Source organism: Martinezella paranaensis, from assembly GCF_014200235.1.
GTDB lineage: Bacteria > Pseudomonadota > Alphaproteobacteria > Rhizobiales > Rhizobiaceae > Rhizobium > Rhizobium paranaense.
In genome coordinates this window covers 1-45950 of sequence record NZ_JACHBI010000025.1, presented here as the reverse complement: position 1 = coordinate 45950, position 45950 = coordinate 1, and the positions used below count along the sequence as shown (strand labels likewise).

The following is a 45950-nucleotide window of genomic DNA, read 5'->3' as shown; positions in this document are numbered from 1 at the left end:
GGCCGGTGGTTGAGAATGGGAGTTTACCGACAGCAAGGAGGAAGCCATGGTCACGCATCCCACGCCGCCATTTCCGTCGCAGCAGCAGCCGATGCCCGGTCATACCGCGGCGATGCAACCGGTGCCGGATCATGGCGAAAAGTCCTATCGGGGATCGGGCCGGCTTACTGGCAAGAAAGCGATTATTACCGGCGGCGACAGCGGCATCGGCCGGGCCGTTGCGATTGCCTTCGCACGCGAAGGCGCCGATGTGGTCATTGCCTATCTGGATGAAGACGACGATGCGGAGGAGACCCGGCGCTGGGTGGAGGACGCAGGACGTAAGGCCGTTCTCGTTCCCGGTGACATTCAGGATCCGCAGCGTTGCCGCGCAATCGTGGAGGAGGCGATCGCGCAACTCGGCGGGATCGACATCCTCGTCAACAATGCCGCGCACCAGGCAAGCTTCCACGACATCGGCGATATCAGCGACCAGGAATGGGAATTGACCTTCAAGGTCAATATTCACGCCATGTTTTATCTGACGAAGGCCGCTGTTCCGCATATGAAACCGGGAAGCGCCATCATCAACACCGCCTCGATCAATTCGGATAATCCCAATCCCACATTGCTTGCCTATGCCACGACCAAGGGCGCCATCCAGAACTTCACCGCCGGTCTTGCGCAACTGCTCGCGCAGAAAGGCATTCGCGCCAATGCGGTGGCGCCCGGCCCGATCTGGACGCCACTCATTCCGTCGACCATGCCCAAGGAGGCGGTCGAGAATTTCGGAAAGCAGGTCCCGATGAAGCGGCCGGGCCAGCCTGCCGAACTCGCGACGACCTATGTCATGCTCGCTGATCCGTTGTCGAGCTACGTTTCGGGGGCGACGGTCGCCGTGACGGGAGGCAAACCGATCCTATAGGGACGCTGTGAAATCAGGGGGAGCAGATGGAGATCTATCGACAATATCGCAAGAACGCCGCTCCGCCGGGTTGCATTGTCATCAAGTTCTATCACTCTGGCAACCAGATAAGAGGATTTATCCGGAAGGTCGCACGCCCCGGCGAGGACGATGCGATATTCCCGGGCGAGGAAATGGAACCGGATTGCGCGAAACAAGATGGTCGGTGGCGAAACCCTCCCCATCTATGTGAAGCTGTCCGGGGTGTCCGCTGGAACCCTGCATGGGGCACGCTTCAATGCGGCGGGTTTGGCATGTGAGAACCGGATTAGGAGACCATCATGAGTAGGACCATTGATCTATCCGACTTTTCCGACGAGGAACTGACTTCCCTGATCGAAGAAGCAACGACCTTGCGACACACGAGGCGCGAAAGCCGTGATCGTGAGCTTGCAAGTGGGGCTGATGGTTCGAAGGGACAGGATGTCAGGGACCCAGACCATGGCGCCATTACGACGCCGACGCCGCGCGACGTCAAGGAAGAAGGTTCGGCCCACGGGGCGCCAGGGAAAGCCTCTGGCGCCTGACCGACGGCGGGAAATCGCAAGCGTATCGCAGTCTTGATTTCACCAGGCACCCCAGGCAGTGATGGTGTCACACCCTGATGCCTGGTTTCGGACTTCGGCTATTTCACGATTTCGATAATCTTACGCGTTTGTGGGTTCACGATAACACGCTTCTTGTTGACGATCGTATAGGCGTAGTCGTTGTTACTGGGAATGGTGTGTACTTCCACCGAACTCGGCAACTCGCTGCCGACGACGATATCGCCGTCATAGGTGACGGATGGAACCTCTTGTTCCGTCACATAGGTCCTGACTTCTCCGGGAATAACCACCGTCGTGCTGCTTTGAGCAAAAGCTGTCCCGGATGCGAAGAGTGCCGCGCTCACGGCAACGAGAATCCTTTTCATCATAACCTCCGTTGATCCAATGGAATTCCCTAACTGTCGCCGGCCGCGAAGGTTCCTGAGTCGGGCGCGCTCGGTGGCGCACGGGTAGACGGGAATTCGAAAGGATGGCTCCAGCCACCTGCGCGACGGTTCCCTGATGCATCGAAGCGAGGAGCGACTGAAGGGTGGTAGTTTCGCATACTTGCTGGATCGTTCTGATCTCAAGAATTCCGTTGGAACTATTTGGCATTTTGCAGCTTTTTTCAGCACGCCTTTGCCGGCAGTGAAAGGCTCAAAACTACGCCGTCTATGCTTGGCTGAAGAAGCGGGAGCATGTCTTTGACTGAGACGACGGAGCGACAGGGGGCGATGGCAGGAAATGGGATCTTTCGCCGGTTCCTAAAGATTTTGGGACCGGGCTTTATCACCGGTGCTTCGGATGATGATCCCTCCGGAATAGGAACATACAGTCAGGCGGGGGCTCAACTTGGATATGGCATCGGATGGACAATGCTGCTGACATATCCGCTGATGTCGGCAATTCAGGAGATTTGCGCGCGGGTCGGACGCACGACCGGACATGGCATCGCCGGAAATGTATGCCGGCACTACCCGGCTTGGCTGCTCTACTTCATTGTGGGACTGCTTTTCATAGCGAACGCGATCAATATCGGAGCCGACCTCAGCGCGATGGCCGATGCGTTGCAACTTTTAATCGGCGGGCCTGAGACGCTTTATGTCGTCGGTTTCGGAAGCGCTTGCGCGATTGCCAGCGTTTTTGTCGAGTATGATCGTTATTCCGCCGTGCTCAAATGGATGACGCTCAGCCTTTTTGCTTATGTTGCCGCCATGTTTGCGGCCAACATATCCTGGGGCGAGGCAACGGCGGGCCTTTTCGTGCCCAAAATCGTCTGGAATGCTGAATTCTTCACGACCATCGTCGCCATATTGGGCACGACGATTTCACCCTATTTATTCTTTTGGCAGGCTTCCCAGGAAGTCGAGGATGAGCATGTCAATGGCGACAAACATCCACTGGTCGAAGCGCCAAGAGAAGCGCCCGCCGCGCTCAGACGCATCCGCGCCGACACTTTGATCGGCATGGGGTTTTCAAACATTATAGCTCTTGCGATCATCGCGACAACTGCGGCAACAATCCATAAGACCGGTGTCGCCAATATCTCATCCTCGGCGCAGGCAGCCGAAGCCTTGCGGCCAATCGCGGGCGATGTCGCGTTCATCGTGTTTGCCGTTGGCATATTAGGCACCGGGTTGCTTGCGGTTCCGGTACTTGCTGGCGCAGCCGCCTACGCCGTCGGTGAGGCTTTCAAGTGGCCGGTCGGCCTCTCGAGAAAACCAAAACATGCAAAAGCATTTTTATGCGACCTTGAGCATGGCCTGTATTCTCGGAATGGGCATATTGTTCACGCCCGTCAATCCTATCTCGGCCCTGTATTGGAGCGCGGTAATCAACGGGGTCGTAGCCGTACCGGTGATGACAATCATGATGCTGATGACTGCGAAAGAGCAGGTCATGGGAAAGTTTATGGTTACCGGCTGGCTGCGCTGGCTTGGATGGACGTCGACGGCAGTCGTGGCCGCATCCGTTCTTGGGATGGTGGCGACGTGGTTTTTTTAGCGCGGACTTCGATAGTGCGGTGTGATGAATGATGCTTGCTTGAGCACGAACATCCAGCTCCGCTTCAAAATCAAGCTACGGCAAATTTTAAATGTCTTCCGGTGGTCGCGGGATGTGCCAGTCCAAGCCGCGCTGCAAGTGCCTTTGCATCCGCAGGGGCTCGCACTTTCACGTCGTTATCGAAATAAACATAGACGTCGCGGCCATTGCGCGCCGGCTTCAGCGGCTCAAGCACGCGGTTGCCGTTTGCCGGCTCGCGGCCATGTGCCCAGGCATCGATCCTGCCCGCCCAGATATCCAGTGCCTTGTCGTCATAGCCGCTGATATAGAGCTCTTCAGAGCCGTGGAGGCGGCAATAAACGAAGTCAGCCGTCACATCCATCAGCAGCGGCCATTCGACGGTATCAGCACAGACGAGCCCGATTTCATGCTCGCGAAGCAGGTTGATGAAATCTGCGTCGACGAAGCTTTCGTGGCGGATTTCGAATGCATGGCGGATCGGCCTCTTGCCATCGGCCTGCAGCCAGTCGCGACCGTTCAGCCGTTCGTCGTGCCGCGCGGCAAGCTTTGATGCGGCGGTGGTATCTTTCGGCAGCATGCGCATGAAAGCGGCAAACAGATCGCGATCGAAACGTTGTCTTGCCGGAAACTGCCAGAGGATTGGTCCAAGCTTCGGACCCAGGCGCAAAACGCCAGAGGCGATGAAATTGGCGAGCGGGGTTTCCACCTCGCGCAGCCTGCGCAGATGGGTGATGTAGCGGGAGCCCTTGACCGCGAAGACAAAATCGTCCGGCGTCTCGTCGCACCACTTGGCAAAGACTTCTGGCCGCTGCAGGCCGTAAAAGGTGCCGTTGATTTCGATGGAAGGGAATTGCTGCGAGGCATAGGCCAACTCACCTTTCTGCGCCACGTCATCCGGATAGAAGACGCCGCGCCAAGGGGCGTAAGTCCAGCCCGAGATACCGATACTGATTGTGCCTGTCTTTGCCATTCAATAGGAACCACGCGGCTGGTGACTTGTTCCTCAACCTTAAAAAACCACGCATCATCAAGCGTATCTCGACGGAACCTTGGAAAAATTCAGGCGTTTGCGTTTCGGTGGGGCGAAAGCGACAAGGACCTGTCGGAGCACGATCGGCTGTCGGAAACAGAGAGGAGCAAGCGGTTCTGCCATGTCGCCGAAAGCCGAAGATATGCGGTTGGAAGGTATTGCGGCAAGAACAGCCTTTCTTATCAATGGCAGTGCCTATTTCTCTCGGTTGGCCCACATTTTGCGCCATGCGCGAAAGCGGATCTGGATCATCGGATGGGACTTCAATCCCGATATCCGCCTGCAGCCTGAGAATTCCAAGGAAACGCTGGGTGATCTTCTGCATGCTCTGGCGGATGCCAATCCCGATCTTGAGGTCCGAATTTTGATCTGGGCTTTGGGACCGCTCTATTCCGACAAATCCTTGAAGGTGTTGCGCAAGCAAAACTTTCCGAAGAACAGTCGCATCGATCTTCGCTTTGCCATCCAGCCCGCCATACGCGGATGTCATCATCAGAAACTCGTCTGTATCGACGATTCCGTGGCATTCATCGGCGGAATCGATCTGACATCGCGGCGCTGGGACACCTGGGGCCACAGGGTTCGTGACAAGCTGAAGCGTGATTCCGAAGGCTTGTTCTACGAGCCCCTTCACGACCTGCAAGCCATGGTGACGGGGGATGCGGCAAGGCTTATCGCCTCTGTGGCGAGGCGACGATGGATGGATGCCGCCGGCGAGGATTACAGGGCCTTGCCAGCGCAGGCGGCCGTTGGCTGGCCGAACGATCTCGTCGCATCGCTGGAGAATGTGCCCGTCAGGCTCGCGACGACCGAACCGGCGACCTTCTTCAGGAATGGCCTGCATCAGGGCATTGCCATGACAAAGGACGTGATCGCCAAGGCAAGACATCAGCTTTATATCGAAACGCAATACCTTGCCTCCTTTAATGTCGCGGAGGCCATTGAAGCTCGCCTGCGGGAAGGCAACGGGCTGGAGGTCGTCATCGTCTGCACGCACAAATCCCATGGCTTGATCGAGAACTTTGTCATGGGAAGGAATCGCGACAGGATAATCCGGCGTCTCATGGATGCGGACAGTCATGGTCGGCTGCGCGTCTTCTACCCCTTGGTTCCCGATGGTGAAAAGCAAGTCGAACTGCTCGTTCACTCGAAACTGCTGATCGCCGATGACAATGTGCTTCGCATCGGCTCCTCCAATCTCAACCACCGGTCCGAGGGGCTTGATACCGAATGCGATATTCTCTTTCAGGCACTTAAGCCCGCTCACCGTTTGGCGATCGGTGAGCTGCGCAACACGCTCATAGCGGAATATCTAGGCTGTGCGGCCGGTGCCGTTCGAAATGCTTTTCAACGGACCGGATCGCTGATCGAGGCGATCACCGAGCTGAATGTCGGGGCCCGGTGCCTCAAGCCATTTGCAACGACCTGCGAAAAGACAGAGCCGATTGTGGGGACCGCGCTGCTCGATCCCGTCCGGCCGCTAGGACGACTGGGTTCTCGTCGTCTGGTCGGTCACCTTCTCCGCATTCTTCGTTCGAGCTGAGCGATGCCGAAACGCCAGTTCGCTGGTGATCAGAAGGGTCGTTCCCAGCACGAGCGGGATGAGGAAATAGATGCAGCGAAAGGCGATCAAGGCGCCGATGGAGGCCGCGTCCGGCACGCTATAGGCGACAGTCGTCTCAAGGATGCCGAGGCCGCCCGGAACCTGGGTTGCCAGCACGGCGGTGTTGGCCAGCACGTAGGCCGTGACCGATCGGAAGAAGGCGCCGTCCGCGAAAGCCGAAAGCAACTCGTGCAGGCAGCCGAGGCGCCGAAGCAGAATGTTCAACAGCGAGTTCCTGATGTCATCGAAGCTGTATTGGTGGAGAATGCGATACAGGAGCCAGAATGCCAGGCATATCGCTGCGATGAGCAGGCCATTCCAAATCAGGCGTTTCAACCTCATCCGCGATCCTTCTCCAGGGGTGTGAAACACAGTCCCAAGGATGCGGAACGATCGGGCGAGTTCGGTGTTCCCAGGCAATGCCCTACGGAAGATCGATCAGAATTCTGACTTATAACGTGCACAGTTGCATTGGTACGGATCGCAAGATCGACCCTGCCCGGATCGCCGCGGTTATCGCGGAGGCGCAGGCAGACATCGTGGCATTGCAGGAGATCGATGTTCGCCGCCACAGAACTGGCGGCGTCGATCAGGCGAGCATGATCGCCTCTCTTCTGAAGATGGAGGCGCATTTCAATCCGGCCCTGACCGTAGCCGACGAGCAATATGGAGACGCGCTCATAACGGCTCTGCCGACAAAGGCGATCAAGGCTGGGCCCTTGCCTTCGCTGGGCGAGCCGCGTGGGGCGCTTTCCGTCGAGGTCATGATAGGAGACAGGCAATTGCACCTCGTCAACACACATCTCGGCCTTCGGGGGCGCGATCGCGTGCAGCAAATGTCGGCGCTTCTCGGGCCAGCCTGGCTCCCGGCGGGCGGCAAGGACCTAGCCTCGACCATTCTCTGTGGGGATTTCAATGCTGTCCCGGTTTCCGCAGCCTATCGGCTTGCCACCCGCGTCTTGAAGGACGTCCAGCTCTCAGGCAATCAGCCGGCGAGACCGACTTTTCCGTCACGCTATCCGCTGATGCGGCTGGATCACGTCTTCGTCAGCGCCGATCTTGCGGTCCTCGGCACGAGCGTGCCTCGAAATCGTCTGACGAGCCTGGCTTCCGACCATCTTCCATTGATTGCAGAAATCGGCCTCGGCGATTAGCTTCATCCTGGCAACAACGAAGCGGCCCAAATCCGCAAGGATGCGAGAGGCCAATATCGTCGGCTCGACGATGCAAAGTGAACAAGAAGACGCCCGGCGAGAAGAGACCGGAGACGGACCGAGATTTTGAAAGCCTCTAGGGAACAAGCTGAAGGCAGGGCCGTTTGTCACTGGATGCGAAAAACGCTTGAGGAGGTTTGACGGGGTTCAGGTGCTATCGCGGCAACTCGTTCAATAAATTGTTGGAATGATCCGACCCGGCATCCGCAAGGTGCCGAGCCGGTAACCGTTTGCACTTGCGGGGCGATGCAAACATCGCGTCAATGACGCGGTTGGAAGGAGAGCGTTGTGTTCGACACGTCCCGATCTGCCGACTTAGAGGCGGAAATCGTCAATCTCATTCCCGCTCTTCGTGCTTTCGCCAGGACCTTTTACAGGAACTCTGCCGATGCCGACGATTTGGTTCAGGAAACCTTGACCAAGGCGCTCGCCAATCTTGGACAGTTCGATCCAGGTACACGGCTGAAATCCTGGCTGTTCACCATCATGCGCAACACGTTCTGCACAAAGTTTCGCATAGCCAAGCGCGAGTCGCCCGGCAGCAAGAAGTGCGTCTCGGGCTTTGGCGTGGAAGCGCCATCGCAGGAGTGGACGATCCGCGCCAAGGAGCTGGAACGGGCCTGCAACCTGTTGCCGAAGCCTTACCGGGCGGTGCTGGAATATGTGGTCATCGAAGGCCGCTCCTACGACGACGCGGCAGAAAAATTCGGCTGCGCGATCGGCACGGTGAAGAGCCGCATCAACCGGGCGCGCCAGCAGCTCGCCGCACAGCTCGATGAGGACTTTAGCTGACATCGTCCAAACCGTCGCGGCGCAATTCCAGTCATTTAGTGGGCGTCGAAGCTTTAACAAGTTTCATCGACGGCGTTCGCTTTCAGACACGCAACGTGCCGAGTGACGAAGATGTTTTCGAGGTCATGGTACGGTGCCGAAGAAGCACAAAAAGCCGCCCGCTGAGCGGCTTTTTGTGAGACCTGCCTAGGTTTCAGGCGGCCTTGCCCTGAGGGTTGGCGGCGGACTGCGCAAGTTGCGTCAGCTTCTTGTCCGTGGCTTCTTCTTCAGCGAGGCTCGCCTGAAGGAGCGGCACGGCGTCCTTGAGGCCAAGCTGCTTGGCCCATGCGATCAACGTGCCGTAGCGCGCGATCTCATAATGTTCGACCGCCTGTGCGGAAGAGATCAGCCCAGCGTCGAGAGCCTTCGTGCCCTTATACTCTTCCATGATCTCTTCACCCTCGGCGATGATGCCCTGGATCGCTTCACAGGTTTTGCCGCGGGCTGGCTTGCCCAAAAGTTCGAACACTTGATCAAGGCGCTCGATCTGGGCCTGTGTCTCGTCACGATGCTTGATGAATCCTGCCTTGCCTTCCTCAAGCTGGGCGGCGCGGGCCATTTTCGGCAAAGCCTTCAGGATTTGTTTTTCGGCAAAATAGATGTCCTTGACCGTATCAAGGAATAAGTCGTTCAGCGTTTTCTCGGTAGCCATTGGATCCTCCTGGCGCCTGATTGCGTCGTCACCGAACATGGAGAGGCCCTGAATGTTCCGGGAGGTGCCTCGGGTCAGAGCGTTGCAAGCCTTGGGAGAGGGCGCTCGCATGTGACGGCGCGCCTTCGGCTGGCTTTCAAACCGTACGGCGGTCCGTGACCAGCAGGTCTTCCTCCTCGTCACGTTGCATTCCACCGAGAGCGGCGGCCGCCGCGGCGATGAACGCCCCGACACGTATTCTCCGATCTGGACCGGATCCTTGTTGTTGACCTTGAATTCCAACCACGCGCTTTCGATCGGTTCTTCAAGTAATCGATTGAGCAGAGCGCATGGGTCGTGAATCGGCACTGTGGGTCCTCTTTTATCTCCCTCATATCAGATTCGGCCGTTCCAGAACCTCGTGGTGGGAAAACTTCAAGTGGAAACAAGGCGATGGCGCGAAGACAAAGACGCGGATTTTTATCCGCGTTTTGTTGAATTGCGCGCAACATCGCTCCGCCGATGCAGAAATTAAGTCGCCTGGTTATATCCTGGTTTTATCAAAATTCGGAAACAACGTTTAAATCCATATCAATGAAAACAATCGGATAGCAGCCAAATCAAGGCACCAGTTATATCAGGCAAAGGACGGAATGGCCGACGAGTGGCCGGGTATTCTGCTCCACCCCGATTTCGATCCGGGCTTCAGCGGCATCATCGAAGAAAACATGGTGTTGAACGTCGAAAGCCTGATTGCGGAGGAAGGATCCGAGAGCATCAAGCTTGAGACACAGGCTCTTGTCATCTCGGCAGGTGCCCAAAGACTTGATAGTTTCCCCTGGGAAGAGTGTTGAGCGAAGCCATAAAGACGCTTCCGACGTTTAAACGTCCCTTCGGCCAAAGGGTTCGTTCTGGGGCGCTCGCAAGCGCCCCAGAAGCTCGGCTTTAGCCAAGGCCTCGGCGAGCGGCACGGCAGACGCTGGGCTCTGGCCCATCATCAGGACGCCATCGACCACGACATTCGGTTCCCAATTCGCCTTGCTCTGGTAATTGGCGCCACGGTTCTTGAGCTCATCCTCAAGCGAGAACAGCAGGTGGTGGAGCAGTTCGATTTCGGTGTCTTCGGCATTCTTGAAGCCGGTGACGTTCAGGCCCTTCACCAGATACTGGCCATCGTCCTTCTTGACGTCGCGCAGGATGGCAGGTGCATGGCACACCATGGCGATAGGACGACCCGCCTTGTGGAAGTCGCGGATCAGCTCGCCGATACACGGATCGCTTTCTCGAAGCTGTGGATCAGCAGTTGGTCGTCGGTATTGATATTGTTGAAGCTTGGCGGCAGGTCTTTCGCGTTGCTCTGCAACGCGACGGAAGAATGTGCTTATGCGGCGCTCGCAGCGACGGCGCAGGATTTGGCCGGTGAGGTTCTGGACGAAGTGCAACGCTTCTTCCTGCTCGGAATCGATAAATCGACGAAGGCAGGGTTATCTCGAAAAAGCGCATTGCAGGTGCTTGCTACGCTGGAAGGCGCGATGCTGACGGCAAATGTTCTCGAAAATCCCTCCTTGTTCGACGACGGAACCGCAGCTCTTGCCTCGCCGGTAGGAAGTTTCGCCGAGGATCGCCATTTTTTGATCCCGTATGATCAAGCCATGGGTTTACCGTGGATGCCTCAATGAGCATCGCTGAGATCACCGCTGAAAGGGCGAACTTATCCACATACGACCAAACGTGGCTCAAGCATATTACAAATGACGCTCAGATCCTGCTAGTGTCATCCGGCGGGGGGCGCCAGGCGGGTAAACATAAACAATGGCAAGATCTGGGATTTGGCTTGACTGAAATTTTCGTCGCAAAACTTGAAGAGGCGTCGCTAACAGCCGAGGAAATCGCATACTGGTTATCCGACAACAAGGAGCGAGATAATCATGTCCCTCTCAACCGGGGGGCGCGCGATCTTTTTGCCTTTAGTATGCAAGGCGTCGACGGCTTTGTAGGGTGGAGTGGATCGAGCGAAACAAAGCGAGATTTCTCGGTCACAGTTGAGCGCGACGATTTCATGTTCTTTTTTGAACATTCCACCTACTGCCAACTGACGACCGGAAACATCCGTCATATCGTCTGCCCTGGTTCCGGCGTGCTGACGACGGCAGATCGGTACTCGGGAATAGAAATCGGAGAGAAGTCGATTGGGGAAGGATTCGTCGTCAGTCGAAACGCGGTGATGAGCGCACTTACCAACACTTATGAGTGTTTTGCGCCGGCAGACTTCGAATTCGTGGCGCAGCACGCCGCAGTTGACGGAGCAATGCCGCAACTTCTGACACTGATGCGATTTTTTAGAGATGAAATCTGCGCGAACCAGAATCTGAAGGCATCACCCATCGCACTGGCCAGTTTCCAGGAGGCATTGGCTTTGCTGATGGTGCAGAACCTGCCTCATTCTCTGTCTCACCGAAAATCGCCCGGATGCTCGATTGCGCCAAAACAGGTGAGAAGGGCGGTCGAGTTTGCCCGGACCCACGCCAATGCACCAATAACCCTTGCTGACATGGCTGCTGCGGCCGATGTAAGCGTTCGAGCTTTGCAGACCAACTTTCGTCGCTTCTACAACGAAACACCAATGGAGCATCTTCGACGATTGCGGCTCGAAGGCGCGCGAAACGACATAAAGAATGCACCGCCTCTTGCAACGATTGCCGAGATCGCGAGCCGCTGGGGCTTTACTCATCTCGGTCGCTTTTCCCTCCAGTATAAAGAGGCTTTCGGAACCCTGCCCTCGTTGGATTTGAGGCGCGAACGCAAGAAATAGGTTGCGTGCCGGTGCGATCAGCGTTCCCATCCGTTTTCGCCACCATCAGCACATCGCCCGAAAAGTTCCGGTCGATGTTTCCGGCGAAACGCGCTTGTAGCCGATCCTGGATCACATCTCTGCAGTTAGCTCCGAATATCTGAAGCGCGTAGTTCTGGACGCCTGTGCACTTGAGATAGAGCCGAGTGCACCTCGCGCTGCCGCCCGCTGCTTGATGAACGCGCGGCCGTTGAATAGACGTCGATATCTCTTGCTCCGGTGTATATCCCATCAAAACGACGTTGATAAGATTTACCTTTATTTCCCGATTATCGACGGGGTTGCCCTATTGGCGTTCGTTCCAAAGAGTGCGGGCGGAAAGATAGTTGATGGCCTGGGATGGGGTGTCACTGGCAAGGGTTGACTGTCGGAGGCATCAGGCTTTCCGGCAGCTAGCCGTGATTACAGCATGAGCAATCACGGAAATATGCATCAGTCATTCGTCAACAGAGGAAATTCCCTTGCGTAAGATAATTCTCTGCGGTTTTGCATTTGGCGTCCTCTCCTTCACGCCTGCAGCAGCCAGCGTATGTTCGCAGCACTATCAAAGCAGCGGCGTTCCCCTCGTCACGGCTGTGACCTACAAAACCTGGATGGAGTTCCCGTCCGTCAACCCAACGGCTGCGTTCGATAAGGTGTCGAGGGCCGTTCTTGCCGAAGGTTTCGCGGATGTGAACGTTGAGAAGCAGCTCGGCACGCTGACAGCTCAACAGGAAACGACGGGGTCGGGGCGCCCGCAGACTTTGCGCGTCGTCGTCCGGAAGAGCGGCAAGGGCAGCCGCGTGGACGCCCTTTTTATGGTGCCGCAGGGACAGGTTGCCCCCAGCATGAGCGACAATCTTTGCCGTGTCGTCAATTCGGTCGCTGAGTAAGCGCAGCTTGCCAGTTCGATGCCGATAGCTAGGCGCCCGCCATAATGACGTGCGCCTGAATTTTGGCAGCAACCTCGCCGGTACCATGTCTGGCTGCGATCGCCGACGTAGCGTAGTCGGTCGCAGCCTCTAGGCTTCCCGCCTCTCTGGCCTCGATTTCGTTGCGAAGAAGCGTTCCCTGACAATAGGCGACCGCCGGAAGACGCGGCGAGGATGCACGGCTTTGTTCGGCTCGCGTTTCGATCACCACGTGCGAGAAACCAGCGCGCTGAAGGTCGGTACGGATCAGCTCCCGGTCATGATAGCCGTGCGGCGTGCGCGCCAGAAAGCGCGGTGGATCGTTCGGGAAAATCTCGGCGAGCGCATTCGTCACATCATCCGCAAATACATTCTCCTCGATGCGATCCCACACGCTGAACAAAAAATGCCCTCCGGGCTTCAGGACTCGTCTTGCTTCACGATAAGCAGACGAGCGGTCGGGAAAGAACATCGCCCCGAACTGGCAACAAACGAGATCGAAGGCCGCATCGTCAAACGGCAGCGCCATAGCATCTGCCTGGCGCCACTGGATGCGAGCGTCGGGCGCTTGTTGCGATGCGGCATAGTCAATCATCGGCTGGTTGAGGTCGGTTACGACATAGCTTGCGCCGGCGGACAATTTGGGCGCCAACACGCGAGTCACGACCCCGGTTCCCGCGGCAACTTCCAAAACGGCGCTTGGCGCCAAGGATGTTGCTCGTTGTGCGAGATCTGCGGCAAAAGGCTCGAAAATCAACGGAACCATATAGCGGTCGTAGTTTTCCGGAATCGAGCCCGTGAATGCCTTGTCCGCTTCCAACATCGCTATCACCCGCAATGCGTTCGATGGCTGACGAGAATAGCATGGATTGTTCAGGTCTACTATGAAAGGTTGTCGCAAGCACGCTGCGTAGTGAAAGGTGCGACCAATCTCGTTCAAGAGATTCCACGTCTAGGTTCATGCGACAGGGCGATGCCGCATGTCGGGTCATCATACCGCTCCTCACCAGATATCACGCTCGAACCAATGCACCCAAACGCGCAAATGGTGGGTTGAGATGGGAGGCAGCAATGGCTATCTGCTGCTAACCCCAAGCGGACACTTCGCGAACCACAAGGCACATCCCTGCATGATCCCAGATTTTCTCGTTACCCATTCCGGCGGCTTTCATGCCGATGAGCTTCTGTCCAGTGTTATCCTGACCCGGCTTTTCCCGAACGCTCGCCTGATCCGCAGCAGGGCGCCGGAATGGATAAGGCCCGGCGCCGGTCGTATCATCTATGATGTGGGCGGTGCGTATGATGCTGCCGCGCGGATATTCGATCACCATCAACGCGGCGCGCCGCTGAGGGAGAATGGCCAACCCTATAGTTCGTTCGGATTGATCTGGAAGCACTATGGCCGCGACTATCTTGCGGCTTCAGGCCTACCTGAAGCGCATATTGAGGTGGTTCATGCGTCTTTCGATTCCAGTTTTGTGCTGCCGGTCGACCTGGTTGACAATGGCGCGCTTAGCCCTTCCATTGCCGGACCGCTGGCTGGGCTCACGCTGCCGGCGCTGCTCGAAACCTTGAAACCGGTTTTCGACGAGACGGACCCGGAAGCCGGAGATCGCGGATTCCAAAACGCCCTTGCCGTTGCCAGAAGTTTCGTCGAGGCGAGGATAGCGCAGAGCGCCGCAAAATTGCGGGCCGAGGCGCTGGTGCATCAGGCTATCATGGATGCAGGCAGTGGCCGCATTCTGGAACTCCCAATGGGAATGCCGTTCCGCCCAGCCATCGTGAAGGCGGGCGCCGATCACCTATTGTTTGTCGTTCATCCGCGCGAAAATGGTTGGTGCCTGACCGGTATCCGCCGTGCGGACGAGGGGTTTGAACTCAGGGCAGATCTGCCTGCCGCCTGGGCTGGCCTGACCGATCATGATCTGGCGGCGGTTTGCGGCGTAGAGGGCGCGAGTTTCTGCCATAGTGGTCGCTTCATCGCTGCCGCCAAAACCCGCGAGGCCGCGCTCGCCATGGCCGAATTGGCGGTGGCGGAGGCTGTCTCAGGATGACGCCGGCGTGAGATGTTGAGTACTCGCTTCTCACGGATTTTGTCACGATGGTGCAACTTGTGATCATCGAGGGCAAGGCGCTGTAGGAACTTTCGGATGCAAGGCCCATTTCTCTTTCAGCTCATACGAGCCGAAAAGGAAAGGAGAATGCTATGAAAACGAAACTTATCGTCTCTGCAGCGGCCGCCTTCGGCCTTCTCGCTGGCTCAGCCTTCGCACAGTCCTCCACGGTCACAGGGGCCGCGGGCGGTGCGGTTACCGGAGCCGTTGTTGGTGGCCCGATCGGTGCCGCGGTCGGTGGTGTAGCAGGCGCTATCGTTGGCACTGCAATCGATCCGCCGCCGCAGAAGGTCATCACCTATGTGCAGGAGCAGCCGCTGCCCCCGGCCGAAACCGTCGTGCAGGATAAGATCATCGTCGGTCAGCGGCTCCCTGAGACCGTGGTCGTGACACCGGTTCCGGATAATCCGACCTATGCCTACGCGGTCGTCAACCACGAACGTGTCATCATCCAGCCAAAGACACGCAAGGTTGTCAAAATTCTCGACTAATCCTGTCGGAAGGGCCTCTGTCGAAGGTCCTTCTTTCATCCGGGCCTTTCGTCGTGAGTTTGGCATTACGCCCGGGGAGGCGCGCGAGTGGTCGCTGCGGAGCGCCAATGCTCCGCCGGACGATCACCTGGCCGAGCCGCAGCCCGAGACCGAATCGGCGCGCTGGGTGGCTCAGCTCACGGGCGCCATGCCGCAACTCTCGACGCTTCGCGCCGAGCGCAAGCCATAGCCATAGCCGTTCGTTAAGAGAAATGAGCATGCTTGGATGTGAGGCAAAGCCGCCGTTCCCCGATAGCGTCCGCGCTTTCAACACCCGCTCGGGCGCCTTCCCAAATGAACAGACGCGCAAGACACAGTTCGGCGGCTACCCTGATAACGGCTCGGACACCATTACAATCAATCGGGTTGAGGCGCCGAGGTCGTTTCGCCCTCTGAAATCTCACAGGCAAGCAGGATTGGGTCGTCGAGATCGGGCACGGGTTGCTTGTTGAGAAGAATTGCCACGGCAACCGCTGCAATCCGTTGAATCGGCTGCTTCACTGTCGTCAGGCGCGGTGTCGTCATGCTTGAGAGCGGGATGCCGTCGAATCCGACGATCGAAAGTGCTGCCGGTATCGGAATACCGAGATCATGTGCCGCCCGCATGCAGCCGATTGCCTGCTGGTCCGAGCTTGCGAAGATCGCAGTTGGGCGCTCCTTTCGTGCGCGGGCAAGAAGATAGTTTCCAGCGAGCCGGCCGCTTTCATAGTCAAAAGCCGCCTCGGCTATCAGGGACGGACTGACCGTTTGCCCGTCATCCTGGATTTGCTCCATTGCGTCCAGATAGCCCGTAAGGCGATCGTTGGCCGGGACAGACCCTTTGGGGCCTGATATGAAGCCGATGCGGCGATGGCCGAGCTTCAAGAGATGTTCGACGCCGAGGCGGACGCCGCTGCGATGGTCGGCGGCGATTCCGGAATATCCTGGCATGAGACGATCCACAACGATGATCGGCAATCCCTTCGGCAGCTTGATCGAATGGAAATCGTTGGTGGGAACGAGGATGATACCGTCCACCTTGCGGCTTGTTAGCTGTCCGATGCGGTCAGCCTCCTTGGCCGCATTGTCAAAGGATGTCATGACGATGATGTTGTAGCCATGGTTCGCTGCCGCTTGCTCTGCGGACTGGACGAGCTCGGAGAAGAAAGGATTGGTCAGGTCCGGAATGACGATGCCAATGAGGCGGCTGACCTTGCCGCGCATGCTTCTGGCGGACGGATCGGGCTGGTAGCCCAGCTCTTCGATTATGCCTCTGACACGGGCTCTTAGTTCATCCGTAACAGAGGGATGATCATTCAAAACCCGTGAGACGGTCCCGGTAGAAACTTCTGCGAGCCTGGCAACGTCTCGAATTCCAACCTTTGGCATAACAGAAACATATGTCCCTTCATCTTCGCCTTCGGGGACATTCCAAAGGCGTCTGATCCGTGCCTTCAGCTAATGGTCTCTATCGCCTTAGTCAAAGGGCTGCATCGTAATTCCGGCCACTTATCTCCCATAGCACGGTCACGGCGGATACTCAATGGAAACGGTTCATCTGTCGCAATCTGCAAAGTGATATCGATCGCAGTTGGCGTTGGCTTTTTGCCCCGATTAGGCGAGTTGACAATCTCTGGGGGCACTGTTACGCATTGAGTGCTGGAAACGGTTCATTGTTACTGGCAACTCAGTTGGAGCTGAGTTCAGGCCGTTCGGGAGGAAAGAAATGTCCAATTCTACAAAGCGTGATTCCGTCTTGATCAGTGCGCCGCGTCGTGCGGCGTTGAAGCTCGGACTTGCCGGCACGTTGATGCTCGCATTGTCCTGTGGCGTGTCGCCTGCCTTTGCCGCGGCGAGCAAGCCGAAGGTCGGCTTGATCATGAAATCCTTGTCCAACGAGTTCTTCAAGCAGATGAAGGCCGGCGCCGATAAATATGCGGCTGAAAACAAGGACAAGTTTGACTTCAAGGCCGTCGGCATGAAGGACGAGCGTGACTTCGCCGCGCAGGTCGATGCCGTCGAAAACTTCGTGACGCAGAAATACGACATCATCGTCGTCGCTCCGGCCGATTCAAAGGCTATGGCCACCCCGCTTGCGAAGGCTGTGAAGGCCGGTGTCAAGGTCATCAACATCGACGTGCCGCTCGATGCCGACGCGAAGAAGGCTGCCGGTATCGATCTGGCCTTCTTCGGGCCTGACAATCGCGAGGGCGCGAAGCTTGCAGGCGATGCGCTTGCCAAGGACCTGGGTCCCGGTGGAAAGGTTGTCATCCTTGAGGGCAACCCCGAGGCCGACAATGCCAAGGAGCGCAAGGAAGGCTTCATGGACTCCATCAACAGCGGCAAGCTGCAGCTCCTCGACAGCAAGACGGCCCATTGGGAGACGGAAGAAGCCAATACCGTCATGACGAATTTCCTGACCAAATATAAGGATATTCAGGGCGTCATGGCAGCCAACGACTCGATGGCTCTCGGCGTCGTCAAGGCTCTCGATGCGACCGGCCAAAGCGGCAAGATCAAGGTCGTCGGCTTTGACAATATTCCGCCGGTGCAGCCGCTGATCAAGGACGGCAAGATGCTTGCCACGGTCGAGCAATACGGCGCTGAAATGGCCGTCATGGGCATCAAGTATGGTCTGCGCGAACTTGCCGGTGAAAAATTCACTGGCTGGGTCAAGACGGATGTCAAGCTCGTCACCGCCAAGGACCTCAAATAGTCGACTGCCGACTGTAAGGTTAAAGAGAGGTGCCGGCCAAAAGCCGGCGCCCACCACCACAAACCGTTTTCCACGTTGATCACGCTGGCGAGGTCGTTTCAGGCCTCGGGAATATGTGTTCGTGGAGGCTATCCATCTCCCATTGAAATAGACCACGCATGAGGTGGACGTGTCAGAACCATCAGATGATTTCATCCTGACGCTGGAAGGAATAGGCAAACGCTTCCCGGGTGTCGTGGCGCTCAGGGATGTCTCCATGCAGCTTGCCCGAGGCAAGGGCCATGTTCTTCTTGGTGAGAATGGTGCCGGCAAATCCACGTTGATCAATCTGCTCGGCGGCGTATTCAAGCCCGATGATGGCCACATCCTGTTTGACGGGGAAAGCTATAGCCCAACCTCGCCGCTGGAGGCGTTCAAGGCGGGTATCCGCGTCATCCACCAGGAACTGCACCCTCTCTCCAATCTCACCGTCGCCGAAAATCTGCTTTTTGAGCACCTTCCGCGTCGATATGGCCTGGTGAACTTTAGGGAAATGAACAAGAGGGCGGCCGAGCTGCTGGCGGAAGTGGGCCTCGATGTCGCCCCGACCACGCCGGCCAATCGCCTCAGCGTCGCGCAGCTCCAGTTGCTCGAAATCGCCAAGGCGCTTTGTTATGAAAGCAAGCTGCTTGTTCTCGATGAACCGACGGCAACCTTGACCTCCAGGGAGGTCGACCGCCTGTTCGAAATTCTGAAGCGGCTGAAAGCGCGCGGCGTCACGACGCTTTACATATCCCACAGACTGGAAGAGATTTTTGAAGTCGGTGACAGCGTCACGGTGTTGCGCGATGGTCAGCATGTGATCACGCGTCCGCTGGAGGGATTGGCCATTCCTGACATCGTCGAACTGATGGTTGGACGAACGCTTTCGGATCATGGCGTTTTTCGCAGTGACAGCGCCGTGTTCGGGGAGGCGCTTGGCGTTTCCGGCCTGAAGGTGACACGCAATAGCCCGGAATTGTCGTTTTCCGTCGCCAAGGGAGAGATTGTCGGCATTGCCGGCCTCGTGGGCAGCGGTCGGACGGAGGCGGTGCGTGCTATATTCGGCGCCGACGACAAGGCTGCCGGCGAAATTCGCATCAACGGAAAAGAGGTCGAGATCAACTCGCCCAAGGATGCCGTCGCCGCAGGGCTTTGCCTCGCAACGGAAGACCGAAAGCTGCAGGGCCTAATGCTCGACATGACCTGCGCCGAAAACACGACCATAACGGACCTCGGCAAGATCTCCCGCAACGGGTTGATACGCCAAAGAGCGGAAGACGATCACTCGCAGCGCCTCGTGCATGAGCTGCGCATAAAAACGCCATCCATCCGCCAGGTAGTCAGGACGTTTTCCGGCGGCAATCAGCAAAAGGTGGTCATTGCCAAATGGCTGTTCCGCGGACCCAAGGTGCTGATCTTCGATGAGCCGACCCGAGGCATTGACGTTGGTGCCAAGGCGGAAATCTACGAACTCCTGTGGAAGTTTGCCGCTGAAGGAAAAGGCGTCCTGGTCGTGTCGTCCGACCTGCCGGAACTGATCGGCATTTGCCATCGCATCATCGTTTTCTCGGACGGCAAGATAGCCGGAGAGATATCTCGAGACCAATTTGACGAGAGCAAGATTCTCTCACTCGCTTACAAGGAGTACAGTCGTGTCCGGCAACATTGAAATGACGACTGAGGTCAAAAAGGCCGGCGTATGGGACAAGTTTATTCGGATTTCGATGAAGGAAGCCGGTGTCGCCATCGCCCTTGTCCTGATCCTGATCTTCTTCTCGGCGACGGCGCCTTATTTTGCGACGCCGGAAAACTTCCTGAAGATTTTCGTCCAGATTGCCATCAACACCGTGCTGGCGTCCGGCATGACCTTCGTCATCCTGACCGGCGGCATTGATCTTTCGGTCGGCTCGCTGCTTGCGCTTTGCACGGTCATCGGCGCAACCATCATGATCGACCCCCGGCTTTCTCCCTGGCAGGCGATTGTTCTGGCCTCGCTGGCGTCGATGGGTACGGGCGCTGTGCTCGGCGCAATCAACGGATGGGTGTGCGAGAAGTGGAAGCTTCCGTCGTTCATCGTCACGCTCGGCATGCTGAACGTCGCAAGCGGCTTGGCGCGTGTCGTCAGCGACAACTCCACCATCACCGGTCTGCCGCAGCCCTTCGTGGATTTCGGGAACCTGATCTTCTTCGGCGTATTCCCTTCGATCTTTCTGATCGCGATCGTCGTTGTTCTGATCGGCTGGTTCGTATTGCGCTACACCGTATTCGGGCGCTTCGTCTTTGCGATCGGCACCAATGAGGAGGCGGTCCGTCTGTCGGGTCACGAGCCTAAGAGATACAAGATCGCCGTTTTCACGATCTCCGGATTGACAGCGGGCATAGCGGCCATGGTCTATCTGCTCCGCCTCAATGTCGGCAGTCCGGTTGCGGGCATTGGCTATGAACTGAATGCCATCGCCGCCGTCATTATCGGTGGGACCAGTCTCTCCGGCGGTAAGGGCTCGATCATCGGCACGCTGGTGGGTGCATGCATTCTGCAGGTTTTATCGACCGGACTGCAGCTTTTGGGCGCCGACGACAACATCAAGCCGATCGTCATCGGTGCCGTGATCGTGTTAGCGGTTATCCTGGATAGCTATCGCGGCCGACTGATGCGGATATTGGAAACGCGGTGATTGATCGCAACGATCAAAGGCGCAACTTGATTAGTTGCGCCCTTGTTTTTGTCAGCGTCAGCCCGCTGATATCGATGTGTGCCGTCAACTCAAATTACTGATCAGTGTTTCCTGATCTCTGTACGGCAGTCTTCAGCATATCTTTCTGCAAATCCGCCTCATCGGCAAGAATGGAGGCGGCCTCGTTCAGCAAGACGTCCTTGACGTTCTTGCGGGCATTCTCAATGGCGAGATCGGCACTGAGGCTACGCTCGTTTGCCTGCAGGCCATCATCGTCTCCAGCATCGACACCATCGTTGAGCTGATCGCCCGCTTTGTGACGACTTGCCTGGGCAAGCAGTTCATTGCGGCGTTCGGTTTCGTTGAGGGAGACAATCCGCTTTTCGCGCTGCGCCTTCAGTGCCGCGGTGTCCGCTACAAAGCGTTGGAAATCCGGATTGCTCTGCACCCGAGCATCGTGGCGGCTTTGCAGTTGCGGCAGGAGCGCTTGTATGTCACCCGAAGGCTTATAGTTCGCGGGCTTGACCTGGGTCCACGGCAAGGCGTTGTCGTAGCTTGACTCGCCGAAAGTCGCCAGGTCCGAAAGACCCGGCAGGCTGATATCAGGCGTGACGCCGCGCAACTGCGTCGTGCCGCCATCGACACGGAAAAACTGGGCGACCGTCACTTTCAGCTCACCGAATTTCGGTTTGAGATTGTGGGCCACCTGGTCAAGATTGACCACGGTTTGGACCGTACCCTTACCGAAGCTTGGTTCGCCGACAATCACGCCTCGGCCATAATCCTGTATCGCTGCGGCAAAAATCTCAGAAGCCGACGCCGAGCCACGATTAATCAGCACGCTAAGGGGACCGGTCCATGCGGGCATGGAGAGGTCATCTTTCTCCACCTCCACTTGTCCGTCAGCACTGCGCTGCTGGACGACCGGACCCTTGCCGACAAACAGGCCCGTCATATCGATCGCTTCGGACAATGAACCGCCGCCATTGTCACGCAGGTCGATCAGAACCCCGTCGACCTTTTCTTGATTCAGTTCGCCAAGGAGCTTGGCAACGTCGCGGCTGGCGCTTCGGTAGTCCTTATCGCCCTTCCGCCGCGCTTCGAAGTCTTCGTAGAAGGCGGGCAGCGTGATCACCCCGATCTTGCGGGTGGCATCGCCATCCTTTACCGACAGGATCGTCTTCTTGGCGGCCTGTTTGTCGAGGCTGATCTTGTCGCGCACCAGGCTGATGACGTGATGCTTGCCATCCGGTCCGGCATCCGCCGGCAAGATGTCCAAGCGTACGACGGAACCCTTTGCGCCGCGTATCATCTGCACGATTTCGTCAAGACGCGTACCGACGACTTCCTTTATCGGGCCGTCCTTGCCCTGGCCGACGCCGATGATGCGGTCTCCGACGGCGAGCTTCCCGGACAGTTGTGCCGGGCCGCCGGCGACGAGTTCGCGGATCGCCGTGTAGTCGTCTCTTTCCTGCAAGACCGCACCAATTCCAACCAGCGAAAGCTTCATTGAAATATCGAATTCAGCGGAAGCGGCCGCGCCGAAATAGTCGGTATGCGGGTCGATCGACCTCGTATAGGCGTCCATGAACGTCTGGAAAACATCATCGCTCTTGTATTTGTAGGCGCGTTCCAGGGAGTTTTCGTAACGTTTGTTGAGCGTGTCGCGAATGCTGGCATCGTCTTTGCCTGCAAGCTTCAGACGCAGCCAATCACTCTTGACGCGCTTGCGCCACAAATCATCGCTTTCCGCTTTGGATTGCGGCCAGGGCTCCTTGTCGCGGATGAGTGGATAGTCTTCTTGTACGCTGAAGTCGAACTTTTGGTTGAGCAGGCTGCGCGCATAGCTCATGCGATCGACCACGCGCTGCTCATAGACGTTGAAAATCGAAAATGGGATCTGCAAGTCTTCCTGATTGATGGCGTCATCGATCTTGGCGCTGTCAGTCATGAACTTGTCGATATCGGCCTGCAGGAAGAGGACACGATCCGGATCCAGAGATTTGATAAACCGATCCATGATCTTGGCCGACAAGGCATCATCAAGCGGAACCGGCTTATAGTGGAAGCGCGTTAGAAATTGTGCACTCAGGTGAGCAGCTTGCTCTTGTTGCTGCAGCGGCGCCAAAACTGGCGGTGTGCCGGTTTCCAGAGCGTATGCCGATGGGGCAATTGCAAGGAACGCACAGAGGAAACCGTATTTTATACGCATCAAGCTTAGATCCAATTCTCAACGTTGAGTCTTTAATGTGAGATGTTCGTGGAACAATTATGGTTTTTTGGCAACTAAATGGATTCAGTCTGTCTGAATACCGATTTTGCCAAGTTCCCAGCTGCGGATTTCAGTAGGCCGATCGCAATTTGGCCGACGTCATGTCGGCATCGGTTTTATCTCTGAGCAATCGCTGAGGCCGCCGGCATCAATGCGAGGGCCGTGTGGTAATCGGGACACGTTCCGTCGCAAGGTGCCGGTCAGGAACGCGGAATCTGGTGGTACTTAGATACTGGAATTTGATTGCGTCAACGGGAGAGGCGCATGGTTTCAGGAAATGCACCTAAGGTGATCGGGCGCGTTTTGGTCGCGGAGCGCAATCCACTCGTCATTGCAGCCCTTCGCGGACTGTTTGAAAGTAAACCCGGTTTCTTGATCGTCGATACCGCACAGAATTCGGCTGAGCTGTTTCAGAAGCTCGCCGACGTCGAGGTGGATTGCCTGCTGCTCAGTTGGCAACTCGAAGACGCTGACGCCCCCGATGTGCTGACAGAGATTGGCAAGCTCGGTTTCGATCCGCGCGTCGTCCTCTTTGCCGACAAGAACGATCCCGCTGTGATCCAAGAGACGATCCGGCTGGGCGTCAACGGCCTTTGCTATCAGTTCGAGGATCCGGAAATCCTCTTCGCGACCCTTACCGCCGTCATAAAGGGGCGGATCTGCATTCCCTATACGATGCTCTCGAAGATCTCGAATACACCCTTCCAACAGCTCACGTCGCGCGAGACGGAGTTGCTCGGCATGCTCTCCCATGGCTGGTCCAACACCCAGATCGCAAGCCGCACCGGAATTTCCGAAAACACGGTGAAATACCACCTCAAGAATCTCTACGATAAGCTCGAGGTGCGCAATCGCGCCATGGCCGTTGCGCTTTACGCCAGGGAACGCCGCAAGGTTGGCTGACCTACCCGCCGGGTAGTCCCGGCCTGCCCACCACAAGAACCAACCACCCGCCCGGGCCACAAATGCGCTGCCCATCCGGCATAATTTTCTGTCTGAAGGGGTGTGGCGGAACGATCGTCCCAAAGGCAGTCTTGGCGTCGAGGAAATGTTCGTCCTCGGACCAGCATGCATCGGAGGAACCATGGCAGGCTTCAATCATCTCTTCATTCCCGGCCCCACCAATATTCCCGAACAGGTTCGCCAGGCGATGAACCTGCCGATGGAAGACATGCGCTCGCCGCGCTATCCCGAATTGACACTGCCGCTCTTCGCCGACGTGAAGAAGGTGTTCAAGAACCACGATGGCCGCGTGTTCATCTATACGTCTTCGGGCACCGGCGCCTGGGAAGCCGCGATGACAAACGTGCTTTCGTCGGGCGACAAGCTGCTGATGAGCCGCTTCGGCCAGTTCTCTCATCTCTGGGTCGACATGGCCGAGCGCCTCGGCTTCGAAGTCGATTGCCTTGACATGGAATGGGGTACCGGCGTGCCGGTCGAGCTTTATGCCGAACGTCTCGCGGCCGACAAGGCGCACAAGATCAAGGCCGTGTTCGTGACGCATAATGAAACCGCGACCGGTGTGACGTCTGATGTCGCCGCGGTCCGCGCGGCACTCGATGCCTGCGGTCACCCGGCGCTGCTCTTCGTCGATGGCGTCTCCTCGATCGGCTCGATCGATTTCCGCCAGGACGAATGGGGTGTCGATTGCGCCGTCTCCGGCTCGCAGAAGGGTTTCATGCTGCCCGCTGGCCTAGGCTTCCTCTCGGTCAGCCAGAAGGCGCTGAAGGCTGCCAAGACTGCGCGCCACATGCGCTGCTACTTCTCCTTCGAGGACATGATCAAGACCAACGACACCGGCTATTTCCCCTATACGCCGCCGACGCAGTTGCTGCACGGTTTGCGCGCCGCACTGGATCTAATCTTCGAGGAAGGCCTGGAAAACGTCTTCGCGCGCCATCATCATCTGGCAAATGGTGTCCGTGCTGCGGTTTCCGCCTGGGGGCTCAAGCTCTGCGCGACTGAGCCGAAATGGCATTCGGACACCGTATCGGCCATCCGCCTGCCCGAAGGCATTGATGGCGTCGAGGTCATCAAACACGCTTACCGCGCCTACAACACCTCGCTCGGCAGTGGCCTAAGCAAGGTCGCCGGCAAAGTTTTCCGCATCGGCCATCTCGGCTCGCTCAACGAAGTGATGGTGCTCGGCGCGCTCGGCGCCGCCGAAATGACGCTGCTAGATTGCGGCGTAGAGATCGAGGCCGGCTCAGGCGTGGCGGCGGCGATCAATCAGTTCCGCTCTGCTGCAGCAACTGCAGCCGCCAAGGCAGCCTGAAAAGACACGACCGGGAGACCATCATGAGCCACACCATCAACCACCTCCGCCGGCTGCGCCTGCAGCGCAGCGAGCTTGCCGTACCGGGTTCCAATCCTGATATGATCGAGAAGGCGGCCAATTCGGACGCAGATTATATCTTCCTCGATATCGAGGATGCCGTGGCGCCGCCGGACAAGGAGCGTGCCCGCACCAATATCGTACAGGCGCTGAACCAGATCGACTGGCGCGGCCGCGGCAAGACAATCTCGGTGCGCATCAACGGGCTGGATACCCATTATATGTATCGCGACGTCGTCGATCTGATGGAACAGGCGGGCGATCGCATCGACACGCTGCTCGTTCCGAAAGTCGGCGTCCCCGCCGACCTCTACATGGTCGAGGCCATGGTCAACCAGATCGAGATCGCCAAGGGCTACAAGACCCGCGTCGGCCTCGAGGCGCTGATCGAAACGGCGCTCGGCATGGCCAATGTCGAGGCCATTGCCTCTTTCGGCGGCCGGCTGGAAGCGCTGCATTTCGGCGTCGCCGACTATGCTGCAAGCCTCAAGGCCCGCACCGTCAATATCGGCGGGCTTAATCCGGACTATCCCGGCGATCAGTGGCATTTCGGCCTGTCGCGCATGACGGTGGCCTGCCGCGCCTACGGCCTGCGCGCCATCGACGGTCCGTTCGGAGATTTCTCCGATCCTGACGGCTATAGGGCCGCCGCTCGTCAGGCGGCAGCGCTCGGCATCGAGGGCAAGTGGGCGATCCACCCCAGCCAGATCGCGCTCGCCAACGAGATATTCTCCCCGCCTGAAAAGGAGGTCGATCGCGCCCGCCGCATCATCGATGCACTGAAGCTCGCTGAGAGCCAGGGCAAGGGCGCGGCATCCCTCGACGGCAAGATGATCGATGCCGCCTCCGAGCGCATGGCCCGCAATGTGCTCGCCACCCACGACGCCATTGCGGCCGGAACCAGATAAGAGGAGGAAGACATGGATATTCACGAATACCAGGCCAAGGAACTTCTTTCCCGCTACCATATCCACATCCCGCGTGGCGGCCTCGCCTACAGCCCGGAACAGGCAGCTTACCGCGCCAGCGAAATCGGCGGCGACCGGTGGGTGGTGAAAGCCCAGGTCCATTCCGGCGCCCGCGGCAAGGCCGGCGGCATCAAGCTCTGCTCATCCGACCACGAAATCGTCGAGGCCGCCGACGCCATGCTTGGCCGTAAGCTGGTGACCCACCAGACCGGGCCACAGGGCAAGCTCGTCAGCCGCCTCTATGTCGAGGAAGCGATGGACATCGAGCGCGAGATTTACCTTGGTTTCGTGCTCGATCGCAGATCCGAGCGCATCATGATCGTGGCCTCGTCCTCAGGCGGCATGGAGATCGAAGAGATCGCCGAGGCCGAGCCGGATTCGATCATCCGCGCAACTGTCGATCCCGGCGTCGGAATGCAGGATTTCCAGGCCCGCGAGATCGCCTTTGGGCTGGGCATCGACAATTCGCTCATCGGCCGCGCAACGCAGACACTGCTTGGCTGCTATCGCGCTTTCGTCGACTACGACGCCTCGATGCTGGAGATCAATCCGCTTGTCGTCACCAAGCGCGGCGATCTCGTGGCGCTCGACGCCAAGATGAGCTTCGACGAGAACGCGCTCTTCCGTCGGCCGCATATTTCCGAAATGCGCGACAAGAGTCAGGAAGATGTGCGCGAAACCTATGCTTCGGATCGCGGCCTTTCCTATGTCGGTCTCGACGGCAATATCGGCTGCATCATCAACGGCGCGGGCCTGGCCATGGCGACCATGGACATGATTAAGATCGCCGGCGGCGAGCCTGCGAACTTTCTCGACATCGGCGGCGGTGCCTCGCCCGAGCGCGTGGCAAAGAGCTTCCGCGCCGTGCTCCGCGACAGACAAGTCGAAACGATCCTCGTGAACATCTTTGCCGGCATCAACCGCTGCGATTGGGTGGCCGAGGGCGTGATCAAGGCGCTGCGCGAAGTCGGCGTTCCGGTCCCGCTCGTCGTGCGCCTCTCCGGCACCAACATGGAGGAGGGCCGTCGCATCCTCGCCAAGTCCGGCGAGAACATCATCGTCGCGGAGACGCTGGCGGAGGCTGCCGACAAGGCTGTCAGTGCCTGGCGTTCCTACACCGCAAACAAGGCTGCTTGAGGGAGGATCACGCCATGGCCATTCTACTTGACAAGAACACCCGCGTGATTGTGCAGGGCCTCACCGGCAAGATCGGCAGTTTCCACGCCGAGGATATGAAGCGCTACGGCACCAATGTCGTTGGTGGTGTCACTCCCGGCAAGGGTGGGCAGACCCATCTCGGCATGCCGGTCTTCAATACGGTAAAGGGTGCGATGCAGGAAACTGACGCCGAAGCCTCCATCGTCTTCGTGCCGCCGCCCTTTGCCGCCGACTCAATCATGGAAGCGGCGGATGCCGGCATCCGGCTCTGCGTCTGCATCACCGATGGCATTCCCTCCCAGGACATGATCAGGGTCAAGCGATATATGAGGCGCTACCGCTTCGAGGATCGCATGACCCTGATCGGGCCGAATTGCGCGGGCATGATCACGCCCGGCGAAGCGCTGATGGGGATCATGCCGGGTTCGATCTACCTGCCCGGTCGGATCGGCATCGTCGGTCGTTCCGGTACGCTCGGCTATGAAGCCGCAAGCCAGATGAAGGCGCTCGGCATCGGTGTTTCCACATCGGTCGGGATCGGCGGAGACCCGATTAACGGCTCGTCCTTCAAGGACATGCTCGAACTGTTCGAAAAGGATCCGAATACCGACGCCGTGCTGATGATCGGTGAAATCGGCGGGCCGCAGGAGGCGGAAGCCGCGCTCTGGGCGCGGGACAATATGAAGAAGCCGCTGATTGCCTATATTGCCGGTCTCTCCGCCCCGAAGGGCCGCCGCATGGGCCATGCCGGCGCGATCATCTCAGCTTTCGGAGAGTCGGCCCAGGAAAAGGTCGAGATCCTGAAGGGCGCAGGCGTCACCATCGTGCCGACGCCTTCGAGCTTCGGCGAAACGGTAGCCGAAGTGCTCTCAGCAATGAGCAAGGCCGCCTGACCCAACTCCCGAGAGCGAGATAAAAGCCTCATTGAGGCGGGTGCGGTTATCCGCACTCGCCATGTCTCGCAATCTGCCGATTTGATGCAGCGACGAGCGCGCAATTTTGCGCGCTCGTCGTCGTTATTGAGAAATCATCCAACCGCTCCCGACGGCACAAGTCGATCAATGTCGAGACGATCGGCAGCCTGATGGTGCAGCACCACGTCGAGACGCTTTGAGAAAAGGATCGCCTGATTCCGGAATCGGTTTCTGATATCTTCATGCCTACGGGGAGGATCGATCCAGGCCCTTTGGGAGCTGAGCGTCAGGGCGATCGACGCCGATCACTGTGAGTTCACCAACCACGTTCGATCTAGGGCCACGAAAGAGCTCAAGACCTTCCTCGACAGGCAGAAAATTCCGTTCGACGTTTTTCGTGCGCAACGGCAGCCGATGTCGATTGCTCACAACAAGGGTGAACCGCCGCTACTTGCGGCCAGCATCGAACGGGCAGCGTTGCGCAACTAGGCGCGCGCGCCCGGCAACTCGTTGGAGATTGAAAATGTCACAGCCAAACTATGCGAGGGAGTCCACAGCTCGGCTTTTGCCCGTACCAGTCGTTGTCGAGGAGGCCGTGTCATGAACCCGTCGACCATAAGCAGTGCGGCGACAACCCAAATGGATGTCGTCGATCAGGAGAGGCGTGTCCTCATCGCCACCGCAGCGGCGAGCGTGGCTGTCGCCGGCCTCGCCAGCGTCTTTCCCATCACGCCGGCGCACGCCGCCACTGAGGAAGCGATCCGTCCCTTCCGCGTCGATATTGCTGAAGACGAGCTTGTGGAACTCCGTCGGCGGCTGAAGGCCACGCGCTGGCCGGATCAGGAGACCGTGCCCGATCAATCGCAGGGCATCAAGCTCACCAAACTCAAGCCGCTCGTTGAATATTGGGGCACTGACTATGATTGGCGAAAGGCGGAGGCGAAGCTGAATGCTTTTCCGCAGTTCATGACCAGGATCGACGACGTCGACATCCATTTCATCCACGTTCGCTCGAAGCACGCCAACGCACTTCCGGTCATCATCACGCATGGCTGGCCGGGATCCGTGTTCGAACAATTGAAGATCATCGGTCCGCTGACCGATCCGACCGCACATGGCGGGCGCGCCGAGGATGCTTTCGACGTCGTCATTCCTTCGCTGCCGGGCTATGGCTTCTCCGGCAAGCCGACAGAGACGGGCTGGAACCCGGATCGGATCGCTAAGGTCTGGGCAGAACTCATGCAGCGCCTCGGCTATACCCATTATGTCGCTCAGGGCGGCGATTGGGGTTCGCCCATATCCAGCGCCATTGCGCGGTTGGCGCCGGATGGCCTCGCCGGTATTCATATCAACCTGCCGGCAGTCGTGCCGCCAGATGTCGCTGCCGTGCTCGCCGTCGGCGGGCCGGCGCCCGCAGGGTTATCGGAACAGGAGCGTGCCACCTTCGATGCGCTCAGTGCCGGTGCCAAGAGCGGCGCTCGCTCTTACGCCATCATGATGGGCACACGCCCGCAGACGATCGCTTACGGGCTGTCGGATTCCCCGGTTGGCCTAGCCGCATGGCTGCTCGGCCACCCCGGCTTCTTGCACTGGAGCTACAGCAAGGACGATCCGGAAAAGTCCGTGGATGATGTCCTCGATGACATTACGCTCTACTGGCTGACGAATAGTGCGGCGTCGGCAAGCCGGATCTATTGGGAGACGGGCGGCAGCAGCCCGGCCTTCTCGGGGCCGCAGAAGACCTCGGAAATTTCGCTGCCGGTGGCGATCACGGTGTTTCCGGATGAAAGCTATCGGGCGCCGGAAACATGGGCTCGCCGTGCCTATCGTAACCTCAGCTATTTCCACGAGGTCGACAAGGGCGGCCATTTCGCTGCCTGGGAGCAGCCGGAACTGTTTTCCGTTGAACTCCGCGCAGCATTCCGACCGCTGCGTGCCTGATACATTCTCAACCGCCTGCCGCCACCAGCCACTACGGGCGGCGGCGCAATCAAGAGCAAAGAAAGAGGTTTATCATGTCCAGACTTGCGATTATCGGCGAAATGGAAGCTGCTCCGGGCCGGCGAGATGAACTGCTCGCCATAAAAGAAGCCACAGATTTCCGCGGCGCTAGAGTTGCTGGGCAGGCGCCTGAATTTCCGTCGTGCGGCGCTTTGAGCTTTTAACGGAAGGGACGACTTCCTTATCTTCCTCGGCGTCTTCCTCGTCATGATCATCCGCCACACGAACCTCGTCCATGCGATGCTTGATCGCCAGAGCATAGATTGTGTCGAGCACATTCCTATCCGTCAGGTGAGGATCGGTAAGTGCCAAAAGCGATGCGCGGACGATCTTCTTGCTGGAGGTTTTCGGACAACGCTTCAAAACGAATTCGTATAAGGCATTTCCACTCAGACCCTCAGTTGCCCCATCGACGAGAGCCTCATAAATCTTCTTACGCTTGTCACCCATCGATTTCTCCTTCTCCTCGGCGACAATAGTCACTAAGCTGTCATAAACAAGGCTGCTGGACCTTTGCTCTCGAAGGAATGCGGTTTTCGTTCGGCCTTATTCTTGAGCATATTCGTTAAAAAGACGGTGGAAGCGACGATGACAATCGAACTCGTCCACGGCTGGACGCGGAATGATCACTTCGAATTGGCAACGCCCGCACGGCAGATCGCGCAGGCTGGCGCCATCTGTTTGCGACAGCACGGTGAGTTAGGGGAGACCGAAGTTCTCCTGATCTCCAGCCGCAGCCACGGTGGCTGGGGCATCCCGAAAGGACATATCGAACCAGGTGAGACGTCATTTGAGGCGGCCCAAAGAGAGGCTTTCGAGGAAGCGGGCGTCATTGGCGAAGTGACGAAACTGAGGATTGGTTCGTTCTCTTACCACAAGGACAAGGACTATCCCGAGAAGAATTCCCGTGAGGTGAAGTGGATGCCGATAACAACCGCCGGAAAAGAGTTGGCCTATAGCGGGCTCCGGGAAGTCTTCGATAAGGTGATCGCTCCGGTCTGCCCGTGAGCGTGGGTTCACACCCGTTCAAGAGCTTGACGAGTGACCTACACTCAGATGCAGAAATCATTTCCACATCTGAGTGGTGCTCGTTGAGGTGAAGCAAACGCGGTATCTCAAACGAGGCGGTCGCCCGAGAGCAAGTGCCAAATATGGTATGCAGGTGCCGGGGTTGCCGGCACCTGTTGGGAGGGAGAATTATTCGTGTGTTTTGCCTTCAAAGTTCAAAGCCCCACCGAGCGGTACGTATTCCCGGCCATCGAACTGGTATAGCTGGAGTGCTTCCACAGGGTAGATGTCGGATCCTTCCTTGGTCGTCATTGTGATGCCCTCTTGGAGCAATGGGTTCTTCCATCCGTTCATGTTGTGAACGACTTTCATCAGCTCTTCGCGGGTGGGGTCCTTGAGCTTTTCGAGGGACTGGATGAGCGCGTCGCCGATTGCATATCCGGTCTGGCCGATCGTGTTGGCGAAGACGAAGTTCACCTTGGCTGCTTTGATGGCGTCGAGATAGTGATCGACGCCTTCGTCGCCGGACTTCTGATCGCTGGTTATCGGCTTCAGGAAGTCGGAGGTGATGATACCCTTGGCATTTTCCAGGCCGACTGACTGGAGAACCGGATACGCCGACGACAAGTTGGTGACCAGTGTCAAAGGCTTCCAACCGCTTTCGGATTGGAAGCGGATGGCTTCGCCCCCCTGGCGCGGCGCGGCGATAATCACCAATGTATCGGCGCCGGAAGCTTTCAGAGTGTTTAGCTGGGTCTCGACAGTGGGGTCCTGCGATGTCACCGGCTGGCGTTCGATCACCTTGATGTTCGTTCCGTCGATTGCGCTATCGAAGGCCTTCATGAAGGTTTGGCCCGTCTCCGTGTTCAGATACAGGAAGGCCACCTTTGCGTCGGGCTTGTTGATCTGAAGGTATGCAGCAAATGAGTCTGCTTCGGTTGAAAACGACGGTACGAAGCCAACCTCCCATTCGGGTGCGTTCAGGGAGACGACACCGGAATACATGAAAACGTTCGGCACTTTCTTCTGCGTGATGTAGCGGCCGATCGCCAGATTGTTTGGCGTCGCGGCTGTGCCGACGAGAGCAAATACCTGATCTTTTTCGACCATCTTGCGGACATTCGCCAAGGTGCGCTGGGGATCAAGGCCATCATCTTCGATGACGAGATCGATCTTGCGGGTTTTGCCGTCGCCCATCTTGACGCCGCCTTCGGCGTTGGCCTGTTCGACCCGCGCCCGAATGCCTTCGGCGACGCCGCCGACGACCGCGACCGGTCCAGTCAGCGGTCCTGTGACACCAATTTTAATGGTGTCGTCGGTGACGCCCGGCGACGGTTCCGCTGCATTGGCATTGCTTGCCACGAGCAGTGCCGCGACGGCCAGCGGCATCGCGCATCCTTTCAGTACAGAGATAAATCTCATATCAGTTCCTCCCTTGTTTCAATTTGGCGTCGGCTACTCGCCATCCTCCGAAAAGTCATCGAGAGCCATTTTTCGATGAAGCCAGTGACCCCATTGCGCGCGACCATCATGATCAGGATCAGCGCGAGGCCGTAGATCAGGTTGCCGAGACTCAGGTTGATGTCAGATGCCCAGGTCGGGACGAAGACCATGAACAGACCGCCGAGAAACGCTCCGACGATACTGGTGACGCCGCCGACAATGCTGCCGATCACGATGTTGATGGACAGGATTGCCAGGAACGACTCCGGGCTGATGAAACCGCTGATGATACCGAACACGCCACCGCCGAGTCCCGCGAGCGCCGAACTTGCGGCAAATGCCCAAAGACGGGTGCGTGTCAGGTTGATGCCGAGCGCCTGAGCAATTTGTGGATTATCCCGCTGTGCTCTAAGGGCGCGCCCGTTGTCGCCGAAGAGCATCAGCGAGACGAGCAGGGCACCGACACCCGCGCACGTAAGCGATATGATATAGAGCCACAGTTCGGGGCGATCCGAGAAGAAACTCGGAGCTTCGGGGGCGTCGATCGAAAGCCCCGATACGCCGCCGGTCAGGCTTTTCATCTTTAGCAGCAGTTGCGGGAACGCGGCCGCAATGCCGAATGTAACGATGGCCAGTTGCAAGCCCTGAAGCCTGAGTGCTGGAAGGCCGATGACCAGCCCAATCGCGGCTGCCACCGCGGCTGAGGCAGGCAGCGTCACGAGCGGCGAGACGCCGTAGGTGGCGTTGAGGATCGCGGTAACGTAAGCGCCGACACCGAACAGCGTTCCCTGTGCAAGGCAAATCTGCCCGGCGAACCCCATCAGTAGATTCAAACCGAGAATGGCGATGGCGTAGGCAATGGCAATCGCCACCTGTTGCAACGCATATCCCGGCGCAAAGACTGGGATCAGGATCGCGACGATCGCGAAGAGACCGAACTTGAGAGTGGCCGCGCGGACTCCATCATTCATAGCTTTGTCACCTTATAGGAACCGAACAGGCCAACGGGCTTCACAAGCAGGATGACCAGGGTGAGGGCGATCGGCACTGCGATGCGCATGTCGGCGCCGATAAATGAGAGGTAGCTGGCACCCAAGCTCTCGGCGACGCCGACGGCGAGGCCGCCGACGATCGCGCCAAGCGGACTGTCCCAGCCGCCGAGCGTCGCTGCAGCGAGCCCGTAAAAGAGGATTGGCGTCATCATTGTCGGGCTGAGGAACAGGCGGGGGGCAATGAGGATGGCGGCAAGCGCCCCGATGACAGCGGCAAAGCCCCATCCCAACATCAGCATGCGTTCGACGTTGACGCCGACCAGCACGCTTCGAGCATGGTCGAAGGCGGCCGCGCGCATCGACAGGCCAAGCCTGGTGAACCGGAAGATGATGCCCATTGCCAAAGCAATAACAAGAAGGATCGTCAGCGTGCCGATGGCGGAAGAGAGCACGCGAACCCCACCGATATTGAAGCCGCCGTCAGGGAAAAGGCTTGGGAACGAGAGCTGTTCGGCGCCCCACATCCACATGCACGCGGCTTGGAAGAGAACGAGGATACCAAGGGTGATAACGACGATTGCCTCCACCGGAGCGCTCATCATCGGCCGGATAATCAAGCGGAAAGTTACAATCCCAATAGCAAACGCCACAATGAGGCTCGCGAGGACGGCGAGCCAGAGCGGCGCACCCCAGTGCATCAACTGCCAGGCGACATAGGCGGAAAAGGTCGCCATCTCGCCCTGGCCGAAGTTGACGACGTTGGTTGCCCTGAAGATGAGGACGAGCGCCAGGGCCAGCGCGGCGTAAATTGCGCCCGTGGTCAGGCCGCTGACGACGAGCTGGAAGAAGAGGCTCATCAGGCAACTCCCAGGTAAGATTTCTTGATGTCTTCGTTGCCGATCAGCTCCTTTGCCGCACCGCTCGCGACGATCTGGCCGGCCTCGATGACGAAGGCCCGGTCGGCATATAGAAGGGTGATGTCGACATTCTGCTCGACCACGAGCAGCGTCATGCCGTGATCCTTGTTGAGCGTCTTGAAAATCGCCAGGATTTCCTGGGTGATCGAAGGGGCGAGCCCGAGCGATGGCTCGTCGCACATCAGAAGCTTCGGTCGGGACATGAGCGCGCGTGCCACAGCCAGCATCTGCTGTTCTCCGCCACTAAGGTTTCCCGCAAGCTGGTTGCGCCGTTCGCGCAGACGCGGGAATGTCTCGTACCAGCGTTCCTTGTCCTCCCTCACTTGGGATCGGTTGGACACGATCGTCGCTCCGAGCGACAGGTTTTCATCGACCGTAAACTCGGAGAAAGTCCCTCGTCCTTGGGGTATGTGCGCGATGCCGAGCGCGAGGCGCTTCTGCGCCACGATCTTGTCGAGCGCTTTTCCAGCAAAGGCAACCGAGCCCTTGAATGGGAGCAGTCCCGACACGGCGCGCAGGAGCGTTGTCTTCCCGGCCCCGTTGGAGCCGAGCAGGGCGACAAACTCGCCTTCGCCCACTGAGAACGAACAGTCGAACAGCGCCTGCGTCTTGCCGTAGAATACGGAGAGATTCTTGAGATCCAGCGTCATGCGGCCTTCCCGAGGTAGGCGGCAATCACCGCGTCGTTGGACTTGATTTCGGAAGGGGTGCCCTCGGCCAAGTTGCGGCCCAGGTGCAACACAACGATCCGGTCACAAAGGCTCATGACCAAGCCCATGTGATGCTCGATGAGAAGAATGGAGAGGTTCCGTTTGCGTCTGATACCGTCGACGAGCGATCCGAATTCGTGGACTTCGCCGTGCGTCAGCCCGCCGGCGGGTTCGTCAAGCAGAAGAATTTCAGGCTCGGCAGCAAGCGCGCGAGCAATCTCCATACGCTTTTGCAGGGGATAGGGAAGCGATCCGGCGGTGCGCGGGGCGAGCTCGGCCATGCCGACCTCTTCAAGCACCGCCATTGCCTTTTCGCGCGCGGACCGCTCCACAGCCCTTGCTCGGGATGGAGCGAAGATCGCTTGAGCGAATTTGCCGCCAAACTGATGATGTGCCCCGAGCATGACATTCTCCAGAACGGTCATCGAGGCATAGATACCAAGGTTCTGGAAGGTCCTCGCGATGCCCATTCCGATCATCTCGCGCGAAGCGACGCCCTCGAGCGGCTGACCGCCCAGCATGATCGATCCGCTTGTGTAATTAACAAGCCGGGTCGCCGCGTTGAGAAAGGTCGATTTGCCTGCGCCGTTCGGCCCGATCAAGCCACAGATTTCTCCTGCCTTCACGGAAACCGACACGTTGGTTAGGGCCTTGACGCCGCCAAATTGCACGGAGACATCCCGCGCCTCAAGCACAAGGCGCACCTCGGCGATGCTGCTGTTGCTCACTGATTTCCTCCCTTCCGAAGCGGTCTCTCCACGGCCTGTCCATTTCTCTTGTTGACAGCCAATCCCGCTTTGGATACCTATCAGTATCCGAAGACGTTTCGGTATGTCAAGCATCAATCGCGTGGCGATTGCTCCAAAGGAACGTCCTGAGAATGCATGCCGTCGGGTTGGAGAACATGGCGGCGGGATTGGCGAAAACCTTGCGAAGCAGGGTGAGGGAGGAATTCAATGACGGGAACGAACACCGAACTGACGGGCGAAAATCTCTATAGGGACCCCTATCCCGTCTACGCGAGGCTACGCGCGGAGGAGCCTGTGGCCTTCTTCGAAGGGACGAAAGAATATTTCATTACGCGGTTCGACGACTGCCGGACGATCGGCGGCAACGACAAGGTGTTCGGACCGTCGGGCTCGGCGGACCGTCCGGAAGCCCGCGTCATGGGCATGCCGAACGTCCTGACCATGTCTGGCGAGGATCATCAGTGCCTCCGCCAGGGTATCGACGAGAATCTCACGCAGGAACGCGTGCGCTCGTTCGTCGAAGGTCTGACACGCCCGGTCGTGCAGCGTTACATCGACTCCATCAAGAAGAATGGTGAAGCGAACCTGACGACGGAACTCTTCGAGCCGATCTCGGTGCGGTGCATTGGCGATGTCATCGGTCTGACGGAGACGCCAAACGAAACCCTCGTCGAGTGGTTTCATGCGATGGCGCTGGGTCTGCAGAACGTCAGCAATGATCCGGCCATATGGAAGCGACTGGACGACGCGCTCGCCGACATCGACAAGCAGATGGGCGATCTTTACCAGGCGTGCCTGGCGAAGCCCAACCACTCGCTGCTCAGCCATGTCATGTATGGCGGCATGCCCAAGGGCGAGGTTCGCAGTTGGGAGGAGATTTCTCCGACCATGCGCGTCATCATCCTCGGCGGCCTTCAGGAGCCAGGCCATGCAGCGGCGAACGCCTGCACGGGTCTTCTTTCGAATCCCGATCAGGCGAAGCTTATGGCGGAGCAGCCGCAGGAAAACGCGATGCGCGCCTTCGACGAGGGTCTGCGCTGGATCGCCCCGATCGGCGTAACGCCGCGCATCGCCAAAGAGGATTTCGAGATCGCCGGCACGGTCATCCCCCAGGGGTCATCCGTCGCCATCGTCATGGGGTCGGCCAACCGCGACGAGACGCGTTTCGAAGATGCCGACCGCTTCGATATGTTCCGCAAGAAGAAGCAGCACCTGTCGTTCGGTTTCCGTCCGCACTTCTGTTCCGGCCACTTCCTGTCCCGTGCGATGGGCGAGATTGCGCTTACCGAGGTGTTCCGGCAGTTGCCCGATCTTCGTCTCGATCCGTCGCGGGAGGTCAAGGGCAAAGGCTGGCGGTTCCGTGGCATATCCGACCTCCCCGCGAAGTGGAATGCGTGATGTCGCTGATCATCGATTGCCACGGCCACTTCACGACCGAACCGCCGGAGCACCACGCCTTCCGCGCGACGCAAGTCGCCTATGCGGAAGGAAAGTCTTGCCAGCTCCCCGTCTATCCCGGAATCGCCGACAAGCAGTTGCACGATATCATTGAGGCGAACCAGCTTAAAATTCAGCGCGAGCGTGGTTCGCATGTGACGCTACTCAGCCCCCGTGCTTCCGGCATGGGACACCATGTACCGGGGCTGTCGGTCGCCAAGGAGTGGTCGCGCCTATCGAACGACAACGTTGGCCGGATCGTTGACATGTTCCCGGATAATTTCGCGGCGGTCTGCCAGCTTCCTCAGACAGTCGACGGCGACCTGTCTGATGTCATCGAGGAGTTGGAGCGCTGCGTCGAAAACGGTTTCGTCGGATGCAATCTCAACCCCGACCCATCAGGCGGGCGTTGGAGTGCGCCACCGATCTACGATCCATGGTGGGATCCCATGTGGGAGGCCATGGTCGCTCTCAGGGTCCCCGCGATGATCCACGTTTCGAGTTCCTGTGAGCGCTGCCTTCACATGACGGGCGCACACTACATTAACGCCGATACGGCGGTGTTCATGCAGTTGATTCAGGGAGACCTCTTCGAGCGCCATCCGGAACTCAAGCTCATCATACCGCACGGAGGCGGGGCCGCGCCTTATCACTGGGGCCGCTATCGCGGCCTGTCGATCATGCTCGAAAAGCCGGGCCTCGACACGCACCTCATGAACAATGTGTTCTTCGACACCTGCGTCTATCACCAGGCGGGCATCGATACGCTCTTCCGCGTCGTCGACACCAAGAACATCCTGTTCGGTTCCGAGCTGCTGGGCGCTGTGAAGGCGACCGATCCGGAGACCGGGCACCCGTTCGACGACACGAAGAGATACATCGACCATCTCGCCCTCGATGATCATCAGAGACAGGCGGTCTTCGAAGGAAACGCGCGACGGGTCTATCCGCTTTTGGACGAAAGGCTGCGCGGGCGCGGACTTTGAAGCCCAGAGCAGTTCCAGGAAAAGTGCGCAGCGGTTTTCCGTCCGGAATGCGTAAAAACAAAGGGATAGAGCGGGAAAGCGTTTCCGTGAAACGCTGACCGCTCTGGCGAATATCAGGGAGAAATCATATGGCTTCCAGCCAACATCTAAGCCTCGCAGGCGGGGCGCAAGGGTTCAACTGGCTCCCGGTCTTCGTGGCCGAAGAGCATGGAATTTTCGCTAAGCACGGGCTGGTGATCGAGTACAAGAAAATGGGCACCGTCGACAAGGCGACCACCGCTGTTGTCGAAGGCGAGGCCGATCTCGCGATAACCCCACCTGAAGGTGCCGTCTCGAACTTCGTCAAAGGCGGCGAGCTCAGGGTCATCGCCTCGAATTCCAATCGCCTGCCGATGTCGCTCGTCGCTCAGCCTTCGGTCAAGACGATCAAGGACCTCAAGGGCAAAAAGGTCGGCACCTCGTCACTGACAGAGGGCACGGCGATCTACACTCAAATGCTGCTGTCGAAGGAAGGCCTGCGGTATCCCGGCGACTACGAGTTCGAACTTGCCGGCATCCACACCAAGCGCTGGGAAGCCCTGCAGGCGGGGGAAATTGCCTGCGCCCCGCAGCCCGCGCCATGGAATTTCCTGGCCGAACGCGAAGGCTACAACCTGATCGGCGAGATCAACGATGTCATTCCCGAGATCGTCTTCGCCGCTGTCATCGGCCGCAAAAGCTGGTTGGACGGTAACCGCGATGTGGTCGGCCGTTTCCTCAAGGCGCTGTTCGAGGCCTATGCAATAACAAACGACCCGAGCCGTGACGACATCACGCTTCCGATTTTCCAGCGAATTACCACGAAAGACGACAGCGAACTCGCCTCACGCGGCCTTCACTACATGCGCGACATGGGCATGTGGCCCGGCGATCTTTCCATTCCGCAAGCTGCGATGAATGCCACGGTCGACTTGATGATCCGCGCCAACCTGCTTGACGAAGCAGCCAGATCGAGCGCCGCAGGCGTGTTCGAGCGCAGCTTCCTCCAGGGCGCGGTCGGCTGGTTGAAATACGTTTGATTGCATCTCGGGAGGCTCCCAATGAAGGTAATGACCAAGACACCGCGGACGGATCGCGAGATATGCGAAGCCCTGGGCAAGCTGGGTGTCGCCACAGTCCATGAAGCGCAAGGCCGCAAGGGATTGCTGGCCCCGCATCTGCGCCCCGTGATCGAGGGCGCGCGCATCGGCGGCACGGCGCTCACATGCGAGGTGCCACCGGGTGACAACTGGATGATCCATGTCGCCCTTGAGGTGGCGCAGCCCGGCGACATCCTGGTCGTCACACCGACCTCGCCGTGCACGGACGGATATTTCGGCGATCTTCTCGCGACATCCTGCAAGGCTCGCGGAATTCTAGGACTCGTGATCGATGCCGGCGTACGCGATGTCGCCGACCTCAGGTCCATGAACTTTCCCGTCTGGTCGAAGGCGATATCGGCCCAGGGCACCGTCAAGGAGACGTTGGCAAACGTTCAGGTCCCCGTGGTCTGTGCCGGAGCCTATATCGAGCCAGGCGATGTCATCGTCGCCGACGACGACGGAGTGTGCGTGGTCAAGCGCGACGAGGCCGCGACGGTCCTCGAAAAAGCGCGCAAACGCCAGAAAATGGAAGACGAAAAGCGCGGTCTCTACGAGTCGGGCCAACTGAGCCTCGACATTAACAACATGCGTCCGCAGCTTGAGGCGAAAGGCCTGATCTATGAATAGGGCAACGGAACTGCGCATACCCCGGCGCGTCGTCACAGGGATTAGCAACGGCAAGTCGGTGTTCATCAGCGACGGCCCCGCACCCAATGCCCACGCATACGCTTCTGTGCCGGGCCACCTTACCTCGGTCCTTTATGCAACTTCGGCGAAACCCAGCCTTCCGCAGGGTCATGCGGAGCAGGCGCCGCCGCAAATCCTGATCACCCCCGAACCGGGTGAGACGAAGCTGATGATCGTCGTCTTCCCGCCGGACTCGGTGTTCGCGACCGTCGATCCGGCGGCCGCCTTCAAGGAACAGGCGGTGCATATCCCCGGCCTGATCCAGGCGTTCGAGCCCGACACAGCCGGTATGCACACCACCAACACAGTGGATTACGACATTGTCCTCGATGGCGAGGTCTGGCTCGAACTCGATGACGGCGCCGAAACGCTGCTGAAGCAGGGCGACGTCGTCGTCCAATGCGGCACGCGCCATGCCTGGCGCAACAAGGGCGACAAGCCCGCGACCATGTGCTTCGTCCTCATCGGCGCTGAAAGAAAGTCATGACAATGACGCGGGAGGACAACAATCGCTTCTTCGACTGCATCATCGTCGGCGGCGGGCACGGCGGCGCGCAGACAGCGGCAGCGCTCAGGCAGTCCGGGTTCGGTGGGACCATTGCGCTGATCAGCGCCGAGCCGGAAGTCCCCTACGACCGCCCTTCGCTGTCGAAGGAATATCTCGCAGGCAAGAAATCCTTCGAAAGGATGCATCTCAGGCCGCAGGATTTCTGGGCCTCGCGACAGGTGGAACTGATGCTGGGCCAGCGTGTAACCACCCTCGATGCGGCAGCCCATGTCGTCGTCACGGACCTCGGCGAACGCTTCTCCTATGGCAAGCTCGTCTGGGCGGCCGGTGGCGAACCGAGGAAGCTTTCCTGCCCCGGCAGCGAGCTGGCCGGAATCTGCTATATCCGCAACAAGGCGGATTGCGACGCGCTCGTCGAAGTCCTGCCTGACGCCGAAAGGATCGTGATCGTCGGCGGTGGCTATGTCGGTCTCGAAGCGGCAGCGGTATTCCGAGAGATCGGCAAAGAGGTCACTTTGGTCGAGGCGCTCGACCGCGTACTCGCGCGGGTGGCCGGGGAGCCGGTATCGAGGTTCTACGAAGCCGAGCACCGCGCACATGGCGTCGACATTCGCCTCAACTGCGGTGTCGGCTCTCTGGAGGGGGCCAGCGGCCGCGTCAAGAACGTGGTGCTTGCGAACGGCGAGAAAATCCCAGCCGATATCGTCGTGGTCGGTATAGGCATTATCCCTTCAGCCGGCCCGCTGATCGAGGCGGGCGCGGAAGGCGCAAACGGTGTGGATATCGACGAGTTTTGCCAGACGTCCCTGCCGGACATTTACTGCATCGGAGACTGCGCCCGGCTGAGACAAGGCCGTGGCATTCGCATTGAATCTGTGCAGAACGCGACGGATCAGGCGACGACCGCTGCGAAGGCTATCTGCGGCGAACTCAAGCCATATGATGCGACGCCCTGGTTCTGGTCCAATCAATACGATTTGAGGATGCAGACAGTTGGTCTCAACTACGGCTTTGACAGCGTGGTGACACGCGGTAATCCCGCTAGCCGGAGCTTTAGCGTTATCTACCTGAAGGACGGGGCGGTGCTGGCCCTCGATTGCGTCAATGCATCTCGCGACTACGTGCAAGGACGAAAGCTTGTCGACAGCTCGGCGAGGATCGACCGCGACGCGCTCGCAGACACATCGAAACAACTCAAGGAACTTAGCCTCGAAGCGCTGTGAGGCATTCGAGGGCAGGAATGAAAGTGGAGGAAAAAATGTCTATGATTTCAGTGCGTACGCGGGACGGAGAGCTGCACAGTTTCGAGGGAAGAGTGGGCGCTTCGCTGATGGAGAATATCCGAAACGCGGGCTTTGATGAGCTGCTTGCAATGTGTGGCGGGTGTCTTTCCTGTGCTACCTGCCACCTCTACGTCGAGGAATTGCCAGAGACCGCAAGCCTGGCAGCGCCCTCGATCGACGAGAGCGAGTTGCTGGAGGGCTCCGACTACCGCCAAGAGAACTCGCGGCTTTCCTGTCAGATCCCCTTTGACGAGACTCTCAGTGGAATCGTCGTTCGCATTGCCCCCGAAGAATAGCAGCAGATCGTCTCGCATCAGGGGCGGATCTCGAGGATCATACGCTGAGCGGCGAGCCAAAATCACCGTTTAGTCGCACTCGAAATGGATGCTCCGAACGACAGTCGAGCGACTTCCGGCAGTCAGATATTTCATGGCTGAATTTCGGGCTGAAGAACGCATCAATAAGACTCCGTCCGCGCCCATGGCACTCCTAGCCATGGGCGTTGCGTCATTCCGCTCATTTATTCGATAACACAGGTCACCTTCTAGTTTGCAGGCGATCTCGCTATCTGACACAAACCGTTCGAGCGGCCTTAGCCGCATGTGGACGGGTCCGTCTCCACAACCTATCGCGCGCTGATGTGGTCGGGCGACCGAATGAACTATCCAGAACGCGCAAAGGCAGCCTGCCGGTGAAGGTCTTATGGCTGCCGAGGAACGCGTTTCTTTGAGAACATTTCTTCAGTTGGTGGCGGCACTCATCATCGAACTTAGGCCAGCCTCGGAAGCAGGCCGTTGACCGACTCTTTGGCGTCGCCGTAGTACATGCGGGTGTTTTCCTTGTAGAACAGTGGGTTCTCGATCCCGGAATAGCCGGTACCCTGGCCGCGCTTGGAGACGAAAACCTGCTTGGCCTTCCAGACCTCGAGCACGGGCATGCCCGCGATCGGTGAGTTCGGATCTTCCTGGGCGGCCGGATTGACGATGTCATTCGAGCCGATGACGATGACGACATCGGTCTCGTGGAAATCGTCGTTGATCTCGTCCATCTCCAACACGATGTCGTAGGGCACCTTGGCTTCCGCGAGCAGGACGTTCATGTGGCCAGGCAGGCGGCCTGCAACCGGATGGATCGCAAAGCGCACGTTCTTGCCGGCTGCGCGCAGCTTGCGGGTGAGTTCCGAAACCGCACTTTGAGCCTGCGCGACCGCCATGCCGTAACCTGGAACGATGATGACCGAGTCGGCGTCGTTGAGCGCCGCGGCAACGCCTTCGGCATCGATGGCAACCTGCTCGCCCACGACTTCCATTGCCGGCCCCGAGGCATTGCCGAAGCCGCCGAGAATGACCGACAGGAACTGGCGGTTCATTGCCTTGCACATGATGTAGGACAGAATCGCGCCCGACGAGCCGACGAGCGCTCCGGTTACGATCAAAAGGTCGTTGCCGAGGAGGAAGCCCGTCGCCGCCGCCGCCCAGCCGGAATAGGAGTTGAGCATCGAAACGACCACCGGCATATCGGCACCGCCGATGGCCATGACAAGATGAGCGCCGATAACAAAGGCAATCAGCGTCATCAGGTAGAGCGACCATGAACCCGCGCCATTCATGTACACGATCATCAGCGTCAGCGACACGAGCACCATCATGATGTTGAACATGTGCCGACCGGACAGGATGAGTGCCTTGCCGCCGATGTGGCCGGAAAGCTTGCCATAGGCGATGATCGAGCCGGTGAAGGTCACCGCACCGATGAAGACGCCTAGGAAGATTTCCGCTTCATGGATGATCTTTTCCGCATTGGTGGCGAACTCATGCGCCGTCATGTCGGAGTTGAGGCCGATCAGCACGGCAGCAAGGCCCACGAAGGAGTGTAGCGCTGCCACGAGCTGCGGCATGCCGGTCATTTCGACGCGCTGCGCTAGTAATGTGCCGACGACAGCACCAACGACGAGCATGATGATCAGGACGACGGAAAGCCCGACGCCTGGCCCGAGGATGGTCGCGAGTATGGCTAATGCCATGCCGACGATGCCGTACCATACGGCGCGCTTGGCGCTTTCCTGACCGGAAAGGCCACCGAGCGAAAGGATGAAGAGAACGGATGCGGCGATGTAGGCCGCGGTCTGGATACCGATAGACATGATTCTGATCCCCGGGCCGGCGTCACGACTTTTGGAACATGTTCAACATGCGCCGGGTGACCATGAAGCCGCCGACGATATTGATGGTGGCGATCGCCACCGAAACGGCGGCAAGGGCTGTCACCAGCCAGCCGCCCGCTGTGATCTGCAGCAGCGCACCGATGATGATGATCCCGGAAATCGCGTTGGTCACGGCCATGAGCGGCGTATGCAACGAATGACTGACGCCCCAAATGACCTGGAAGCCGACGAAGCAGGCAAGCGCAAAGACGATGAAATGGCCCATGAAGGCCGACGGCGCATAGGCGCCGATAAGTGCCATGAGAAGGCCGCCGACGACGAGCAGGCCGACCTGCTGGCGCGTCGCCGACTTGAAGGCGGAAGCCTCAGCGGCACGGCGTTCTTCCGGCGTCAGCTCCTTGGCCTTTTCTTGTCGTTTCTGGGCTGCAATTGCCTGGATCTTTGGCGGCGGCGGCGGATAGGTGATCTCGCCTTCAAAGGCCACAGTGGCCCCGCGAATAACATCGTCTTCCATGTTATGGACGAGAACGCCATCCTTCTTCGGGGTCAGGTCCGTCATCATGTGACGGATATTCGTCGAATAGAGGGTCGAGGCCTGCGCGGCCATGCGGCTTGGGAAATCGGTGTAGCCGATGACGGTGACGCCGTTCTCAGAAACGATCTTCTGATCCGGAATGGTCAGGTCGCAATTCCCGCCGCGTTCGGCCGCAAGGTCGACCACCACGGAGCCCGGTTTCATCGCAGCGACCATGTCGGCGAGCCAGAGCTTCGGCGCGTCGCGGCCTGGGATTAGCGCAGTGGTGACGACAATGTCGATGTCCGGTGCGATCTCGCGGAACTTCCTCAGTTGCGCTTCGCGGAATTCCGGGCTCGATGGGGATGCATAGCCACCCGTTGTCGCGCCGTCCTGCTGCTGTTCCTTGAAGTCGAGGAAGACGAATTCCGCACCCATCGATTCGATCTGCTCGGCCACTTCCGGGCGAACGTCGAATGCGTAGGTGATGGCCCCGAGCGAAATGCTGGTGCCGACGGCGGCAAGACCGGCGACGCCAGCGCCTATGACCAGAACCTTGGCCGGCGGGATCTTGCCGGCTGCGGTCACCTGGCCGGTGAAGAAGCGGCCGAAATTATTGCCGGCTTCGATCACGGCGCGATAGCCTGCGATGTTGGCCATGGAGGACAGCGCGTCCATCTTCTGGGCGCGCGAAATGCGCGGCACCATGTCCATGGCAATCACGTTTGCGCCGGTCGCCTTCGCTTGCTCAAGAAGCTCCTTATTCTGCGCAGGATAGAAGAAGGAGATCAGCGTCTTGTTGCTCGAAAGCCTTGCTATTTCGCTTGGCTCCGGCGGGCGCACCTTGGCGATGACGTCTACGCTTGCAAAAAGCGCTTCAACGCTGTCGACGATCCTGACGCCGGCTGCGCGATAGGCGTCGTCGGAGAAGCCGGCAAGTTTGCCGGCGCCGGTTTCGATGGCACATTGATATCCGAGTTTCTGAAGCTGGGTGGCGCTGTCCGGCGTCATCGCGACGCGTGCTTCCCCCTCAAGCCGTTCTCGTGGTGATCCAATGATCATGTAATTCCCCTCTTAGAAAGTTGCTGATCGTCAATAGACGACAACACCCCTGACACTCTTTCCCGAATGCATGAGCTCAAAACCCTTGTTGATGTCTTCGAGCGGCATGGTGTGGGTGATCATCGGATCGATCTGGATCTT

The 45950-nt window shown here is 58.6% G+C and carries 42 protein-coding genes and 4 pseudogenes; 30 read left to right on the top strand and 16 right to left on the bottom strand.

Going from position 1 to position 45950, the window contains the following annotated elements; translation table 11 throughout:
- Nucleotides 1-46 precede the first annotated feature (46 nt).
- Together GGD50_RS31265 and GGD50_RS31260 are read left to right on the top strand one after the other, a co-directional pair.
- Nucleotides 47-904, top strand: a complete 858-nt coding sequence (locus GGD50_RS31265; protein WP_183941049.1) for an SDR family oxidoreductase — start codon at nucleotides 47-49, stop codon at nucleotides 902-904.
- A 320-nt stretch (nucleotides 905-1224) separates the two neighbouring features.
- A complete protein-coding gene (locus GGD50_RS31260; RefSeq protein ID WP_183941047.1) occupies nucleotides 1225-1470 on the top strand; it encodes a hypothetical protein in 246 nt (81 codons plus the stop codon).
- Between the two features lie 98 nt (nucleotides 1471-1568).
- On the opposite strand, the gene GGD50_RS31255 is transcribed toward GGD50_RS31260, so the two are convergent.
- Nucleotides 1569-1856 (bottom strand): DUF1236 domain-containing protein, encoded by a 288-nt coding sequence (locus tag GGD50_RS31255; protein WP_183941045.1) that lies wholly within the window; start codon nucleotides 1854-1856, stop codon nucleotides 1569-1571.
- Nucleotides 1857-2204: 348 nt separating this feature from the next.
- On the opposite strand from GGD50_RS31255, the pseudogene GGD50_RS31250 reads away from it, so the two are divergent.
- Nucleotides 2205-3474 (top strand): annotated as a pseudogene (locus tag GGD50_RS31250) (NRAMP family divalent metal transporter).
- A 70-nt stretch (nucleotides 3475-3544) separates the two neighbouring features.
- Here GGD50_RS31250 and GGD50_RS31245 read toward each other — a convergent pair.
- The gene (locus GGD50_RS31245) at nucleotides 3545-4465 is read right to left on the bottom strand and encodes a DUF72 domain-containing protein (protein WP_183941043.1); all 921 of its coding nucleotides are present in this window, start codon (nucleotides 4463-4465) and stop codon (nucleotides 3545-3547) included.
- A 181-nt stretch (nucleotides 4466-4646) separates the two neighbouring features.
- On the opposite strand from GGD50_RS31245, the gene GGD50_RS31240 reads away from it, so the two are divergent.
- Nucleotides 4647-6068 carry a phospholipase D-like domain-containing protein gene (locus tag GGD50_RS31240; protein WP_183941041.1) on the top strand — a complete coding sequence of 474 codons (1422 nt, stop codon included), beginning with the start codon at nucleotides 4647-4649 and terminating at the stop codon, nucleotides 6066-6068.
- Here the strand turns inward: GGD50_RS31240 and GGD50_RS31235 are convergent.
- Nucleotides 6006-6326, bottom strand: a pseudogene (locus tag GGD50_RS31235) (UPF0104 family protein); the annotation flags it as partial. The gene GGD50_RS31240 and the pseudogene GGD50_RS31235 overlap by 63 nt on opposite strands.
- A gap of 221 nt (nucleotides 6327-6547) precedes the next feature.
- Here GGD50_RS31235 and GGD50_RS31230 point away from each other — a divergent pair.
- Together GGD50_RS31230 and GGD50_RS31225 are read left to right on the top strand one after the other, a co-directional pair.
- A complete protein-coding gene (locus GGD50_RS31230; RefSeq protein WP_183941039.1) occupies nucleotides 6548-7282 on the top strand; it encodes an endonuclease/exonuclease/phosphatase family protein in 735 nt (244 codons plus the stop codon).
- Between the two features lie 348 nt (nucleotides 7283-7630).
- Entirely contained in the window at nucleotides 7631-8134 is a 504-nt protein-coding gene (locus GGD50_RS31225) for a sigma-70 family RNA polymerase sigma factor (protein WP_183941037.1), read from the top strand.
- Nucleotides 8135-8327: 193 nt separating this feature from the next.
- On the opposite strand, the gene GGD50_RS31220 is transcribed toward GGD50_RS31225, so the two are convergent.
- Nucleotides 8328-8825 carry a YciE/YciF ferroxidase family protein gene (locus GGD50_RS31220; protein ID WP_183941035.1) on the bottom strand — a complete coding sequence of 166 codons (498 nt, stop codon included), beginning with the start codon at nucleotides 8823-8825 and terminating at the stop codon, nucleotides 8328-8330.
- A 626-nt stretch (nucleotides 8826-9451) separates the two neighbouring features.
- Between GGD50_RS31220 and GGD50_RS31215 the strand changes: the two are divergent.
- Nucleotides 9452-9658: pseudogene (locus tag GGD50_RS31215) on the top strand (aminopeptidase P family protein); the annotation flags it as partial.
- A 27-nt stretch (nucleotides 9659-9685) separates the two neighbouring features.
- Here GGD50_RS31215 and GGD50_RS33110 read toward each other — a convergent pair.
- Nucleotides 9686-10246 (bottom strand): DJ-1/PfpI family protein, encoded by a 561-nt coding sequence (locus GGD50_RS33110; protein ID WP_246451655.1) that lies wholly within the window; start codon nucleotides 10244-10246, stop codon nucleotides 9686-9688.
- On the opposite strand from GGD50_RS33110, the gene GGD50_RS33105 reads away from it, so the two are divergent.
- The 3 genes from GGD50_RS33105 (at nucleotide 10217) to GGD50_RS31195 (ending at nucleotide 12527) form a co-directional block, all read left to right on the top strand.
- Nucleotides 10217-10483 (top strand): hypothetical protein, encoded by a 267-nt coding sequence (locus GGD50_RS33105; protein ID WP_246451653.1) that lies wholly within the window; start codon nucleotides 10217-10219, stop codon nucleotides 10481-10483. The two genes, GGD50_RS33110 and GGD50_RS33105, sit on opposite strands and share 30 nt — an antisense overlap.
- Nucleotides 10480-11616 carry a helix-turn-helix transcriptional regulator gene (locus GGD50_RS31200; RefSeq protein WP_246451650.1) on the top strand — a complete coding sequence of 379 codons (1137 nt, stop codon included), beginning with the start codon at nucleotides 10480-10482 and terminating at the stop codon, nucleotides 11614-11616. The genes GGD50_RS33105 and GGD50_RS31200 overlap by 4 nt, the downstream gene beginning before the upstream one ends.
- Nucleotides 11617-12116: 500 nt before the next feature.
- The gene (locus GGD50_RS31195; protein WP_183941033.1) at nucleotides 12117-12527 is read left to right on the top strand and encodes a hypothetical protein; all 411 of its coding nucleotides are present in this window, start codon (nucleotides 12117-12119) and stop codon (nucleotides 12525-12527) included.
- Nucleotides 12528-12555: 28 nt separating this feature from the next.
- Here the strand turns inward: GGD50_RS31195 and GGD50_RS31190 are convergent, their stop codons facing one another.
- Nucleotides 12556-13368, bottom strand: a complete 813-nt coding sequence (locus GGD50_RS31190; RefSeq protein ID WP_183941031.1) for a class I SAM-dependent methyltransferase — start codon at nucleotides 13366-13368, stop codon at nucleotides 12556-12558.
- Between the two features lie 307 nt (nucleotides 13369-13675).
- On the opposite strand from GGD50_RS31190, the gene GGD50_RS31185 reads away from it, so the two are divergent.
- Nucleotides 13676-14599 carry an MYG1 family protein gene (locus GGD50_RS31185; protein WP_183941029.1) on the top strand — a complete coding sequence of 308 codons (924 nt, stop codon included), beginning with the start codon at nucleotides 13676-13678 and terminating at the stop codon, nucleotides 14597-14599.
- A gap of 152 nt (nucleotides 14600-14751) precedes the next feature.
- On the top strand, nucleotides 14752-15150 hold the full coding sequence (locus GGD50_RS31180) for a DUF1236 domain-containing protein (RefSeq protein WP_183941027.1): 399 nt from the start codon (nucleotides 14752-14754) through the stop codon (nucleotides 15148-15150).
- 396 nt (nucleotides 15151-15546) lie between these two features.
- Here GGD50_RS31180 and GGD50_RS31175 read toward each other — a convergent pair whose 3' ends face one another.
- Nucleotides 15547-16557 (bottom strand): LacI family DNA-binding transcriptional regulator, encoded by a 1011-nt coding sequence (locus tag GGD50_RS31175; protein ID WP_183941025.1) that lies wholly within the window; start codon nucleotides 16555-16557, stop codon nucleotides 15547-15549.
- Between the two features lie 337 nt (nucleotides 16558-16894).
- On the opposite strand from GGD50_RS31175, the gene GGD50_RS31170 reads away from it, so the two are divergent.
- The 3 genes from GGD50_RS31170 to GGD50_RS31160 all read left to right on the top strand — a co-directional run bounded on the left by GGD50_RS31170 (nucleotide 16895) and on the right by GGD50_RS31160 (nucleotide 20580).
- Nucleotides 16895-17884, top strand: coding sequence for a sugar ABC transporter substrate-binding protein (locus GGD50_RS31170; protein WP_183941023.1), 990 nt, complete (start codon nucleotides 16895-16897; stop codon nucleotides 17882-17884).
- Nucleotides 17885-18053: 169 nt separating this feature from the next.
- Nucleotides 18054-19574 (top strand): sugar ABC transporter ATP-binding protein, encoded by a 1521-nt coding sequence (locus GGD50_RS31165; protein WP_183941021.1) that lies wholly within the window; start codon nucleotides 18054-18056, stop codon nucleotides 19572-19574.
- Nucleotides 19558-20580, top strand: coding sequence for an ABC transporter permease (locus tag GGD50_RS31160; RefSeq protein ID WP_183941019.1), 1023 nt, complete (start codon nucleotides 19558-19560; stop codon nucleotides 20578-20580). Before GGD50_RS31165 ends, GGD50_RS31160 begins: the two co-directional genes overlap by 17 nt.
- A 94-nt stretch (nucleotides 20581-20674) precedes the next feature.
- Here the strand turns inward: GGD50_RS31160 and GGD50_RS31155 are convergent, their stop codons facing one another.
- Nucleotides 20675-22792: a carboxy terminal-processing peptidase gene (locus GGD50_RS31155; RefSeq protein ID WP_183941017.1), complete on the bottom strand. Its 2118-nt coding sequence runs from the start codon at nucleotides 22790-22792 to the stop codon at nucleotides 20675-20677.
- Between the two features lie 324 nt (nucleotides 22793-23116).
- On the opposite strand from GGD50_RS31155, the gene GGD50_RS31150 reads away from it, so the two are divergent.
- The 7 genes and pseudogenes from GGD50_RS31150 to GGD50_RS31125 all read left to right on the top strand — a co-directional run bounded on the left by GGD50_RS31150 (nucleotide 23117) and on the right by GGD50_RS31125 (nucleotide 30168).
- Nucleotides 23117-23755, top strand: a complete 639-nt coding sequence (locus GGD50_RS31150) for a response regulator transcription factor (protein ID WP_183941015.1) — start codon at nucleotides 23117-23119, stop codon at nucleotides 23753-23755.
- Nucleotides 23756-23936: 181 nt separating this feature from the next.
- Complete coding sequence (locus GGD50_RS31145) at nucleotides 23937-25127, top strand: aminotransferase class V-fold PLP-dependent enzyme (RefSeq protein ID WP_183941013.1); 1191 nt, start codon at nucleotides 23937-23939, stop codon at nucleotides 25125-25127.
- 23 nt (nucleotides 25128-25150) lie between these two features.
- Nucleotides 25151-26095, top strand: a complete 945-nt coding sequence (locus GGD50_RS31140) for an HpcH/HpaI aldolase/citrate lyase family protein (RefSeq protein ID WP_183941011.1) — start codon at nucleotides 25151-25153, stop codon at nucleotides 26093-26095.
- A 12-nt stretch (nucleotides 26096-26107) separates the two neighbouring features.
- On the top strand, nucleotides 26108-27292 hold the full coding sequence (locus GGD50_RS31135) for a malate--CoA ligase subunit beta (protein ID WP_183941009.1): 1185 nt from the start codon (nucleotides 26108-26110) through the stop codon (nucleotides 27290-27292).
- Between the two features lie 14 nt (nucleotides 27293-27306).
- Nucleotides 27307-28206 (top strand): succinate--CoA ligase subunit alpha, encoded by a 900-nt coding sequence (sucD, locus tag GGD50_RS31130; protein ID WP_183941007.1) that lies wholly within the window; start codon nucleotides 27307-27309, stop codon nucleotides 28204-28206.
- A gap of 152 nt (nucleotides 28207-28358) precedes the next feature.
- A pseudogene (locus GGD50_RS33100) lies at nucleotides 28359-28716 on the top strand (hypothetical protein); the annotation flags it as partial.
- Nucleotides 28717-28866: 150 nt separating this feature from the next.
- Nucleotides 28867-30168, top strand: coding sequence for an epoxide hydrolase family protein (locus GGD50_RS31125; RefSeq protein WP_425504001.1), 1302 nt, complete (start codon nucleotides 28867-28869; stop codon nucleotides 30166-30168).
- A gap of 168 nt (nucleotides 30169-30336) precedes the next feature.
- Here GGD50_RS31125 and GGD50_RS31120 read toward each other — a convergent pair whose 3' ends face one another.
- A complete protein-coding gene (locus GGD50_RS31120; RefSeq protein ID WP_183941003.1) occupies nucleotides 30337-30678 on the bottom strand; it encodes a hypothetical protein in 342 nt (113 codons plus the stop codon).
- A 138-nt stretch (nucleotides 30679-30816) separates the two neighbouring features.
- On the opposite strand from GGD50_RS31120, the gene GGD50_RS31115 reads away from it, so the two are divergent.
- The gene (locus GGD50_RS31115) at nucleotides 30817-31236 is read left to right on the top strand and encodes an NUDIX hydrolase (RefSeq protein ID WP_183941001.1); all 420 of its coding nucleotides are present in this window, start codon (nucleotides 30817-30819) and stop codon (nucleotides 31234-31236) included.
- Between the two features lie 189 nt (nucleotides 31237-31425).
- Here the strand turns inward: GGD50_RS31115 and GGD50_RS31110 are convergent, their stop codons facing one another.
- The 5 genes from GGD50_RS31110 to GGD50_RS31090 are packed head-to-tail and all read right to left on the bottom strand — an operon-like array spanning nucleotide 31426 to nucleotide 36026.
- Complete coding sequence (locus tag GGD50_RS31110) at nucleotides 31426-32658, bottom strand: ABC transporter substrate-binding protein (protein WP_183940999.1); 1233 nt, start codon at nucleotides 32656-32658, stop codon at nucleotides 31426-31428.
- Entirely contained in the window at nucleotides 32655-33650 is a 996-nt protein-coding gene (locus tag GGD50_RS31105; protein WP_183940997.1) for a branched-chain amino acid ABC transporter permease, read from the bottom strand. The genes GGD50_RS31110 and GGD50_RS31105 overlap by 4 nt, the downstream gene beginning before the upstream one ends.
- Nucleotides 33647-34528, bottom strand: a complete 882-nt coding sequence (locus GGD50_RS31100) for a branched-chain amino acid ABC transporter permease (RefSeq protein WP_113231951.1) — start codon at nucleotides 34526-34528, stop codon at nucleotides 33647-33649. The genes GGD50_RS31105 and GGD50_RS31100 overlap by 4 nt, the downstream gene beginning before the upstream one ends.
- Nucleotides 34528-35238, bottom strand: coding sequence for an ABC transporter ATP-binding protein (locus GGD50_RS31095; protein ID WP_183940995.1), 711 nt, complete (start codon nucleotides 35236-35238; stop codon nucleotides 34528-34530). Before GGD50_RS31095 ends, GGD50_RS31100 begins: the two co-directional genes overlap by 1 nt.
- Nucleotides 35235-36026, bottom strand: a complete 792-nt coding sequence (locus GGD50_RS31090) for an ABC transporter ATP-binding protein (protein WP_183940993.1) — start codon at nucleotides 36024-36026, stop codon at nucleotides 35235-35237. The genes GGD50_RS31095 and GGD50_RS31090 overlap by 4 nt, the downstream gene beginning before the upstream one ends.
- A 228-nt stretch (nucleotides 36027-36254) precedes the next feature.
- Here GGD50_RS31090 and GGD50_RS31085 point away from each other — a divergent pair, with 228 nt between their 5' ends.
- The 7 genes from GGD50_RS31085 to GGD50_RS31055 all read left to right on the top strand — a co-directional run bounded on the left by GGD50_RS31085 (nucleotide 36255) and on the right by GGD50_RS31055 (nucleotide 42365).
- Nucleotides 36255-37445, top strand: coding sequence for a cytochrome P450 (locus GGD50_RS31085; protein ID WP_183940991.1), 1191 nt, complete (start codon nucleotides 36255-36257; stop codon nucleotides 37443-37445).
- A complete protein-coding gene (locus tag GGD50_RS31080) occupies nucleotides 37445-38470 on the top strand; it encodes an amidohydrolase family protein (RefSeq protein ID WP_210319024.1) in 1026 nt (341 codons plus the stop codon). Before GGD50_RS31085 ends, GGD50_RS31080 begins: the two co-directional genes overlap by 1 nt.
- Before the next feature lie 128 nt (nucleotides 38471-38598).
- Nucleotides 38599-39528, top strand: coding sequence for an ABC transporter substrate-binding protein (locus tag GGD50_RS31075; protein WP_183940989.1), 930 nt, complete (start codon nucleotides 38599-38601; stop codon nucleotides 39526-39528).
- 21 nt (nucleotides 39529-39549) lie between these two features.
- The gene (locus GGD50_RS31070; RefSeq protein WP_183940987.1) at nucleotides 39550-40218 is read left to right on the top strand and encodes a 4-carboxy-4-hydroxy-2-oxoadipate aldolase/oxaloacetate decarboxylase; all 669 of its coding nucleotides are present in this window, start codon (nucleotides 39550-39552) and stop codon (nucleotides 40216-40218) included.
- Entirely contained in the window at nucleotides 40211-40765 is a 555-nt protein-coding gene (locus GGD50_RS31065; RefSeq protein ID WP_183940985.1) for a cupin domain-containing protein, read from the top strand. The genes GGD50_RS31070 and GGD50_RS31065 overlap by 8 nt, the downstream gene beginning before the upstream one ends.
- The gene (locus GGD50_RS31060; protein WP_246451648.1) at nucleotides 40762-42009 is read left to right on the top strand and encodes an NAD(P)/FAD-dependent oxidoreductase; all 1248 of its coding nucleotides are present in this window, start codon (nucleotides 40762-40764) and stop codon (nucleotides 42007-42009) included. The genes GGD50_RS31065 and GGD50_RS31060 overlap by 4 nt, the downstream gene beginning before the upstream one ends.
- A gap of 35 nt (nucleotides 42010-42044) precedes the next feature.
- Complete coding sequence (locus tag GGD50_RS31055; RefSeq protein WP_112400461.1) at nucleotides 42045-42365, top strand: 2Fe-2S iron-sulfur cluster-binding protein; 321 nt, start codon at nucleotides 42045-42047, stop codon at nucleotides 42363-42365.
- Nucleotides 42366-42838: 473 nt separating this feature from the next.
- On the opposite strand, the gene pntB is transcribed toward GGD50_RS31055, so the two are convergent.
- Nucleotides 42839-44212, bottom strand: coding sequence for a Re/Si-specific NAD(P)(+) transhydrogenase subunit beta (gene pntB / locus GGD50_RS31050; protein WP_183940984.1), 1374 nt, complete (start codon nucleotides 44210-44212; stop codon nucleotides 42839-42841).
- Nucleotides 44213-44234: 22 nt separating this feature from the next.
- On the bottom strand, nucleotides 44235-45809 hold the full coding sequence (locus tag GGD50_RS31045) for a Re/Si-specific NAD(P)(+) transhydrogenase subunit alpha (RefSeq protein WP_183940982.1): 1575 nt from the start codon (nucleotides 45807-45809) through the stop codon (nucleotides 44235-44237).
- Between the last annotated feature and the right edge of the window lie 141 nt (nucleotides 45810-45950).

Coding starts and splice junctions, on each gene's coding strand:
- GGD50_RS31265 (WP_183941049.1), top strand. CDS start 47: ATGGTCACGCATCCCACGCCGCCATTTCCGTCGCAGCAGCAGCCGATG.
- GGD50_RS31260 (WP_183941047.1), top strand. CDS start 1,225: ATGAGTAGGACCATTGATCTATCCGACTTTTCCGACGAGGAACTGACT.
- GGD50_RS31255 (WP_183941045.1), bottom strand. CDS start 1,856: ATGAAAAGGATTCTCGTTGCCGTGAGCGCGGCACTCTTCGCATCCGGG.
- GGD50_RS31245 (WP_183941043.1), bottom strand. CDS start 4,465: ATGGCAAAGACAGGCACAATCAGTATCGGTATCTCGGGCTGGACTTAC.
- GGD50_RS31240 (WP_183941041.1), top strand. CDS start 4,647: ATGTCGCCGAAAGCCGAAGATATGCGGTTGGAAGGTATTGCGGCAAGA.
- GGD50_RS31230 (WP_183941039.1), top strand. CDS start 6,548: ATGCCCTACGGAAGATCGATCAGAATTCTGACTTATAACGTGCACAGT.
- GGD50_RS31220 (WP_183941035.1), bottom strand. CDS start 8,825: ATGGCTACCGAGAAAACGCTGAACGACTTATTCCTTGATACGGTCAAG.
- GGD50_RS31200 (WP_246451650.1), top strand. CDS start 10,480: ATGAGCATCGCTGAGATCACCGCTGAAAGGGCGAACTTATCCACATAC.
- GGD50_RS31190 (WP_183941031.1), bottom strand. CDS start 13,368: ATGTTGGAAGCGGACAAGGCATTCACGGGCTCGATTCCGGAAAACTAC.
- GGD50_RS31185 (WP_183941029.1), top strand. CDS start 13,676: ATGATCCCAGATTTTCTCGTTACCCATTCCGGCGGCTTTCATGCCGAT.
- GGD50_RS31180 (WP_183941027.1), top strand. CDS start 14,752: ATGAAAACGAAACTTATCGTCTCTGCAGCGGCCGCCTTCGGCCTTCTC.
- GGD50_RS31175 (WP_183941025.1), bottom strand. CDS start 16,557: ATGCCAAAGGTTGGAATTCGAGACGTTGCCAGGCTCGCAGAAGTTTCT.
- GGD50_RS31170 (WP_183941023.1), top strand. CDS start 16,895: ATGTCCAATTCTACAAAGCGTGATTCCGTCTTGATCAGTGCGCCGCGT.
- GGD50_RS31155 (WP_183941017.1), bottom strand. CDS start 22,792: ATGCGTATAAAATACGGTTTCCTCTGTGCGTTCCTTGCAATTGCCCCA.
- GGD50_RS31150 (WP_183941015.1), top strand. CDS start 23,117: ATGGTTTCAGGAAATGCACCTAAGGTGATCGGGCGCGTTTTGGTCGCG.
- GGD50_RS31145 (WP_183941013.1), top strand. CDS start 23,937: ATGGCAGGCTTCAATCATCTCTTCATTCCCGGCCCCACCAATATTCCC.
- GGD50_RS31140 (WP_183941011.1), top strand. CDS start 25,151: ATGAGCCACACCATCAACCACCTCCGCCGGCTGCGCCTGCAGCGCAGC.
- GGD50_RS31135 (WP_183941009.1), top strand. CDS start 26,108: ATGGATATTCACGAATACCAGGCCAAGGAACTTCTTTCCCGCTACCAT.
- sucD (WP_183941007.1), top strand. CDS start 27,307: ATGGCCATTCTACTTGACAAGAACACCCGCGTGATTGTGCAGGGCCTC.
- GGD50_RS31125 (WP_425504001.1), top strand. CDS start 28,867: ATGGATGTCGTCGATCAGGAGAGGCGTGTCCTCATCGCCACCGCAGCG.
- GGD50_RS31120 (WP_183941003.1), bottom strand. CDS start 30,678: ATGGGTGACAAGCGTAAGAAGATTTATGAGGCTCTCGTCGATGGGGCA.
- GGD50_RS31115 (WP_183941001.1), top strand. CDS start 30,817: ATGACAATCGAACTCGTCCACGGCTGGACGCGGAATGATCACTTCGAA.
- GGD50_RS31110 (WP_183940999.1), bottom strand. CDS start 32,658: ATGAGATTTATCTCTGTACTGAAAGGATGCGCGATGCCGCTGGCCGTC.
- GGD50_RS31105 (WP_183940997.1), bottom strand. CDS start 33,650: ATGAATGATGGAGTCCGCGCGGCCACTCTCAAGTTCGGTCTCTTCGCG.
- GGD50_RS31100 (WP_113231951.1), bottom strand. CDS start 34,528: ATGAGCCTCTTCTTCCAGCTCGTCGTCAGCGGCCTGACCACGGGCGCA.
- GGD50_RS31095 (WP_183940995.1), bottom strand. CDS start 35,238: ATGACGCTGGATCTCAAGAATCTCTCCGTATTCTACGGCAAGACGCAG.
- GGD50_RS31085 (WP_183940991.1), top strand. CDS start 36,255: ATGACGGGAACGAACACCGAACTGACGGGCGAAAATCTCTATAGGGAC.
- GGD50_RS31080 (WP_210319024.1), top strand. CDS start 37,445: ATGTCGCTGATCATCGATTGCCACGGCCACTTCACGACCGAACCGCCG.
- GGD50_RS31075 (WP_183940989.1), top strand. CDS start 38,599: ATGGCTTCCAGCCAACATCTAAGCCTCGCAGGCGGGGCGCAAGGGTTC.
- GGD50_RS31070 (WP_183940987.1), top strand. CDS start 39,550: ATGAAGGTAATGACCAAGACACCGCGGACGGATCGCGAGATATGCGAA.
- GGD50_RS31065 (WP_183940985.1), top strand. CDS start 40,211: ATGAATAGGGCAACGGAACTGCGCATACCCCGGCGCGTCGTCACAGGG.
- GGD50_RS31060 (WP_246451648.1), top strand. CDS start 40,762: ATGACAATGACGCGGGAGGACAACAATCGCTTCTTCGACTGCATCATC.
- GGD50_RS31055 (WP_112400461.1), top strand. CDS start 42,045: ATGTCTATGATTTCAGTGCGTACGCGGGACGGAGAGCTGCACAGTTTC.
- pntB (WP_183940984.1), bottom strand. CDS start 44,212: ATGTCTATCGGTATCCAGACCGCGGCCTACATCGCCGCATCCGTTCTC.
- GGD50_RS31045 (WP_183940982.1), bottom strand. CDS start 45,809: ATGATCATTGGATCACCACGAGAACGGCTTGAGGGGGAAGCACGCGTC.